Origin of the sequence: Paenibacillus sp. MZ03-122A (assembly GCF_024213325.1) — a bacterium.
Classification (GTDB): domain Bacteria; phylum Bacillota; class Bacilli; order Paenibacillales; family Paenibacillaceae; genus Paenibacillus; species Paenibacillus polymyxa_B.
In genome coordinates, this window is sequence record NZ_JANAVI010000006.1 from 223,763 (window position 1) to 281,433 (window position 57,671).

A 57,671-nucleotide genomic window follows, 5' to 3' on the forward strand; every position below is an offset into this window, starting at 1 on the left:
CCGGATTAATCGTCGTTACAGTCACTCCACTCCCGCGCAGCTCTTGCCGAAGCGCATTGCTGAAACCGAGCAACGCATGCTTCGTCGCCGTGTAAGAAGACGATTTGGCTGTCCCGATTTTTCCGGCCATTGATGCTACATTGACAATCTGTCCATGGCCCCGCTCTGTCATTTGCGGCAGAAACGCCTTGATGCAGCGAACAACACCCATGTAGTTCACGTCCATCATTTGTTCAAACTCCGTCAGATCGGTTTCATTAAAATACTCAAACTTTCCGTAGCCCGCATTGTTAAGCAATATATCGACCCGTCCGTACTGTTCCAATACTCGTGCAGCAACAGCCTCTACCTGCTCCTGGCGGGTGACGTCCAGTTGGATAAGCTCATGTCTGCCGCTGATTCCCGCAGATACTTGCTTCAGTCGCTCCTGCGAGCGTGCTGTTAAAATAGGAATCGCGCCCTTTTCGCTTAACAACTGAGCGCAAAGGGCGCCAATCCCACTAGATGCACCTGTAATCACAACTATCTTGTCCTGTAGTATATTCACAGTCATCCCTCCGCATTAAAGAAACTTGCTCCTTTAATATTAAGAGATCATCACCTGAATATCCAGCTCACCGATTCCTTCCACCGTAAGCGGAATATAAAGGGCACGCTGAGGCACAAAAGTGGTCAAGTTTTCTGATTTCATGACCTGCGGAGGCGTAATATCCACAACAATTCCCTGACTGGACAAAATCGTACTGGCATTCCCACTAATCATATTGCCCAATTCTGAAATTGCGCTTTTTCCCATCTCATCAATTTCAGTCAACACAAATCCGCCCATCATCGCTGATACCATACGTAGCGCCACCTGTTCATTCAGGCCGAACACAATATTTCCGCTAAGCTGTCCGGTCATCCCGATCATAATCCAGATGTGGTCGTCCACCAGCTCGACATTTTTTACACCAAGATTTCCGGGTGAAGGAGATACTTGGATCAATTGTTCAATGACCCGTCGCGCCGACTCCAAAAAAGGATTTATCACTTCTGCCTTCACGATCAAAGCGCCCCTTTACGATGGGCTTTTAGACATACAACAAAAGTCCCATTTAAATTAGAATTTTTTAATTAAATATTACTGTAAAACGAATCAATCCTCAATAAAATGCTCTATATATCACTTATCGACAGCTACCCGGTAATTTTTTATAGCTAAATCACAAAAAATGTGAATAATGTCCTATATCTTTACTTCTTACCGGTTTTAGATTGATTATTTTTGAAGGATATAAGGACTTTAGTCTTTATTTCCCAATATACCACACTTTAAGGTACTCTGCTTCGATTCATTGCCCTTCCTGCTCGAATAACCTATAATTTAATGAAATAAAGCATAACGACGGTTTTACATATGAACCTATGGATTGGCTAAAAATATTCATTCTATACAGCTGCGACAAGATTAAGAAAAGAGAGGAGGAACTTCATGAACATCAGTCAACTTGAAACACTTATCATGATTTCCAAAACGATGAGCTTCCGCAAAGCCGGAGAACTTCTCAATTTGACGCAGCCGGCGGTGTCCGCTCAAATTAAAAGTCTAGAGGATGAGTTCAAAACCATTCTGATTGACCGCAACCAGCCTGTCACCCTGACCGACAGGGGAGCTGTTTTTTTGGAACACGCCGAGCGCATATTAGAGGTTGTTGAGGAATTAAGACAAAAATTATACGATCTAAACGAAACACCGCAGGGCCACATTGCGTTGGGCACCACAACATCCATCGCTATTCAAATTTTACCGCGCGTTCTTTCCTACTTTCAGGATCAGTTCCCTCTCATCAAAACCTCCATTCAATCCATGGCTTCCTCAATGATTTATCAGCAGGTGGAGAACGGACTTATTGATGTTGGCATCGGTTATCTGATTGAACGTAATCCCAATTTAAGCACTTCGGTTCTGTACTACGATTCCTTTGAGCTAGTCGTGTCTCCTACTCATCCACTGGCCTCACAACCACATGCTACCATTGAAGCCCTTCGGGAAATTCCGCTGATTCTGCTCTCTCCCGATACGGTGGGACGAAAATTCGTGGATGATGTATTTAAAAAGCACCAAATCGTACCTCATGTCGTGATCGAGTTGTCCAGCAGTGAGGAAGTCAAACGGATGGTCGAAATTAATCTCGGTGCTGCCATTATTTCCAGACTGTCGGTCACTTCTGAACTGCGTGCAGGCACATTAAAAATGATCCATATTCCCGAGCTGGAAGTTAGTCATCCGGTAGGAGTGATTTATAAATCCGGCCGCTATCTAAACTCAGCCATGCAGCAATTTTTAAGTGATCTGAAGGGGATGCCGGAGACGAATTTCACCAGTTCTGAATAACGTAATTCGCTATGAACACCATACGAAATATAAACCCTGATTACGAAAGGAAGACAGGCTATGAAATTTGATCTGCACACCCATCATTTCCGCTGCGGTCATGCAGACGGAAACATTCGAGATTACATTGAAGCAGGCATTCAGTCGGGCTTACAAGCGATTGGTATTTCGGACCATTCCCCTTTCCTGGGCAGCGAACAGGATCAGGCTTTTCCTAAAATTTATATGGCTAAGTCACAGCTTGCTGAATACGTAGAAGAGGTACAACAGCTTAAAAAGGAATACGAAGGCCGTATTGACGTGCTCCTCGGATTGGAAACGGATTATTTTCCTGATTTTGCTGAATTATATCGTTCCACTCTGGCTCCTTATCCATTTGATTACCTCATTGGGTCGATTCACAATGTCGAAGGGAACAGCATTTTTAACCGTAACCGTTGGAACAAATTAAGCGACGCTCGTAAAATCGAGGTCAAACAAGCCTACTATGCGCTCATTCAGGAATCTGCGCGAAGCGGCATGTTTCAAATTTTGGGTCATATTGACGCAATGAAGGGAAACTTTCCTGCCTTTTCAGACATTCCTGCCGATGAAGCCATTGATGAAACCTTACAGGTAATTGCGGAATCCAATGTGGCGATTGAAATTAACACTTCGGGTAAAACCAAGCTGAGTGGTGGATGGTACCCGTCTGCTTCTATTTTAGAAAGAGCGCACCATTTTGGTGTGGAGGTTACTTTTGGTTCGGATGCCCATAAGCCTTCGCGGGTAGGCGATGACTGGGAAGAAGTAAAGGCAATGCTGAAGGATATCGGCTTCCGGGAATGGGTCTATTTTAAAGAAAAACGTAAAATTCCTGTGGCGCTTTAAAATTTAAGGTGGGAATTGCCGCTCCGCAAATCATTTGATCTTACGAACGCTGCTGCAATGGGATTGTTGGGGATTATAATTTATAAGGTGATAATTCCATTGCAAAGGCGAACGCTTAGCAAGATTATGACATCTATGTGTGAGGAGAATTACATATGCACTTGGAAGATCCTATGGGCAAGCTTAAAAAGCTAAAACATGATATCACGCGATTTATGCTCATCTATAAATTTGCGCTCGACGAAATGGAAACCAAGATTGAAATATTAAAGCAGGAATTCCAAGCATTGCACGATTACAGCCCTATTGAGCATACCAAATCACGCCTTAAATCTCCTGAGAGCATCATGAATAAAATGATTCGTAAAAATAGCGAGTTATCGCTGAATGCTATCAAAGATCATATTAAGGATATCGCAGGTTTGCGTATTACTTGCTCTTTTATTTCTGACATTTATGATGTCAGTAACATGCTTCAGAGACAAAGTGACTTGAAGGTACTGGAAATTAAGGATTACATCAAGAATCCCAAGCCGAACGGTTACCAGAGCCTGCATTTGCTGGTTCAAGTTCCTGTATTCATGTCAGATTGTGAGGAGCTAGTCTGCGTAGAAGTGCAAATTCGAACCATTGCGATGGATTTCTGGGCCAGCCTGGAGCATAAAATCTTTTATAAATACAACCAGTCTGTGCCCGAAAACCTGACACGTGAATTAAAGAACGCAGCAGATTCCGCTAATGCTCTCGATCTTCAAATGGAGCGACTGCATCGTGAAATTAAGGAGATTAAAGACGCTAGAGGTGAAGAGGACTCCATAGAGGAGCTCCGGAAGATTATGATTAATAATCAGCAAATTACGGTGCCGGCCAATTTCTTGAAGCTTCTAGGAGAGTAAGATTAGGCGGTGCTCCACCGCTATGCGAATGATTTGATCTTATGATCGCTGTTGCAACGGGATTCACTGGATATTATAAGCCCTTTAAAGGGTAGAATCCCATTGCAAAGGCGAACGTCTGCGCTTCTCCAGATTCAAATTTTCCACTCCGGTTCAAATTCATCTGCCCCTCAGGACATGCGACTCCACTACAGCCTATGATCCTCCTCTTTTTACTTAATTGTTAGATGAACTATGTAACTAAGAGCACTTCATCAAACTCTTTTCATTCGCCCTGTATCCTTAACAGTCATTATTTCGTCTACCTTAATAAAAATAAGCTTATAAGGAGTGATGTAAGTATGAAAAAGATACTTGTTTTGGGTGGAACACGCTTTTTTGGCAAGCGACTGGTGGAACGTCTGCTGGAGAACTCCGTTACCATCCTCACACGGGGCCAAGCAAGCGATTCGTTTGGTGACCGCGTTCAGCGGATCTGTGCAGACCGTACCGATCGGCAAGCGCTCGCTGAGGCGGTAGGTGAGCAAGTGTGGGACGTTGTTTATGATAATATTTGCTTTTCTCCAGATGAAGCAAGCGAAGCCTGCCGCATTTTTGATGCTAAAGCTAAGAGGTATATTGTGACCTCCAGCCTATCCGTCTATGATTCGAGCCCGGAAGTGCTGACAGAGAGCATCTTTGACCCTCAGGCTTATCCGGTTCGCAAGGGCGGGAAGGACGATTTTACATATCAGGAGGCTAAACGGCAGGCAGAAGCAGTTTTTATGCAGCAAGCTACATTCCCTGTAGTTGCTGTTCGTTTTCCGATTGTATTGGGGACAGACGATTATACGAAAAGACTTCACTTTCATATCGAACATGTTCGTGAAGGAATAGAAATCGGAGTCCCTAATTCCGCAGCACAAATCTCATTTATTCGTTCCGATGAAGCCGCAGATTTTCTGTTTTGGCTTGGTCACACTCATTTAACTGGTCCCGTAAATGCTTGCTCCGACGGTACAGTGAGGATTAGAGAGATCATTTCGATCATTGAGCAGGTAACGGCAAAACAAGCTGTGATGAAAGAAAAAACAGCAGACGAGCACATGTCTCCATTTGGTATTACACAATCGTGGTACATGGATACGTCCAAAGCCCAGTCAGAGGGGTACTCATTTCTCTCCCTACATGAATGGCTTCCAGAACTGGTAACTAGCCTGAACCGTTCTTATAAATCATAAAAAAAAGAGGACCCGAAGCTTCGAGTCCCAGCAATATATATATAATTCAAAGGGGGTCATGTCTATGTTGTACCCACTCTATGTTAAAGTAACTTTGCAGTTATGTTTCATCTTTGTAACAAACTGAAATACAAATGAGTCCAGCCAAGGCAAGAACTCCACTCACTGCCACAGAGATAGAGAATGCCCTACTATAATCTGACAATTTAGCTTCTGAAAGCGTGTGATGAAGCGAGGAAGAGAACAAGAACCCGATCAAAGCGACTCCCAACGAATTAGCCAAGTACATAAAGGTCGTGAACAAGCCTGAGCCCGTTCCTGCCTCTTCAGCTGATACAGCACCCAGGACGACATGGGCCAGTGGCGTTGTGGCCATTCCGAGACCCAATCCATATACACCTAGTATCATGATATTTTGAATATGAAATAAATGGAACGCATCTAGATGTAACGATCCAATGAGCAGAAAGCTACAAATCCCCATGATTAGCATACCTGATTTCAGCACCTTGCTCCCCCACCTCTTAACCAGCCTAGACGACCATAATGAGGTAAGAAAAAAGCCAACACCTAGCGGTAAAAAGACCATACTTGTGGATCGAACACTGTATTTCAAACCAGATTGTACATAATAATTCAAAATAAAGAAGAACGAAAACATACTAAGATAGATGACAATTACCGTCAATATCCCTGCTCCGAATGAACCCTTTCTAAATATAGACAGACGAATAAAAGGCGAGCCTCCCTTCTTTTCTTTTCCCATTTGCGTAACTATAAAAGCAACCAAAACCAGAATGGACAACAGCAGACAACCCCATGTCCCTAAAGCCCAGCCCTGCTTTTGTCCGGTTGTCAACGGATAGACAAACAGCAATAAACCAAGAAGCAACAGAAAAGCCCCTGCCCAATCCATGTTTGGCACGGATCTGCCATAGGATTCCGAAATAATAGGACAAAAGAGTAACACTAACAGCCCAAAGGGAACATTAAAAAAGAAAATAATGCGCCAACCCAGGCCAAAAAGATTCCAGTCTACCAAAAATCCACCCAGAATTAAACCAAGTGTAAACCCAACCCCAATGATAGCTCCATAAATCGCAAATACCAGCCCTTTCTCTCTGGGAAGAAAGCTGCTTTGCATGATAGATAGAACCTGAGGTTGAATCATGGCAGCTGATATCCCTTGAAGCACACGGATCATAATGATTAACATAGGGTGCGATACGATCCCTCCTAACAAAGCCATCAATGTAAAACCCAACACCCCGATGCATAACATGCGTCTTCTACCATACATATCTCCTAGTTTGCCACCCAATATCAAGGCTACAGCCAATCCCAGAGAATAGCCCGTAAATATGAGCTGTGCCTCCGAAAAGCTGGCATGCAGGTCCGCCTGCATCATCGGAAGGGCAACCTGCATCATATAGGTATTCAATGAAATCAACAAAGTGGGAAGTAAAATGAGAGCTAATGCGTACCATCGACGCGAGTCTACCTGCTGTACTGCTTGAGGATTAGTCATGGATATGGCAAAACGATCTTTCATAGTAGTTCCTCCAACTCTATAATGGTTATCTTTGATCTTTTCATTTCTCATCTCAACTGATAACCATTATCATCTATAAAGGAAGGAGGCTCTACCTACGGAGGTATTTTCTATCCCTATAGAAGGAGCACAAATGCAAAATCCTCCAAACATGATGGACATGCTTGAAGGATGGTTTCATTAAGATTTATTCGAAAATGTATCTGGGTTACGTATTTTCTTGATATATTCGCTAGGATTACAACCATAATACTTTCGAAAGGTTGTCGTAAAATTGCTGGCGTTGCTGTACCCAATTGAAAAGGCAGTCTCTCCAATGTTTAATTGTTCAACTTCCAAGTACCAGAGTGCTTTTTCCATTCTTTGCTTACGCACCATTTCAAAAATAGTCATTCCGAATAAATGGGGGAATCCCTTCTTTAGCTTGAATTCATTAAGCCCAACCTTTCGAGCCAGCGCTTGAATAGACAGGGGATGTTCAAAATGAAGAATGACGAATTCACGAGCCTTTTGGAGCTTGGATATATCTTCACGACTTATAAAATGGCTTGTCCCCCTTGTTTCATGTCCATCCATCTCCCCAAACAATGCAATAAACTCCATTGCCTTGCTTTCCATGTATAACCGTTTCATCGTCCCATTGTAGTTGCAATGTATCATGTCAAAAACACACTTATGCATGGCTGGCGTATCCGCATAAGAGTCAATATTCCCCTTGTAACGCTGTAACCATGTTTCCATGCTATGCTTTTCTGCGATATCTCCGGCATAATGAAAAAGCTCTTGTGGAGAACATCGTATTTCCAGCATTTGATGGCGAACTCCTGCCTTCTTTTCCTCATAAACCAGTTCATCCTCTAAATATAAAACATTCCCGGTCAAACGATTGGTATGGCTTTCTTTGCCATTCCATTCACAGTATATTTCACCGTTTAAGCAATAGCTGAGTTCAAAGAGCGGACAAGCCTCCTGAATATGAAGCTTCATATTCTGTTCAAAGGTGAGATCCGTGACCACGATTTCCATACCTGGGCGAATCTGTGTGCGTGTCATGCTTCCCTTGCCCATATGCGGGGGAAGCGTGAGTTGTTGCTCCGATTTTTTATGATGAATACGACCATCCACAAGCTCCGTGAATTGGTCAAATAAATGATGAATGTCTGCACTCCATATATTCAAAGCCAATATCAGCCCTTCTTTCCTGTTCAGTCCTAACTATAGAATAACAAAAAAAGAGGACCCGAATCATCGGGTCCCAGCAACATTTATTATTCAAAAGGGGGTCATGTCTGTATTGTACCCGTCCTGTGTTAGAGTTGTTTTGCAGTTATATTTCATCTTTGTAACAAAATATTCCACTGCCATTTCTATGCATAATCTCCTTGGTTCATCGAAAATACCAATACACTCGGCACCTCTCCTGAGGGATCAAAAGCACCAATTGTACGCAGCAGGCGCATCTTATTTTTAATAAGTACGTGCATGGAAGCCTGATTATCCTCTTGGCAACGACTTTCGATCCGCTTGAGCTTCAAAGATCCGAAACCAAAATTCAGCATTTCTCCCACCACTTCTGTAGCCAGCCCCTGTCCCCAAAAAGGACGATCCAGAATATAGCCCAGTTGTGCCTCACCCGTTCTTTCATTCCATTGCTGAAAAGAGACGATACCGAGCAACGGTGAGGAGGTAAGCTCATTGGATTCACCAAGTAGATTGCTTTCTCCTGTATTTCTCTGATGCCATTCCACCGCAAAATGCAGGGAATCTAGTGAATCAGCAGATATTTTAATTTGCGCAACCAGACGCCGCATTCGTGTATTGACTGGTTTGCGAATTCGATTCACATATTGGATCACCAATGGATCGGATAGAATCCGTTCCAGCGCGGGATAATCCTCCGTTCTTAGCTGGCGCAATCGGACTCGGCGGGTGTAAAGCTCCGGTAGCCCAAGACGAAGCATTTCTCTGGTCAGCACAATGTTCCCCCCTGCGGATGGATTGGCTTTTAGAAATGAATGTTTCCATACTTAATCCAGGTCCTGAATCCCGCGGTAAATTCCTGTGCGCAGCTCTCGAATATAATACGGCAAAGAAGGCACAGCAGCTTCCTCCGCTTGTTTTACTGCCAGTTCTATATCATAAGGTACACGTACAAAATGAATGGAGAAGGACGTAGGCTGCTCCTCTCCCATCTCGCCCTCTAAAATGCAGTAGGAAGCCTGCGTAACATCCAACGGATTCCCGACACTGCCGACGTTAAAAAGGGTTTTTCCCTGAAAATGCTGGATAAAAGCATTGTGCACATCACCATATCCCACAACATCTGGAGCAAAAGCAACTTTTCCATTTTCTTCTGCTAATGGATCGAACATGGCAAGCCGTTTTTCCGGCTCATCCCATGGCTGCACACGGTGATATACACTTTGCGGCGAGGCATGCACCAGACGGATACGGCGTCCGCTCATTCTGAAATCATAATGAAACGGTAACTGTGCCAAATACTGCACTCGTTCTGCCCCCAAGCGCTCGGCTTGCCAGCTAAAATTGAGATCATCCGTAATACTAACCAGCTCATCCCAATTCCCCCGCACGACCACTTCACAACGTTGACGGACAGCATCCAGAACCTCGCACGGGCTAGGCCCTTTGCCGATCAGATCCCCCAAACAAAACACACGGCTAATGCCTCGGGAAGCAATATCCTCCAGCACCGCCTCACAGGCAGGCCAATTGCCATGAATATCTGAAATGACAGCAATACGATCCATCTGAACCTCACTCCTTTGTCCGAAACGACTACATCTCTACACTACATTCAAGCCATCTTTATGTAGTTCCAACATATATGATAAAGATGAAAAAAAGATCATGGCCTATTGGCCGGATTTTAGCGTAATGACACTAAGCTCTGGTCTGCACAGCACGCGAATCGGCAAATGTGTCATGCCAATGCCTCGGCTGACATACAGCGGCATTCTCTCTGTTCCCACATGAAATAACCCCTGGATGTACTTGCGTCCACCCGGAGGCGGCATTGGTGCTCCAATGACCGGCAAGCGTACCTGTCCTCCATGCGTATGCCCCGACAGTTGAAGATCAAAGGACATTTGCGCCGCTACATCTGCATAGTCCGGCTCATGCATCAGCAGCAGCTTGCACATCTCATCAGGTAGCCCGTGAATGGCACGCTGCGGATTGGGCTTGCCCATGATGTTATCCTCTAAACCGACCATGGCTACACGCTGTCCCGCAAGCTCTACAATCGCATGCTCGTTTCTCAGCAGTGTAAATCCGGTTTTAGGGTATAATTCCTGAACTCCGGCTGGTAAGCCTCTATAATCATGATTGCCCAGAATAGCAAATTTGCCAAGTGTGGCGTGCATCGAAGCCATAACTGGAACAGCAGCCTTCATGGATACTGCATAGTCATCTACAATATCGCCTGTAAAACAGAGCAAATCTGGCTTCAGACCTGCTATACGGTCCGCAAGCTCGCGCAGATCCTGCTCATCCATATGAAAACCCAAGTGCACATCACTGAAATGTACGACCCTGATTCCGTCAAAAGCAGACGGAAGACGAGGGAGAGTCAAGTTGAAGCGTGTAATTTCCAAATGATTAGGCTCCCATAAGGAAGCATATCCTCCAGCCAGAAGCGCGGTTCCGGCTGTGGCTAAAGCCGCCTTTTTCAAAAAATGACGGCGCGAAGGATTGGCTGGTTCATTTGAAATGGAACGCCGCGAAGAACCGGGAGGGATAGCGGCCCCCTGATGCGGGCCATCCTGACTCTCGCGGCGGGTGTGCGGCGTCTTCTCCATATGCGTTCCCCCTTGCGATCTATTCCTTGATCTCACTTTTTAGAAATTCTTACTGTCCAGAAGCTTTAGCGATGGGTGGACAACCACTGCTCCGCATAGTCTACCAAATCACGTTGCCTCGCGAAAAAACATGAAGCCTCTCCAATGTTCACTCGCGTAAAGGCTGAGGGACAGTCCCGTTCAAAATCAAGTCCCAGCTTCTCAAAGTCATCTGAGGTAATATTAAAATCCTGAAAAGATACCCACGCTTTTGCTCCATCCACCATCATAGGAGCTTGATGCGTGATCACTTCTCGTCCATTATAGGCTGTTCGATATTCCGCCAAATGCAAGGACGTGTTGCTGTCATGTCCGCAGCCCAACAGCAGCACATAGGCATCTGCCTCATACAGCTTTGCCAAGGGCGAATGCTCACCCAGCCCATAGTCGAGCTGATGATCTGTCAGTAATCCCAAAGCAGCAGGTCCACGTGCCGCCAGAGAAACATGCGGATGCCCGCTGCGCTTGGTTCCCGGCAGGCCACGGAACGTTTCTACAATGATGCCCATCCCCCCGGTCAGCGTCCAGGCCGGATCATAAGCGGGCATTTCCTCGCGTACTAATTCCCACCATGACTCGTCCAGAGGCGGGTTCATCCAGGTCGAAGGATCAGTCAAGTCATGAGACTGTGTCGGCATCACCAGCGTCCCTTCCGGGCCAACCGCTTCGGTTAGCGCGGCAAGAATGGCCGAGGCCCCGCCTGGAATAAAGCGTCCAAAGCTGCGCATCGACGAGTGAACAAGCAATGTCATGCCGCTCCGAACTCCCAGTTCCTTTAATCCCTTCATGACATCCGACCTAGTGACAGGTCGATTCGTTATCGGTTGCACAGTCACCTGTCCAGCCTCCTTTTCTCCAAAAACGATACACAATACCATAATTATACCATAACTGCTATCCGCGCTCCTTCCTCCATGTTACCCTCCATCTTTTCTGAGCGCAAAAAAACAGGCTTTCTCCAGTTTGAGAAAAAGCCTGTTTGGGCATAACCTATTTGCTATACAGTCAGCCAGCGCTTGAACATATGCTTGGTCGTTTCCTTATTCATTTCGGCAATAGAAGTTGTCAACGGAATGCCTTTCGGGCAAGAGCGTACGCAGTTTTGCGAGTTCCCGCATCCTTCCAGCCCATCGTCCGTCATTAACGCCTCCAGCCGCTCTTCCTGATTCATTTCCCCTGTCGGATGGCTGTTAAACAGACGAACCTGAGATATCGCCGCAGGTCCGATGAACGTCGTCTTCTCGTTGACGTTCGGGCAAGCTTCCAGACAGACACCGCAGGTCATGCACTTGGACAGCTCATACGCCCACTGACGCTTTTTCTCTGCCATTCTAGGACCAGGGCCCAGATCGTAGGTACCGTCAATCGGAATCCACGCTTTGACCTTCTTGAGTGCATTAAACATCCGGCTGCGGTCGATGACCAAATCCCGAACTACCGGGAACGTGCTCATCGGCGCGATCGTAATCGGCTGCTCCAGCTTATCGACGAGCGCCGCACAGGCCTGACGCGGCTTGCCGTTAATCACCATGGAGCATGCTCCGCATACTTCCTCCAGGCAATTCGACTCCCAGCATACCGGGGCCGTCTCTTTACCGTGGCTGTCCACCGGGTTACGCTGAATTTCCATCAGCGCGCTAATCACATTCATCCCCGGACGATAAGCCAATTCGAATTCTTCCGTATAGGGACTGGCTTTAGGATCAGCTTGACGGGTCACAACGAACTTCACTGTTTTATTCGACTTCACTGCTTGCTCCGACATCTAAATACACTCCCTTCCGTTATTTGTTCTTGGAATAATCCCGAATACGCGGCTTGATCAGCGAAACATCCACCGCTTCATACGAGATTTGTGGTCCTTCCGGTGTCCAGTCCGCAATCGTTGTTTTCAGGAAATCCTCATCGTTGCGATCCGGGAAGTCTGGTTTGTAATGGGCCCCGCGGCTTTCGTTGCGCAGTAGCGCACCTTTGGTCATCGCTTCAGCCAGCTCCATCATATTCCACAGTTGCCGTGTAAACGCCGCACCCGCATTGTTCCAGCGCGAAGCGTCATTGATGTTAATGTTAGAGTAACGCTCCTTCAGCTCCTTGATCTTGTGGATCGTCGCTTCCAGCTTGTCATTATAACGAACCACAGTCATGTTGTTCGTCATCCACTCGCCCAGCTCTTTATGAAGAACATAGGCATTTTCTTTTCCGTCCATATGCAAAATACGCTCATATTTCTCCGTCTGCTGATTGACTGCCGCATCAAATACGGAGGTAGCTATATCCTGTGCAGATTTTTTCAAGCCTTTAATGTATTCCACAGCCTTAGGTCCAGCCACCATCCCGCCGTAAATGGCTGACAGCAACGAGTTCGCACCCAAACGGTTCGCACCGTGATATTGGAATTCACACTCACCAGCCGCGAACAAGCCCGGTATATTCGTCATCTGATTGTAATCGACCCACATACCGCCCATTGAATAATGAACAGCCGGGAATATTTTCATCGGGATTTTGCGCGGATCGTCACCGACGAATTTTTCATAAATTTCAATAATGCCGCCCAGCTTTACATCCAGTTCTTTCGGGTCCTTGTGTGACAGATCAAGGTAGACCATGTTCTCGCCATTAATACCCAGTCCATCATCAACGCATACACTGAATATTTCACGTGTCGCAATATCGCGAGGGACCAGATTTCCGTAAGCCGGATACTTTTCTTCGAGGAAATACCATGGCTTACCGTCCTTATACGTCCAAATACGACCGCCCTCTCCCCGTGCCGACTCGGACATGAGACGCAGCTTGTCATCACCTGGTATAGCCGTCGGATGAATCTGGATAAACTCACCGTTCGCATAGCGTACGCCTTGCTGATACACCGCACCAGCAGCTGTGCCCGTATTAATGACGGAATTCGTGGTTTTACCGAAAATAATCCCGGGGCCACCAGATGCCAAAATAACTGCATCCGCCGCAAAAGTCTTCACTTCCATCGTACGCAAATCCTGCCCGCAAATCCCTCGACAGATGCCTTCATCATCCAGTACAGCCTGTAAAAACTCCCAATTCTCGTACTTGGTCACCAAACCCGCAGATTCCCAGCGCCGTACCTGCTCATCGAGAGCGTACAGAAGCTGCTGTCCTGTCGTCGCACCGGCAAAAGCGGTCCGATGATGCTGGGTACCGCCGAAGCGGCGGAAGTCCAGCAGTCCTTCCGGTGTCCGGTTAAACATGACGCCCATGCGGTCCATGAGATGAATGATCCCCGGAGCCGCTTCGCACATCGCTTTTACCGGAGGCTGGTTGGCCAGAAAGTCCCCGCCATAGACTGAATCATCAAAGTGAATCCAGGGTGAGTCTCCCTCACCCTTGGTATTTACCGCACCGTTGATGCCGCCTTGAGCACAAACGGAGTGGGACCTTTTGACCGGAACCAAAGAAAATAAATGAACGTGAACTCCCGCCTCTGCCGCCTTGATCGTAGCCATTAGACCTGCCAGACCGCCGCCCACGACAATAATGTTGGATGCTGCCATTTCTGCTCACTCCTTTTTTTAGGATTTTAACCAAATCCCCTTTTACGTTTGAAAATAGAATCTCAACACGATGTATAATTGATATGAGTCGTTTATAGTAGCTGTTTAAAAGCGCCGCATTGCACCAAGGCAGTTGCCGTTTCCTGAAATTCCGCACTGCGGAATGCAAGCAGGGAAGCGATGAAGCCGATAGACACCACCACGAACAGGGTCATACAGATATAAGAAGATACTTTTTGCGCACGCGGTCCCACAGTAATCCCCCAACTGACCATAAATGCCCACAGTCCGTTAGCAAAGTGAAAGGATGCCGAAACGACACTGATTAAATACAAAATGAAATAAACCGGGTTCGTCACGATGCCATGCATGACGCCGCCTAGCTCCTCATGGGTTACATTACCCAGAGCCACCTGAAAGCGCGTGTCGTATACGTGCCAGATAATAAATACAAACGTAATGACGCCGGAAATACGCTGGAACAGAAAGCGCCAGTTACGTGAATAGCCGAATCTTTTGACATTCGGGTCAGCCTGATACGCAATATACAAGCCATAAATTCCGTGGAACAGTAATGGCAAGTAGATGAATAACGTTTCTAGCACAATAACCAGTGGCAAACCATTCAGGAAGGCCACGCTGCGATTAAATCCTTCCTTGCCGCCCTCCACCGCTGTGAAGTTCGTCACCAAATGCTCAACAAAAAATAGAGCCAGCGGAATGACGCCAAGAAGCGAATGCAGCTTTCTGGAATAAAATCCTCTCATCTAGGTCATGCTCCCTTCTCCCAATAATAGCGTTTTCAATAGTAATATAACATATAAAATGACAGTTTCCGACAGGAAATGTCCAACAAGGTGTCCCTTATAAGGAAAAACAAAAGTGTGAACATCTTGTGTCGCTTTCATGTTACTCCTTTTCGGCTTATAATGGAATTGCAATATACGTATTAATTATTATGTCTTTTTTGCATATAGAGAGGAAGTGGATGATTTGTTTGAGGATTTGAACGCTTTTGCCGTCATTGTCGAGCAGTCCAGCCTGAATAAAGCCTCCAAACTGCTGAATCTGTCCCAGCCTGCCCTGTCTCGCAAAATTGCGAAGCTGGAGGAAGAGCTGGGTGTGAATCTCTTTGATCGTCGGGGCAAACGGCTCGAAATTACGTCCACTGGCCGATTTGTTTATACCTTCGCGCTAGAGCAACGGCAACGACAGCTTCGCTTCTTACAAAAGCTGTCCCAGCACAAAAATGAAGCCCAGAGTATGCTTACACTCGGGGCTAGTCTCACGACACTCCAAACGACGCTGCCTACCCTCGTCGAAGCTTTCATGAGCAAGCATCCTCAAACCGAGCTAAAGCTGCTCACCGGTAAAACTCATGAAATCGTCGCCTTTGTACGTGACAAAAAAGCAGACGCCGGTATTGTCGGGTCTGCCATTCATGAAGCCGGACTGCGTTGCATTCCGCTATTTGATGATCATTTGGAGCTCGTTGTTCCCATTGGACATGAATTAACCGTCAAGACAGGAACGGCCTCGATGAAAGATCTGCAAGGATTGCCGATGATTATTTTCTCCAAAGGAACCTGGTACCGCAGTCTGACGGATGACTTGTTCCAGCGCAGCGGCATCATGCCGGATATCCGTATGGAAATCGACTCCTTCGAGGCAATTGTACGCTTGCTTCCAACCTGTAAGGCTTCTGCCTTGCTGCCCAAATCCTATTTGCGTAGCGAACTATTACGGGATAATGGACTCACTGCATTGTACTTGCCCGATTTGAAGGAGACACGCCGAACGACCTCCCTCATTTACTCGGAGACGACCGATCTCGGTCCGACAGCACGACGCTGGATTAGCGAGACACGTGCGTCGTTTGCAGGCTACCGTATGGTGTAGAGGGTTTAATCCTCTTCATTAACATTAACAACCTCATCCTCAAAGCGACCGATATTGTTATTCGAGCCGATGATGACCATGATATCGTCTGCTTTTAGCCGATCCATAGCCGTCGGTGCGATCAGGATACCGTTCGCTGTATGAAGCGCCACGACGCTACAACCAAAGCGGGTACGGGCATTTAGCTCTGCTAGCGTTTTGCCATTCAGACATGCAGGTACATTGAGTTCCACAATACTGTATTCCTTAGACAACTCCAAATAATCGAGCAAATTAGGCGTGACTAGCTGGTGAGCCACCCGGATACCCATATCCCGTTCTGGATAAATAATCCGGTCCACACCGAGCTTTTCTAACGCACGCCCGTGCAGCACAGATATGGCTTTGGCTACAACTTTTTTCACACCCAGCTCCTTCAGCAAAATGGCGGTGAGGATGCTTACCTGAATGTCATCACCAATAGCAACAATGCCACAATCGAAATTACGGATGCCCAGTGATCGCAACGAGTCTTCATCGGTAGCGTCCGCCACGACAGTATGTGTCAACATCTCACTCATACTGTCCACAACATCCTCATTCCGGTCAATGCCTAGCACCTCGCACCCCATATCCACCAATTGCAAAGCCAGGCTTGAGCCAAACCGCCCCAAGCCAATAACTACAAACTGCTGCGTTTTCATATCTACTCGAAAACTCCTTATCCTATAATCATTTTGCCTTCCGGATGACGATATAATTCTTTACCCTTTTTCGGCCCCAGTGCATAAGCTAGCGTGAGTGGCCCCAGTCTACCTGCAAACATCGTCAGGGTAATCACCAGCTTGCCTATGACTGTTAAATCAGGTGTAAGCCCCATCGACAGCCCCACCGTACCAAACGCAGACACCGTCTCAAACAAGATCATCAGAAAATGATGATCTTCGGTTGCCGACAAAATCATGGTCACCCCGATCACGAACAGCAACCCCAGCAGTGTGATGGTCAAAGCCTTGTAAATTCGTCCCTGCGCAAGTCGGTACTTGAACAGTACAATATCTTCCCGCCCCCGCAGCATCGAAATCACTGCTCCAATGAGCAGGGCGAATGTTGTGGTCTTAATCCCGCCTCCAGTAGAGCCAGGGGAAGCCCCAATAAACATGAGTATGATGATAAAAAACTGCGTAGCCTGCCGCAAGCCTGCGATGTCCAGTGTATTGGCACCTGCGGTACGGGGAGTAACGGACTGGAATAAAGATCCCAGTAGCTTACCACCCCAATCAAGCGAGCCAAGAGTCTTTGGATTCGTAAACTCAAATACAAAAATCACGAGCGTGCCGACTACAATCATAGCGCCCGTCATGCTGAGTACCACCTTGGTATGCAAGGACAGTCTCTTGCGCTTGCGATATTCTGCCAGGTCTGACATCACTACAAAACCAATGCCGCCAGAAATAATTAGAAACATTGCGGTAAAATTAACAATCGGATCATATACATAACCTGTCAAGCTGCGAAATTCACCGAATAAATCAAAACCAGCATTGTTAAACATGGAGATGGCATGCCAGATTCCAAAATAAATCGCCCTGCCTACGGGCATATCAAAGGACCAGCGAACCGAGAATATCGTAGCGCATACGCCTTCAATAACCAGTGAGTACAGTAATACCTTACGGATTAATCCGACAATTCCCTCTACAGAAGTCTGATTCATCGCTTCCTGCAAAATGAGACGCTCCCGCAAGGAAATCCGACGCTTGAACACCAGTGCAATCAAGGTAGCCATGGTCATAAAGCCAAGACCGCCGATCTGGATCAGCGCAACGATGACAACTTGACCAAAAGTGGTAAAAAAGAGGCCGGTATCCTTTACGACAAGCCCGGTTACACAGGTCGCAGAGGCGGCAGTAAACAAAGCGTCTATAAACGCAAGTGGCTTTCCTGTTGTATTGGAAATCGGCAGCATTAACAATAAACTACCTATTAGAATGATAATGGCAAAGCCCGCAACGAATATCTGCGGTGGAGAAAGCCGAAGCCAGCTTGCATTGGGATTCATCTATTCATCACTTCTCTCCTAATCCTTAAAACTATAAATCAGTGATTTAATACGGTGTAAGCTCGCTACGCGTTCCATTTGATCTTTCGATCGTCGTTGCCCCTGAATTTTTTGATTTTTCCAAACCTTAGTTAACTATAATTAGCATTCCCTGAATACAGGAAGAATGCATGTCAAGCACTACTCGGCCCCCTGTGCTATTGGCGGGCAGTAGCGAAGGGGGCAGAATTGTTCTGAAGAAGCGAAGCGTTTGCCTTTATCTCCGGATTTTAACCATTAAAGGGGGTATACAATTAAAAAATCCGGGGATAACAGCAATCGGAAGAATAATCTGCACCCGCAGCGGTCTAACCAATCCAAACACTTTTATACGCACAAAAAAAGACACCGGAAAACCGAGTGCCTGACTTGGTTCCTGCTCATAGCCTACGAGGTTAGCTGACGGATTCGGGCAGCACAGTATGCCCTATTTACACTTCCGATCCAGCAGGATCGGTTGTAAAATTCACCCCAGTAACATGGTTCCCCCGTTTTCCCATAGAAATTCGGCTCAACTGTATATCATTACCTATGTATTTCATAGGCATTGCCTCAAGATTATAATCCTTCTATATCCAGATCACAAAACCGATTTCGCCGAAAAAACGTGAAATTGGCTTTATTTTGCGAATGGGCATCGTTTAATCGCAGCTTATCTAATTTTATTGGAACTTTAAAGTGCTTTCACTCTATTTTCATGAATATCGCTGGTCTGTTGGCGGGAACCTGTGCAGTATGATATCTTTAATGGATGTTCTTATTTACAGATTAAGGAGGAAACTCATGAATCCTATCGGGAAACCGGTCGTGCTCACGGCCAACTTCAAAAAATTAGGCTTGCTGGGCGGGATTGGCCTGATTTGCTTTTTTATCTTTCAATTGCTTATTCCCTCGCTTAGCAATCCGAGTCCAGAATCAGTAATGAACGCAAAGGTCATCAGCAAACAAGAAGCGGTCATACACGCATTGGACTTCGCCCGCTCCGAGCTGGGCTATACTGAATCACAGCCTGAGGAGCCTGTCGTGACCTATCAGGCCGAAACAGATTTGTACGGTTATTTATCTAGAGAAAAACTGCTTCAGCAGTACGACCGTACATGGAAAAAAAGTTACCCTTACGAAACCTTTCGGGTCGATCTGCCTGAATCCTCAGCGAAAAGCAAACTGCAAATTCATGTGGATCTATCCACTGGGAAGGTCGTTAGCTTTAAACGGATCACCTCCAGCACCAATTACACACAGGCTGATATTTCTACGGATGAACAAGCACGTAACAGGCTTGTACGTGTGGCTGAGGACGGCATGACGCTCGAAGCCAAGGAGCAGGCGGCCGCAGTATGGGTCAAGCGCTTTGGCTTTAAGCCGTCGGATTTGAAGCTTGCAACCACTGAACAAGAAGGCGGATTAAAGTATACCGTAGACGATAAAAAAATCGGCGCCTCGGTACTTACACTGGCTTTTACTTTTGAAGACGGTGATGTTCGCTCCTTCACCCAAAGCTTTTCGGCCCCGTCGTCCTATACCGATTATATCGAAAAGCAAACATTTTGGGCGAATTTGATGACCTATGCGGGTTATGCCCTATTTAGCTTTGTACTGGGTGTACTTGCCATTGTGTATGCGTCACTCACCCGACGACATACTTCATTTGTACGCGGCATTGTTCTATCCGTTGTATACTTTATTGCTAGTATAGCTGGGACCATGAACATGCTGCCTTTATTGCAAGCAGAAGCAGGCGGTAAGGGCATCCTTATATTTCTTATGGTTTTCCAGATTGGTGTTACCTTTTTCATGGCTGTAGCGCTCTACTTCTCCTTGGTCGGCGGTGACGGGCTTATGCGTCAGGTTGGACTGAATGCATGGCCGCGTGCGAAAGAGCCGGGCTACGGGCTGTATGTGCTTCGCAGTATGTATGTTGGCTACTTGTGGGCCTTTATTTTGCTCGGGGTACAATCCATTTTGTTCTTTATACTGGAGCGCACATTTAATACATTCTCCACCACAGATGCCACGCAATCCCCTTACAATATGGCTTATCCATGGCTACTGCCGATTATGGCCTGGATGGCAGGTATTGGAGAAGAGACTGTCTACCGTCTATTTGGTATTCCGATGGTCAAAAAAATAGTGAAAAACACTTTTGTTGCGTGTCTGATCACCACGCTGATTTGGGCACTGGGACATACACTTTATCCGATCTATCCGGTGATCTCCAGACCTATTGAGCTGACTTTTCTTGGTTTGCTGTTCAGTTTTGTGTTTCTGCGTTACGGCTTTATTGCCGCCATGTTCAGCCACGTTATTTTTGACAGCATTTTAATGGGACTTAGTGTGATGAGTCTGGGAGACACTGTGAATGTGAGCGCTGGTCTATTCTGGATCTTACTTCCAGCCATCGTGGGTTACATCATTTATTGGTTTAGTCCTAAAAAGCCAAATCGAATTATGTTTGAACCTATAAAAAAAGAGGAGCCGTATTCTACGACTCCTCCTCCCGAAGGGCAGCTATAATCTGACGCGCAAGCTTATCCCCAATAGAGAGAGGCCGGAAGTCTTCGACACTGGCCTCTCTTATTTTTTTGAGCGATCCAAAATGCTTAAGCAGTAACTTACGCCGTTTCTCGCCAATGCCTGGAATGGAGTCCAGCCGTGAAGTTACCATAGATTTGCCGCGTTGCTCGCGGTGGAACGTAATAGCAAAACGGTGAACCTCGTCCTGAATCCGTTGCAGTAGATAAAATTCTTCGCTATTGCGTGCAAGTGTCACGGCCTCAGAGGACTCTCCCACTAATAGTTGGGAAGTTCTATGTTTGGCATCCTTCACCAGTCCACACACAGGAATGAACAAACCCAGCTCATTTTGCAATACATCGGTCGCCGCCTTAATTTGTCCACGTCCACCATCGACAACGATCAAGTCGGGACGTTCCAAATTTTCCTTAAGCACACGTTCATATCTACGTCGGATAACCTCACGCATTGTTTCATAATCATCGGGTCCCTGCACAGAACGGATTTTATATTTTCGATACTCCTTCTTGGCAGGCTTGCCATCAATAAACACGATCATGGCGGAGACTGGATCGGAACCCTGGATATTGGAGTTATCAAACGCCTCCACCCGGTGCAAGCTATCCAGTCCAATGGCACGTCCGAGATTGCTTGCAGCTTTGGATGTCCGTTCCTCATCCCGCTCGATCAGCTTAAACTTCTCATCCAAAGCAACACGTGCATTTTCCGTCGCCATGCCTGTCATTTGCTTTTTCAGTCCACGCTGCGGTACAAGTACCTTTACATCCAACCATTCAGCCAGAGCGAGAGCCGCCGTACTCGGGTCCTCCAGTCCACCGGATAGTTGGGTTTCTGTTTCCTTTACTCCGGTATCTTGGTCACCAACTTGGTCTTGATTTGTTGCTGCTGCATAAGTTGCCCGTTCTTCAGCCACTAGCAATGAGTCAGCAGAAGACTCTGTCTCCGTTTGTATCGCTTTCTCATCTGTCTGTCCGGTAGCATCGGTTGTAGCTGCACTGTGGAGTACAGTTTCTGCCGCAACCGGTTGATCGACATTGACCTGCTCGGCCTGCATCAGCTTAGGAGAATCTGGCAGCAATATTTCTTGCGGCACTGCCGGGTTGTCACTATAATATTGCGTCACATAGGACATAAAATCACTGTAAGCTTCACCGTAGAAAGGAAAAGTCGACATATGGCGCTCGATCATTTTACCTTTACGGACATATAGGATTTGTACACACATCCAGCCCTTATCTACTGAAAAACCGAATACATCTCGATCCTTTGCATCCGATGTGGTGATTTTCTGCTTTTCCATCATCGCGTCGATGCTGATAATCTGATCTCTCAGCTCCTTGGCCCGCTCAAAGTACAATTCCTCTGCGGCCTCCTGCATTTTACGCTGAAGATCCTTTTTAATTTCCTCATGTCCCCCGCTTAAAAAGGAACCAATCTCCTGGCCAATCTGGTCATACGTTTCCTTCTCGACCTCTTTCACACAAGGCCCCAAACATTGATGCATGTGATAATACAGACACACTTCCTTGGGCATTACACCACACTTACGTAACGGATACATACGATCCAGCAGCTTCTTCGTCTGATGTGCCGCGTAGGAATTGGGGTACGGTCCAAAATATTTTGCTTTATCTTTCAGAACGCGACGGGTCACCTCCAGCTTGGGGTGTGCCTCGTTCGTAATTTTCAAATACGGAAAGGTTTTATCATCCTTCAACAGCACGTTATAACGTGGCTGGTACTTTTTAATCAGGTTGCACTCCAATATGAGCGCCTCCATATTACTGCCTGTAACGATATATTCAAAATCACGGATATCGGAAACCAGTCGCTGCGTCTTGCCGTTATGGCTACCTGTAAAATAGGAACGGACCCGGTTTTTCAACACTTTGGCCTTGCCGACATAAATAATGGTGCCTTCGCTATTCTTCATCAGGTAACAGCCTGATGCATCCGGCAGTAACGCTAATTTATGCCGGATGTTCTCCAGCGCCTTCTCCTGATTCTGCAAGTCCTCCGCATAAGGTTTCATTCGCCCGGTTCCTCCTTCCATTCTTAATGATTACTCAACTAACTATTTATAATATATAGGAATAATACACAAAAACGCCCCCGGTATTTACAACCGGAGGCATTGACCTTTCATGGCCGCTCCACCAAGCCCCCGCGGGAGCATGGGTCACATGCGATGATTATTGGTGTTTAGTAAGCATGCTTTTCAGCGCTTCTTTGGAGTTCAGACCTACCACTTTATCGACAGGCTGTCCGTCTTTGAAGACGATCAGGGTAGGAATACTCATCACGCCAAAACGGGAAGCAGACTCTGGATTTTCATCCACGTTCACCTTCGCGATTTTGACGCTGTCGCCAACTTCTGTGGACAGATCCTCCAGAATAGGAGCGATCATTTTGCAAGGACCGCACCATGGCGCCCAAAAATCAACCAAAACGGTTCCTGTGCCTTCGACTTCTGCGTTGAAGGATTGATCGGACACGTTAACAATTGCCATTGTATGTTCCTCCTTTATAGAAAAGTCAAGATTATTATAACCTGTAATGTCTGTTTCGACACCTTTTAATTATATCACAATAGTCTTTTAATTGTAAGATATCAAAATAGCAGACGGAAAAACGCTTAGCCCCGCTGATTTTTTCCCTTTACGGTAATGACATCTACAAAAGGACGAATCCGGTCCATCAAGCGTTGTCCCTTGTACATTTCCTCTCCGTCCTTACTCGTAAAGCTGAGATGCTTCTCCAGCCCCTGCAATGAGTAATTGGAAGTATAAAAGGTCGGTTTGCGATTCATTCGGTAATTCAGTATGGAGCCCATCACATGGTCCCGTACCCACGGGCTTAAATTTTCGGCACCAATATCGTCAAATACGAGCAGATCACAATTTTTGAGCATTTCGGTCGTTTCTTTCAGCTTCTGCCCGTCCTGAATCATGGACTTTAAGTCCTCCACAAAATCAGGCATATACACGATCACACCGTTCAGACCCGACAGGGCCAGCTCGTGCAATAAATAGCCCATCAAAAAAGTTTTACCCGTACCAAACGTACCTTCCAGATACAGTCCTTTTTTGGATAGACCCTGACTTTTCGTTTCTTCAATGTAACGGAATAGCTGTGTGACGGCAGGCATACGTTGTGAATCTTTGCGCGCAATTTCAAGAGCGTTATATCCCTCGAGAAGGGCGCGTTCATCCACATAAAAGCTTTTAATTCGCTGACGCACCCGTTGTTCATGTTGGGAAGCAACCAACTTCGCACATGGGGTCCGAATGTCCACGATTTCGGCTGTTCCATTCGGATATTCCACGCCCAGCTTGCAAAAGTGGCCCTGAAAATCGTTAGGACATCGTTCCAGCCCCGGACAATTGTCGCAATTTCGACGATCCCGGGTATACTGAAAGAGCATGCTCATGTTGAGTCGCAATTGTGTTTCGTCCACATCAGGATGAGCAGCACAAAACTCCTGCACGAGCGGATCATTTAGAACTTGATCGGCTACATTGCGAGTGCGCTGGCGAAACGAAGGGTTCTGCATCTGCTGTAGCAAATCGCCCAGTGATTCCAAGAACGCTCCTCCTTTCTTAAAATGTGCAGAGTTATGGACACCTTAAAATCTATCTACACCTTTTTCTGTTTTCCGGATTGCATTCGTTCGGCCAGACGCAGCAGTTCATCCAATTCTTCCTCAGATACAGACTCCTCGGAAGGATGATCCTGAACGATTGGAATGGATGGCTTGGCTGGCCCGCTATTTTTGGCATATGCGCGGGATCGACCGCCGGAAGGAGAAGCAGAGGACTGTTTTCCTTTTACCTTGGCTTGATCCCTTATATATTGAACGGCTTTTTCGTAAGTGTTTACCTGCTTAAGCAGCATGTTGGAAGCAACGGCCTCGACAAAGTTGCGGTTAATCCGCTGATCGCTCCCAGATACGAGCAGTGACATCAAATAATGGATCAGCACGTTGATGACTTCACCGGGCAGCTTATAGCTGATATCAATTTTCTCGAATATATCCAGCAGGTTACCGGGAACCGTGCCGGGGAAAAAGGTTTGCAGCAACCGGCGATAAGGCTCGTTGCGCAACATCATATTATACTGGTGAATGTCACATTTGGCTGTGAATTGTGGTGGAACCTCCACATAAAATTCCATTTCCACAGCCTGTTCTGCAGGCGGCTCTTCAGATGTGGAAGTTTCCCTCTGGCGCAAGGCGACCACTTTGGCAGCCTGAACCTGCTGTTCCTCCTGACGCTTCCGATCCTGTCTGGAGTGCTGACTAGCTCGAAGCTGAAGCTCATCGAGCAACAAATCGCCTGCTTCGGTAAAAATACCATCCTCATCCAGCAAGCGACTGATATCCTGTACAGAAAGGTCAAATTTGCGAACAACGTAATTGACCATGCCTAACTGCTCGTGCTCAAACCGAAGACGTTCCACGTGCTTACGATTGGCAGATTCACGCGGAAAACGGAGAATAATATCTGCATAATTCAATGCTTCCTCCGATTCTGACGCTAGTGCTCCAGTCTGACGGCTAGTGGACACCTCGGACAGCGCCTGCTCCAGTTCATAATCTATAACATGGGTATTCAATTCAAATAACTCGTAGAAAGGAATCGAAATATTCTCTTTATTATAGGAAGATTGCGACCATTCGCTAGATTCCCTGCTCCACAACGATTCTCTCAGAGAGAGCACTGCAAACTTACCGATTTTGTCTCTCAACAAAAGGGTGAGATGCTGTGTTCTGAAAAATTCAGCAGGTGCAAGCGGTGGCTGCATCTCATATTCGTACATATAGTCGTCCGTTTCGGGTGCATACAGCCTGGACGTCTGTAACAGACCGACGGCCTCCAGCTTGGAGGTCTGTTCAATCAAATACTTGCGTCCCTTCTCACTCGGCTCCAGTCCCAGTGTCAGAAAAAGGCGACGCTGCTGTTCCAACGGCGAATAACCGATTTGTCCAACTGGCACATGCTGGAACAACAGTCGATACAGACTGACCGCAAATGCGCCTACCATCGGCTGATAGAGGCTTCCCAGCATCAATTCATCCAGTGCGCTCAAGCCAAATTCCCGATAAACGCAATAGCGGTGGTTCTCAGTATAGTGCAGCAGGTTTTTCATCCGCATTCCAACATTCTTCCTTTCCTGACATAACGGTCTCCAAGATGTTTTTCTATTCTATCATACTTGCCTTCTCGTGGGACCAACAAAATAAGGGCAATTGTTCTCCTTTTTGGCAGCCATATTCGTCTGAGTTCTACTTTTTTCGAGAATACTAACTATTTTATGACTTTGTGACCTGCATCATGGTAAATATAAAATTCTTCACACTTCTTTCATTGGTGAAAAGCTTTACTTTGAGCTACAATATAATGGTTAAGCATCACGTATTGGATACAGGAAAGATATAAGGAAGTACACATATTTCGGCTAAGCCGATTATCATTTACAGATCGTAAAGGAGTGTAGATCGTGAGTCAACATCAACCACAACAAACCCCAGCAACACCCAACGAAGTAGCCTCCACACTGGAAGGCTGGTATGCGCTTCACGATTTCCGGTCCATCAACTGGACAGCATGGAAGACCGCAGACGATGAAGAACGCGCCGGAGCACTGGACGAGCTTCAAGAGTTTATGAAGGAATGGAATGTTACCGAGGAAGCGGGTCTGGGCAGCTCAGCTGTCTATACTGTAGTCGGACAAAAGGCTGATTTTGTCATGATGCACCTACGCGAAACGCTGGAAGACCTCAATAAACTGGAAAATGACTTTAACAAAACAACCTTCGCCAAATATACAACCAAAACCTATTCTTATGTGAGTGTGGTGGAACTAAGTAATTATTTGAGCAAAGATGAAGATCCAATGCAAAATCCACAAATCGTCGCACGATTGAAGCCCGTATTAAACAAGGCGCGTTATATTTGCTTCTATCCAATGAACAAAAAACGTGACCTGGACGACAACTGGTATATGCTTTCGATGGACGAGCGTCGCACCTTGATGCGCAGCCACGGTTTAATTGGACGCAGCTATGCTGGCAAAGTAAAGCAAATTATTTCCGGTTCCGTCGGATTTGACGATTGGGAATGGGGCGTAACACTGTTCTCCGATGACGCACTTCAGTTCAAGAAGCTAATCTACGAAATGCGTTTTGATGAAGTCAGTGCCCGTTACGGTGAATTCGGCTCCTTCTATGTCGGCAGCGTGTTGAATGAAGAGACATTTGAAGACATGTTGAAGCTGTAAGATGCAGACATCAACTCTTTACTGAATAAAACCGAGGATTTCGTGAACTCCCACTTTCGGGACGACGGAATCCTTTTTTTATACCTCATCACTATAATAAAGAGAAAAGGCCCCCTCACGGGCGCCTGATAAAATGTTTTTTTATGATTACCCAGGTAATAACAAAGGAATGATATCTCCGATTATTGCAGCACAGGCTCGACCACTACGGATGTATCCTCACTTTTCGCCAGCTTTCTTTTCTCCAGAGCAATCAAAATAAAGATAATAAGCAGCAAACCACTTAGTAAGACCAAAAAGCCTCCCAACTCGGGAATAAAATATTTTAAGCTCCCACCTTTGAAGCCCATACCTCTCAAAAACTTGAAATGCCAGGTCAATGGGAGAATGTTACTTACATATTGCAGCGATGGAGGCAGCATAGCCACTGGCAACTGAGCGCCGCTCAGTAAAAACGAAGGAAGTATAATTAGCATGAGGCGTGGGGAAGCTTTTCCAGGATTGGCCGCATTCCATCCTAAAGCCATCGCAAACAAACTCAACGTAATCGTGTACAAGAGAAATGGAATACTGAGCTGCCATACATTCGCTTCAAAGCGTAGTCCCCCAATTTGCTTAAGTAAACCAATGGACAGATAAAAGGACACACATCCTACTAACGCATACGGTAACACCCTAAGAATCAAGCTATACGAATGCTGAAGCTCCTCTTTTAATCTTCCTTGCTCCCGCAATCGCGGGACAATTGTCAGTACAGTAGCACCAATCAGTGAAATCATGACCGTATTAATGAACCCCATAACCGAGGTCATCAATGTAGCATTGGTAGGATTATATAACAGACGCTGCTGAAGCAGCATATTGGAAGTAAGCCCTGTAACCTGGGTGTCACTCATTCCCATGCCCTTTAATCCACCACCAGCCAGCATCGCATTTTCCGTCGCCATAATCTCTGTGACTGCCGAGCGTAGATTTCCAGTAGCCTGACCTACCGTATTATCCACATAAAAACCGATGTTGCTCTGAACTCCTTTGATCCTATTTTCCTCCAACCCAGCTGGAAGGTAAATCACCGCAAAAAACTTTTCATTATATAAAAGTAAATTCGGATCGGCTTCATTCTCTTGCACATGGCGTACATCAATATACTGCGATGCATCTAATTTATTAATAAGCTGTCGGCTATAACTGCTATGATCTAAATCGACCACAGCTACAGAGGCATCGTTAAGCTGATTATTTTTAAAAACAAATCCAAAGGCTACAGCTACTACGATAGGAACGAGCAGCATAACAAAAACCATCTTACCGCTGATCAACAGCTTCCATTCTTCTATAAAAGCCTTCATTTCGTCACAACCTCTACCGTCATTCCAGGTAATAATTCAGATGTGCGTTGAACATCCACCCGTACTTGGAAGGAGCTTATATCCGACAGACCTTTGTCCCTACTCATTCTCATGTTGGTATACTGAGGAGCAGAAGTGATGTACCTCACCTTGCCTTGGACATCTTTGTCTAAAGCTACAACGTGCGAAGTCACATTTTTCCCAGCTTTAAACTGTGACATGGAATCCTCACCCACATAAATATCGTAGTATAGCTGATTGGTTTCGATAACGGCGCCCGTTGCCCCCGTAGAAACGATCTCTCCCATTTTAGGTACAATACGCGACACCTTACCATCTGTGGATGCCTTCAGCACCATACGTCCCCGCTGCAATTCCAAAGTTTTGAGTTGAACACTTAATGCCTGCTTTTGTTGAGCCAGAAGATCCACATTGTATTCGCTATTCTTAACATCTTTTCGTGTTTGCGAGGTTTGAGTCAAGGCTTCCTTCGCTTTTTCTGTTTTAATACGAGCCTGCTGGCGTTCCTCAGCAGTTGCGCCAGCCTCCATTTTATCCAAAGCGGTTTGTTGCTGAGCGATCCCATTTCTAGCAATGTCCGATTGTTTGCTAGCCGCTGTAATCTGGTTATTAGAAATTTCAACCTGATCCTTAGCTGTATCTAACGCGATTCGGGCATTATCCAGTTGGTTTTTGGCGTTATCCAGTTCTGCTTTGGTTCCAGCTCCGGCATCATATAACGCTTTGATACGGTTGTAATTCACATTAGCCAAGTCCAGGGCCTGTTGTCTGGATGATACTGTTTTTTGCGCGATTTCCGCATTCCTTTTGGCTGTCTCTACTCCTGTCAGAGCTGCGTCCAACGATTGCTGTGCTGCTTCAATAGCCAGCTTTTGTCTTAGAATATCCTCCGCACGTGTTCCTTGATTTAATAAGGACTCTCCTGCTTGCGCGGCTTGAATGTCCAATTGTCCCTGTTTTTCTGAAGTTGAAATTTTCTCCGACTGATTTTGCAGCCCGTCTTTAGCCTGTTTTATTTTCACATCAGCCTGTGCGATATCCGTTTTTAATTTCTCAATTTGCAAATCAAGGTCTACAGGATCAAGGGTCATGATTACGTCCCCTTTTTTCACCTGTTGTTCTTCCTTCACCTCAATCGTGTTTACTCTTCCCCCTACACCCTGAAAAGCAACATTCACGGTATCTGCCGTAAGCAGTGTGTTTTTTTGTTGGGCTGCCATACTCACAGCATCCTTGCCGCTCATTGCCATCAGCGTACCTCCAGTACCTAATGCGACAACAAGTAGCACGTACACAATAATCTTTTTATTCATTGCAACAAACTCTCCTTCATGATGATGATTTAGCCAATGATATTTAAAAAATAATAGTCAAAAACAAATAAGGGACCTGATAGTACGACATCTAACTATTTAAGCCGGGAAATTTGATTATTCCCTTTTTATCCGTTCAAGTCCTAAGGAAAGCTTATTTAATAACGTAGCAAATAGAATATGATCCTCCTGCGTAAATTCATTCATTAAATCCGAAAAAAGCTGAATGAACATCGGAATTTTTTCCGTCATTAACTGTTTTCCTTCATCAGTCAAGGAGATTGCGGTCATACGTCGATCCGTCAGCGTACTTCTTCGGATGATGCCGTCCCGTTCCAGCTTATCAATTACGCTGGTTACTGTTGAACGAGTAACCCCTGAATATTCAGCCAGCTCTGATGGAGTCAATGCACGTTCATGTAAAAACAATGGCATTAAAATTTTCAGGTTGCCTACAGATAGTCCATATTCCGAGAGTCTGGAAGACACTCCATTGTATACTTCATGTGCTGTCTGCACGAAAAGTACCAACGTATTCAACGATTGGGAGTCCACATTTGGAAACTTTTCTGCCAATAAATTTATTTTCTTGGGATCAGCATTGATTTTAAAATCAGAATTCAATCCGAAGGCCCCCCTCTGTAATTAGTAATCATACTATACGTCGTCTAATAGTTATGAGTCAATACCTTTTTTAGTTCATCTAAATAAAAAAGGCCTCCAAGCTCCTTTTTAGGAGTCGTGGAAACCTTTCTACCTTTAGAAAAACCGCCCTTTTTTCAGTACCAGTGGAATTCCGCCAATGATGAACAGATAGCGGAGATCCACAATTTTTTTCAATTGTGCGGCCACCCAGCCTTTTATTTTACGTTTGCCCACCACGGCGACGGCTTCGCCTTTTCCAAGCGAAGCAACCGTCCCTTTGTTGGAAAATACGAACTTGTGCAGCTCCTTTTTGCGAAGAGTAGCGGCCAGATTCTTGGCACAAAGGACCCCTTGCTGCATCGCAATTTGGGCAGTCGGTGGATAAGGACGTCCTTCGGGATTAAACATCAGGGAGCTGTCCCCGATAATAAAAATATCATCGTGGCCGGGTGCACGCAGAAAATCGTCGATTTTCACCCTTCCGCGCATCACTTCGAATCCGGCTTTCTCAATTAATCCGTTCCCACGAATCCCTCCCGTCCACACCACCGTGCAAGCTTCGATTTTCTCACCCTCACCAACAATTACACCATCCTGCAAGCATTCCTTAATCGGAATTCCAATGCGGAAGGTGACCCCTTTACGCTTAAGGACATCCATCGCATACTCCACCAGTTCAGGATCGAACCCTGGCAGTGCCGTAGGAGCTGCCTCGACGTTAATGATTTGAATCCGGTTAAAATCGATGTCATACGCTCTAGCGAGCTGTGGCAAACGATCCGCCAACTCCGCTACAAACTCAATCCCGCTGAAACCAGCGCCCCCAACGACAAAATTGAGGCGACCTGGCTTACCGTCATTTTTATACAGGGCCAGTTGGTATTCAATATGCTCACGAATCAGGCGAACCGAGTTAATACTGCGAATCGTCAGCGCGAACTTATCCATCCCCGGAATACCGAATGTTTCTGGCTCCCCGCCTAGCCCGATGACCAAATAATCGTAGGACAGCGAGCCATCCTCCAGCACGATTTTTTTCTCCTTTGGTATGATCTCCTTAACCGTTCCTTTGACTAAATCCACCTTGAACTCATCGATTAGCTGCGCAATCGGAATCCTTGAATGTTCAATCGTATCTGTACCTGCCGCAGGCATATGAAGATGTGTCGTAATATAGTGGTAATCATGACGGTTGATTAGCGTGACATCCGCCTCATTGTGCTTGAGCTCCTTTTGCAATTGCTGAGCCGTCAATATACCGCCATATCCGGCGCCCACAATGACAATTTTGGGAATACTGCTCATGCTTCTACCCCTTCCGATATACATAATCATAATCATTAATTGTTCACAGCTGTTCTCTCAAAACGGTTAATTGATACTCACAGAAAAGTCTTCATCAAATATTAATCGCTTTAACTTTGCAAGCGGAACCCAGCAGTTTATAATGATAAACAGTGAATCATGCGTTCGGCGGCTATCTGAACCTCTATGCGGCTGATTCAATATCTACAAATCCCATACTATCCCTTTCGGAGGTGTTTTTAGAGTGACAGCTCAATCCCCAGGTGCGGAGATCCGCGATCTGATTATTATCGGAGGCGGTCCAGCCGGTATTTTCGCCGCTTTTTACGGAGGAATGCGTCAGGCATCCGTCACCTTAATTGAAAGTATGCCCCAACTGGGCGGCCAGCTTGCAGCCCTTTATCCTGAAAAATATATTTATGACGTTGCTGGCTTTCCTAAAGTGACTGCACAAGAACTGGTTAACAATTTGGTTCAACAAATGAACCACTTTAATCCAGAGGTGCAGCTAGAAGAGAAAGTCGTATCGTTAGAGAAAAAGGAAGAACGCCACTTCATTGTAAAAACAGACAAAGGTGGCGAGTATCATGGTAAAGCGGTTATTATTACCGCTGGTGTTGGTGCTTTCGAGCCGCGCAGACTGGAGCTTCCAGGTGCCGAGCGTTTTGAAAAAACGAACCTGCATTACTTTGTCAGCGACCTGAGCAAATTTGCAGGCCGAAAAGTGCTTATCAGTGGTGGTGGTGACTCTGCTGTAGACTGGGCACTTATGCTGGAACCGATTGCAGAACAGGTTACATTGATTCACCGCCGTGACAAATTCCGTGCGCATGAACACAGTGTCGAAAACCTCCTCGCTTCCAAAGTAAACGTTATTACACCAACGGAAATTACAGAATTGCATGGAGATGACACGATTACCAAAGTCACTCTTGCTCATGTAAAAACCAAAGAAACACAGGAAATCGAAGTGGACGATGTGATCGTTAACTTTGGATTTGTATCCACACTTGGCCCGATTGCTGAATGGGGAATTGAAATCGAAAGTAACTCTATCGTGGTCGACTCTCGCCAGGAAACAAATATTCCCGGCATTTTCGCCGCAGGGGACATTACGACCTATCCAGGCAAGCTCAAGCTGATTGCGGTCGGCTTTGGTGAAGCTCCTACGGCAGTCAACAACGCCAAGGTCTATGTAGATCCAGATGCCAAGTTGTCTCCCGGCCACAGCAGTAACATGAAATTGTAGTCTAGTTTAGACTATGACAAAAAAGGGTATTTTACTCCAAATTTGAATCTTTGGAGTGAAATACCCTTTTTTACGGTGTGCCTATTCGTTGCAGTGATTGTCTGTAAAGTCATTCGAACCCTGAATGACTTTACAGTCGCAGTACGAGAGCTTGTCCGGTCTAATGAAGGACTACGGCTGTATTCATCTCTAGATTTCTTTTGTGAATCTCAGCCAGCAACAGTGCAATGAAGTCACATTCAAGTTTAAGCTCGATTGCCATCTGATAGGAATCCAAAAGCATTTCATCCGTCAGCATAGCCATCCTCGACACAACCTTTCCTTTTATTTCAAAATCTATTCTATCAAAATACCAAAATCGGAACAAGCGTTCTGTTATCCACAGTCAATTGTGGAAATCCTGTGTATAAATTGTTGGTAAGTGTCGTTAACCCATATATGTGACAGGGGATAATGTGGACAATATTTATACACAGAATTTTGACGCTCGAACACAAAAAAAATATTTTTATTATTTATACAAATATATTATATTTAGCGTCTTGTTAATAGATTAAATTGGAATTTTATTGAAGAAAACAGAAATTATTGAGGTCTTGTATTAACCTCTAAAATCCATACCCGTCCATTCTGATCAAGCCCGTAATCAAATCCCAGTTGTCCGATCCCGGGAAATCTCCTTTCCAGTACAGGAATACAGCGTTGTGTAAGTTCAATGATCTCTCGCCGCTTTTGAATAGCAAGCCGCCGGGGATATATCATCCGAAGTGCCTCTGTTCCCTTCAGCAAAGTGCCCCCCTTGCACAGATTCGTAATGACCAGCCCAGGCCGAGCATGACGTGCAACCACCGCACGAAAATCCCACCTCTGCCCTTCCTTCACAACTTTGACTCGATAGTCGACAGGTCTACCTTGAATACTTGCCAGTTGGATGCCTTGTTGAATGAGATATGGACGTTGGATTCGGAGCTTATGGATTCCGATTACAAGCGCTCTAAAATGACTGAACCGGTGCGTGTGCTCCATACGCGTACAGGTGTATCCCCTACGCTCCTTTGCCACACGCATGACTCCGACTCCTCCGCCTCCTTTCACAGGTTTTATAAATACAAAAGCATGCCGCCGCAGCATCATGCGCAATTGTTCTTCACTATATAGACAGGTTTCCGGTATATAAACGGCGGTATGTGGATGGTGGAGCAGCGCCTTCGTCTTTAGCCATTTGCTTGCAAGTTGTCTCATCTAACCCTCTCCTTTCGCCGTCAGTTATACTTATACATACTCAATAGGAATGTTCTATTCTTGGATGATTGTCCGCGGCATGTGCCTATTTCGACAAGATCATGGCGAACGGTAGCATGCACCGAACATCACTGGTACAATGACAATAATCTACTACCATTTGCACGGAGCAACGGAAATTACCGGCAAATCGTTTTTTCAACAAGGAGGTCAACTCATGAATAGCAAAATTGGCATCATGGACATTGGCTCAAACTCCATTCGTCTGGTGATCTATGAAATGACAGAGACAGGGGCCTATCGAATTGTGCAGGAATGCAAAGAAGCTGCCCGACTGAGCGAAAAGGTTGGGGCCAACGGCCGTATGGAACGGGAGGCGATTCGAAGCATCGCTCCATTGCTGCGCCAATTTATGGCGGTATGCCATATGCACGGGGTTGTCCGTATGCGTGCAGCAGCAACAGCAGCCATCCGCAATGCCACGAATTCGGACGAAATCGTCCAATGGATCGCGGAGGAGACAAATTTAACACTGGAAATACTGAGCGGGGAGCAAGAAGGCTATGCCGGTTTTCTGGGCGTAGTGAACACTATGAATGTGAGTGACGGAATCATTATTGACATCGGGGGTGGCAGTACCGAAATTACGCTGTTCCGCGATCGAGAGCGACTGCATACGGTGTCATTTCCCTTTGGCGCCGTCAATATGAATTGGCGCTTTGGACGTGAGGTTAAGAATGGCGAATGGTCTCCTCAGCAGATTGAGGAAATGGAGAGCTTTGTCCGTTCTTCACTGCAAAATCATGATTGGATCTTCTCCAATCCGGGTCTGCCATTCATCGGGCTGGGCGGAACCCTGCGTACTTTGGCTAAAATCAATCAGAAGCGACAGGATTACTCACTTCCTGTAACGCACCATTACGAAATGACGATAGAAGATGTCGATTACTTCTATGGCAGTCTGCCCCATCTTCCCTATGAAAAACGCAAAAAAACAGCCGGCCTGTCCAAGGACAGAGCCGACATCATTGTACCGGGTCTTATTATATTGAAAACGATATTTGAAGCTGCTCAAGGCTCCGCGTATTTGGTCAGTGGAGCGGGTCTGCGAGACGGCCTATTTCATGAGCTGGTCAACGCTGAACAGCCCGTGGTAGCTAATCCGCTTATCACATCCATTCGCAATATCCTTTCGTTTGCTGTCCCAGTTAGCGAAGCGCATGTCAAGCGGGTTAACGAGTACGCCGTCCGGCTCTATGACACATTGGCTAGCGGAACCTCAGCTGCTATGGACAAACGCTTGTTACTGACCGCAGCAACTCTTTACAAAACGGGGGCTGCCTTGAATTATTATCATTTCCGCCAGAATTCCGTGTTCTGGATTTTACATGCAGGCATTGGCGGTCTGTCCCATAGGGAAACGGTACTAGCCGCGTTGATCGCGGATTACCATCCCAAGAACCGGACTCCCCGTTTGCTACGCACACATGCCGATATTTTGGAGCCTTCCGACGAGGAACGTGTACATCGGCTCGGCTCGCTGCTCCAGCTCGCGATTGGCATGGATCGGAGTGAGTCGGGAATGATTACCAGCATCAATCCCACTACAGGGGATGACGCACTGCATCTTCGTCTGGAAAGCAAGAGTGAACCCATATTAGAACAACGGGAGCTAGAATCGGTTGCCAAGGATTTTCAAAAGGCGTGGAACCTTACATTGTCGTGGTCCATTCTACCTTCTTCCAATTTCTAACCTTCATCGCTTCAGATTGGCTCCTAATGGGAGCCTCTTTGTCGTTTCTGGACACAAATTGATAGCTGCCGTTAGGCAAAAGCTGGCGTGCCTTCACATTATCCCTTAACGATAAATGCAGAATATCTGCCAGCATTTCTTTGATCCCGTCATCATAAATCGGGCACATCAGTTCAATTCGGCGGGTCAAATTGCGCGTCATCCAATCCGCACTGGACAAAAATAACTCGGAGTTCCCTCCATTTTCAAAATAAAACAATCTGGAATGCTCCAGGAAGCGGTCTACAATACTGATGACACGTATGTTCTCGCTGAATCCTTCCACACCGGGACGCAAACAACAAACCCCTCTGATGATAAGATCAATCTTCACACCTGCCTGGGAAGCTGCATATAGTTCATCGATCATCTCTTGATTGGATAAGGAGTTGATCTTGGCAATAATCCGGGCGGGCTTACCTGCCAATGCTTGCTCAGCTTCCCTACGGATGAGTTCAAACAGCTTGTTCTTCATTCCCGTTGGAGCCACCGTAAAAGCTTGCAAAGTCTTGAGCGCAGAGAATCCCGTGATTTCATTAAACAGTTCGGAGGCATCCTCGCCAAGTACCGGATCCGATGTAAACAATCCGATATCCGTATACACGCGCGCCGTGCTTTCATTATAATTGCCTGTACCTACATGCACATATCGTTTGAGTGCGTTACGCTCATGACGTATGACAAGGATGATTTTGGCGTGCGTCTTCAAGCCAACCAACCCATACACTACATGACAGCCTGCTTTTTCAAGCTTACGCGCCCAGGCAATATTACGTTCCTCGTCAAAACGGGCTTTCAGCTCCACCACCACCGTTACCTGCTTGCCCGATTCGGCCGCACGTGCCAATGCCGGAATCAGCTTCGATTCCCCGTTGACACGGTACAGGGTCATTTTGATTGCCATCACATCCGGGTCTTCTGATGCCTCAATGATAAAATCAGTTACCGCATCGAATGATTCATATGGATGGTACACGAGCACGTCCCGTTTGCGAAGTACGTTGAAAATATCCTCTTGTGGGGGCAGTTCTTCCGGATACAGTGGTTTGATTGCCGGAAATTTCAAATGCGAATATCCCTCCAAATGATCGGCAAAAGACGACAAAAATGTCAGATCGAGCGGCCCGTCCATCTCAAACACATGATCGAACAGCTTGAATTCGCGTTGAAGCTCCATCAAGGCATAGGGATGAATCCCTTTTTCTACTTCCAGTCTTACCGGCGCCCCCCGGCGTCTTCGACGCAGCTCTTTTTCAATCTCTTCGAGCAAATCTTCGATCTCTTCTTCATTAATGGATAAATCGGAGTTACGCGTAACACGAAAGGCATGAACCGCCTCCGGAACATATCCGGTGAACAGCGTTTGGATGTGATGCTTGATTAGTTCCTCAATTAAAATAAATGATTTCTTCTTGCTGTTCGACCGCAAAGGCACCGTAACAACACGTGGAATATTCGAAGGCACCTGCACAATGGCAAAAAGCGGTTTATCCTCCTCCGTATCTCCGGGACGTCTCAAGACGACCGCTAAATATACGTATTTATTGTGAACGAGTGGAAAAGGACGGCTCTGATCGACCGCCATCGGCGTGAGTACCGGAAATATAATTTCATGAAAATATGCATCCAGCGACTTGCGCTGTGTTGTATTTAAGTCTTCATATTCGAGCAATAAAAGACCTTTTTTCGTCAAGAGGCGAGAAATATCACGATAGGTCCGGTATTGTTCCGATACCATCGAGACGGTACGCTTGATCAGCCGTTTGTACAAACCGGAGGGGGTATATCCCGTAAAATCCTTTTGCATAAAACCCGCCTTGATCTTCTCGCGCGTCTCTGCAACACGAACAGCCATAAACTCATCCAAATTGCTAGATACAATCGCCAGAAATTTGGCTCTCTCCAGCAACGGTGTATCTGCATCCTGAGCTTCCTGAAGCACACGGCGATTAAATTCAATCCAGCTTAAATCTCGGTTAAAGTAACGTTCTGACCCGGCTTTATCCTTATTCTGACTCTCTATCAACATATGGCCTCCATCAATTCATGCAGTATAGTATCCCTTTATTGTACTATTAGATGAAACGCACTAGCATCACAGCAGTGTAAACGCAATGTAAAATGTGTGTAAACACAAACTGGATGTTTGAAAAGGTCAATCGGACGCTTTACAAAAATAGCATTAAGCGGTACAGTGTTTACGTCTGTTTCATAGAGTAGATTGACGAACCGTTCCTTTTTTAGTTGTTTATGTTCATTATGATGTGTAGTAACCACTTAGTAGCTACATTCAATTGCTGATTTTCAAATGGCATGATATAGGGAGGATTTACGTTATGGAACCCAAGAAAACGCCACGCGTACTGCAAAAAAACATCGAATTTTTCACCGCAGCGCTGTCACAACACCTCGTTTCGGTCTGGCAAGAGGACCCTACAGGTGTATACTGTGAGATTGGCTGTGGATATATCGAGTTATTCAGTAGCGAGATGATTCGGGTGCGCAATCAAGATGGAACCCCAAGCCATTATGACCGCAATATCACCATGTTTCAGTTAATCACGAAGGATCAGCCGATATAATTATTATATGCTATGCCTGCGCTGTTCTTCCAGATTAGAATTGTTTTATATTACAATTATCGATTTTGATATCTGCTGAATCTTGCAGATTTTCCAAAAAGCGCCTCAGAGCGCTTTTTTTGTCGACTTTTTTTGAACATCGTTTCGAAAAGCAGTATGATAAGGGAGCATATTACCTAAATTTAAAGGGGAATCAACCGATGGAGCATACAACATCAGATGGGCGCATCCTGGTTATGACCGCGGTTGAAGCCGAACGGGAAGCTGTACTGCGCGGCCTGCAAGGCGATACCCGTTTTGTGGTCGAGCTGGCTGGCGTGGGCGCACCGTCCGCAGCGGCTTCAACCGCGCTAGCACTGGCGGCGGATGGTGACTACCGTCTGGTCATCAGCGCCGGAATTGGTGGCGGCTTCGTCGAGGTCGCTGCACTGGAGAGCGTCGTTGTTGCTGACGCGATCATTGCCGCCGACCTGGGAGCAGAAACGGCAGAGGGCTTCAGCAGCGTGGACGAGCTGGGTTTCGGCTCAAGCCGAATTGCCGTGAACGTTGCCACCGCGCAGCGATTCGTTCAGGCGCTGCGCGGTGCTGGACAGACGGCTGTCGCGGGGCCGATCCTGACCGTTTCCACAGCCACTGGTACGGCGGCAACAGCGGAACGGCTGGCCAAGCGCGTTCCCGGAGCTGCTGCCGAAGCGATGGAAGGCTACGGCGTAGCCGTGGCGGCAAATAGGCTGGAACTACCGACGATGGAAATCCGCACGATTTCCAATGCTGTCGGTCCACGTGACCGTGCAGCCTGGCGGATCAAAGAGGCTTTGCAAGCGTTGGAAGCCGCATTTTCTACATTAACGGAGGTTATATAGATGCAAATTGCTTTTTCACCTTGTCCCAACGACACTTTTGTCTTCCATGCCCTGGCGCATGGATTGATTCCGGGCGCACCCGCGCTGGACATTACATTTGCTGATATCGACATCACCAACAATCTGGCGATCACACCAGACGGACTGGATATCATGAAAATTTCGTATGCTGCACTCCCTTGGGTGCTGGATGAATACGCCCTGCTGCCTTGCGGAGGCGCACTGGGCCGGGGTTGTGGGCCACTCGTACTGACCAAGGAAGGTTCCACCGTCGAAGGCCCGGAGGCCCTGTCCGGCAAGCGTGTAGCCGTTCCGAGTGAACGTTCCACTGCCTATCTGCTGTTCCGCCTGTGGGCAGCCAAGCATGTGCCTGGGGGTGTCGGCGAGATCGTCGTGATGCCGTTCGACCAAATCATGCCTGCTGTCCGTGACGGGGAGATAGATGCCGGGCTGGTCATTCATGAAGCACGGTTCACGTATCCGTCCTACGGACTTAGTAAGCAAGTCGATCTGGGGAACTGGTGGGAAGAAGATACAGGGCTGCCGATCCCGCTCGGAGCCATTATTGCCCGCCGTACGCTGGATTTGGATGCGATCACAAACTGGATACGTGCCTCTGTCGAATACGCTTGGAAGCATCCAGAAGCTTCGCGTGAATATGTATTGTCTCATGCGCAGGAGCTTTCACCCGATGTCGCCCAATCGCATATCGACCTATATGTTAACGATTTTACCGCCAATTTGGGCGACAGCGGATATGCCGCCATCGAAGCTTTGCTCGGTCGCGCTGCGCAGGAAGGGCTGGTACCTTCGTTTGATTTAGCCCAACTGCGCCCTACTTCCACAACAACACGTTAAAAGGGACAGACATGCCATGCATGTTTTTCTGCTGAATAGAGTAGTTTAAACATATAAAACCTCCCGAACGAGCACATGGCCTAGCCGTGCGCCCCATTCGGGAGGTTTTATCATTTCATATGGCGAATCCTCATTCGGACTCGCTTGATCCTTATTCTTAGTTCTGTTCCTGCTCCACAACCTCGGTCTTAAATACGTTATCCAATTTGGTACCCAATCTTTTGACCAGCGGCACCTTGATATCCCGGCTCAGCTCCTTGAAAAAAGCGTCCATGTCACAATTAATCTTATCCAACACGACCTTCACGGTGCCCTCTGCCAAGATCTGCTCATTCAGATCCTCCGGTACGGTAACCGAGATATCATACTTCTTGCTTAACGTTTTAATGTAGCGGGTAAAGATTTCGATAAGCTCCTCATTGTTGAACTTCTCAACTGCAACTTGCCCTTTGTTAGTAAATTTCAAATTCACTCTCACGTTAGCATTTCCCCTTTTCCTTTTGACCATTTATTTTGGATAAACGTTGAACCTTTCAGAGGCTCTTCAAAGAAAGGGCCTTACCGGTCGTTTTAGACTCTTGTCCTTTGATATACTAAGTATAACACATTAAGGCCGTTTTCATTTCCCAACTTGTCGTTTTATGATAAAAAATGATACAATTTGCGCATTTTCAGCATAAATTCTTTCTTTTCATGCCAATCATTAGGAATAGTTTATACACAAATACACAAAAAAACGCCTATCTCGCAAAAGAAAGACGTTTCCGTATAGATGCCTAAGTGGTATGCATTTACAGAGGTTTCGTACATTCCCAACCGTGTGAACGATACTCACGCACAGCGTCTCGTATATCCTCAATATCATCAGAATGCAGCAAAATGGCAGGTAGAATTACCCAATACTCATTCTCCGCTAGATCAATAAATACGTCCTCGACATCATAATATTGCATATCGCCAAATGCCGTATCCCTGATTTTCTGTCCAACCAAAGGTGTAAACTGGGAATCAAATGTTTTCATCACCTTCGTATATTCCTTCACGCCCGTTGCCGAGATCTGCTGTGAAATAATGACGCTCAATGCTGTTACCTCCTGACCTAATAATGCTCATTATACCCTTCTCTCAGACCCTCTACAAAACCTTGCGCAAAAAAAATCATAAAAATCAATAGTCCAATGCCAATAGCTACGGAGCTGATTACGATAATGAAGATACCCTGCGTGTTTCTTTGTTCCATTCGTTTCGTTAAAATTCCGAAAACCAAACCTAAGACACCCAACAATCCTCCAAAGACAAAAAAACTAAATATGAACCCCAAACCTGCAAAAATCCAGCCAAAGAAAGCGAGCAACCATCCCTGCTGCTGTGGCTCACTCTGCTTCATCTGCCAGCGTTCCCTCGCTGTAGGTGTATATCTGTCCATTCCTTCTCCCCCGCATCATCTGTAAAACCCAACATCGGAATAACATCTGATATAGCATCTAATGGAGAAATAAAATACGCCAAGGCTCCGAATGCTACGTAGATTCCTCCTATTGCCCTGATGAGTTTAAAAGTACCACCTTCCCGCTTACCAAGCGGATAATTTTGAACCGTCATTTCCACTAACTCAACAGACTTATAGTCATATTTTACTATGACCTCCTTTGATATTCTAGTATATTTATACTAATCCTTGCTCCTATGTATTTGTACAGGCTTTTGCTTGATTCCAGACAAACTAAACGACCTTCCCCATTAGAATTTCGAGAAAAGGCCGTTACTACAACAATATGAATCTTTTACTGTTTACCGCTACTATAAACCGTGCTTAACTTGGATGTTGCTCTGATGCCATTCGGACCTTCAATAATAGCACGTCCTTGTTCAGTATAGCTCGATCCTCCCCAGTCGTTTGACATATCCAAATATTCTAGACCCGATCCATTTCCTTTCCAAGACCACCCGAGATAACCTACACCTTTTTGTTGGGCGTAACTCATAATGGTGGCCTCGTCAACATCACCATTTGTATGCTTGATTCCGAATTCTCCAATGATGACAGCTAGATTTTTGTTTAATACATTGTCAATATTGCTTTTTACTGTTTCGGCATTTCCTCCAGCGTATTCGTACATATGAATGGAGAACATCGTATTTTTAAGCGGATCGGCATCAAACACTTGCGTTCCGTAGTCAAAAATCGACTTCGGATATTGACCCCAACCAGCGGCGTCAACCATAATGGTATTTTTGATGCCAGCATTTCTTAGCTTTGGAATAACTGATTTATACCCCTGTGCCCAGCCGTTTCCATCCCAAGTACCAAACCATTCATTCGCAATGTTGAGAATGACTGTATTTTCTTTTCCAATCAGTGCGCTCTTCATTTCAATCCAGTAATCTGCGATTTTATTCAACACAGCAGCATTATCACTTCCCGTACCATCGTGTACTTCAAGGATAACAACCAATTTGTTTTGTTCTGATAAAGTGATCAGGTTTTGCAACGCTGACAAATCATCTTTCGTCCATTGCTGACCGTCTGACAGCACGATTCTAATCGTGTTCGCTCCTGTTTTGGCAATTGCAGGTATCGCAACCGACTCTTGACCTTTGTACCAAGTGTACGCGTGATTAATTCCTCTCATGACAAAGGGATTTCCCTTGCCATCATAAAGCGTCGTACCTTTAACATAAAATCCTGTATTTTGAGAGGAGTCGGAACTTGTTGTTACTTTTAAGACATTACTTGGTTCCGAAACATTGCCTGCTGCATCTTTCGCTTTTACAGTGAAATTGTAGGATGTGTTCGCAGTGAGACCCGTCACTGTATAACTTGTTGTGGTGCTCGTGCCTACCAGATCTGTTCCGTTATAAATAACGTAGCCAGTTACACCTACATTGTCTTTTGAGGTCGTCCATGTAAGAGTGACAGATGTGCTCGTCTTGGATGAGCTTTGGAGGTTTGTTGGGGCGGTTGGTGGTGTCGTATCTGCTGTCGTATCAATCTGCGTGAATCTCCACCTTTGCTGAGCGCTACCGTTGTCGGCCCATTGTTGAACGTTTGCACCGTCATGGGTATAACCACCGACAACATCCAATGCTTTACCACTAGATTGCGAGATCAGCTTATAATATCCACCACCAGCGTCAATGATTTTCCACTTCTGCTGAGCGTTCCCGTTGTCGGTCCATTGTTGAACGTTCGCTCCGTCATGGGTATTACCACCGGCTACATCTAATGTTTTACCACTAGATTGCGAGATCAGCTTATAATATCCATCACCAACGTCGACCACTCTCCACTTCTGTTGCTCCTTTCCGTTATCGGTCCATTGTTGAACATTCGCTCCGTCATCCTTTGATCCCCCTTCAACTTCCAAGTTTTTTCCGCTATGCTGTGCCGTAATTTTGTAAACAGCATCTGAAATAATATCCGATTGGGCAGACGATGTTGGATCAAGCGCTAGATTAGTAACTCCATCATTGTTAGCGCTTACAATAATGGTCGGCAATATATACACAAGCATACTCAACGAGACCAAACACGACAATAACTTCTTCATTTTGTAACCTCCAGGTAACCAGCATTACCATTCACCGTTTGCTCGAAGTTTCCAACATTTCTATTTAACCGCATCTCAACATACACCTCTCCCTTAGCTTATATATTCAAATTCCCATCCCTTAGGCACGTACTATGATCTCTCCCTCCCGGCCATAATTCGGAAAAGAAAAAAGAACCAAAAAGAGCTCTATCCTAATATTAGGTAAACGCTTTCAATAGTTCCAAACTAATTATGTGATTGGGAAATGAATTCTTACACATTCTAGTTTACGTTATACAAAATGTCAATTGTTAGCATAACAAAAGTCTGTAAAATACAATGATTATTAAAAAAACAAACATCCTATTTAAATAATAAATTAGTGATATTGAATAACACGCTTCTTTTATTATCTCTATTTTTGCTATAAAACAATTATATTCATTCATTTTTTACATAAGGACGAAAAACATAAAAAACACAAAAATCTTTAAAAATATTTTGTTATTCTAATGTTTTTTATAACATCATATCTTGTTAGCTAATTTTGTACGACAACCTCTACCATAAATTTAAGTTTTTTCAATGATCTTGAATAGCATAGCAAATGAGTTGTTTGAAAATCATAGTCAAAAAAACACGCTATATTGGTTCTTCCAATATGCGTGCGTGAAAGAAGTTATTGAAGTTCTTCTTGATCCATCACTCCCGTTAATCCTCAAATGTCTCACCGTTCTGATACTTAGTGGGATAACTCTATTCTTTCCTTAATATTTACCAGATACACACTGCCTGCAATCAGCACTAGCCCCCCAACAAACGTCAAAGTAAGTGATTCCTTGAGCATTATCATACTAAAGACCGTGGACAACACCGGAATCATAAACGTATAGGAGCCGACGGTTCCCGCATCTCCGTTGTCGATTAGTTTAAAATAAATCATCCAGCCCATCGCAATCACGAATATCGAAATAAACAATAAAATCGCGATAAAGGAGGTTGTCCAGTGGATATCGCTCCATTTCTCAGTCGAAAATCCAATCCCATTGAGTATGATCCCCCCAAAAATGAGTTGCATCGTCACCGCCCAAATGGAGTCTAATTGCTTGCTTTTCTTCTTCATATAAATTGTTCCGAGCGCCCAGCATAGTCCTGAAGCTAGCCCCAACACAATGCCCAGTACAGACAAATGTCCTGCCATTCCACCAGAGCTAATCACGATCACTCCGCCAAAACCCAGTACCAGTCCAACCACCTTCAGGGGAAACATACGCTCCCCTAGCCACATCCAGGAGAATAATCCCAACAGGATCGGCTGAAGGAATACTAAAGTGGAAAATAACCCAGCAGGCAAATAACGCAGCCCTACCGTCTGTAAGCCATAGTAGCCTGCAATATTAAATATGGCCAGCACCAGATAAGTCCACCCATTCTGTCTAAGGCGTAAGGTTTCCCGGTTACGCATAGCGAACAACAGCAGAATCACACCACCCAGTAGGGTACGGATTCCTGAAAAAAATATCGGCGGCGTATCTGGCAAAGCCAGCTTGGTCAACGGCCAGTTGATCCCCCATACCATTACTAATATCAAGACAAGCCACAGCGTAGCTTTAGGTGTTAATTTTTTCATAGATGTCTTCTCTCCCTTAGATTTTCATCGCTCATTGCTTACGACTAAAATCTGAATAGCCGTTTGCAAAGTTTTGCTTTACTAGCTTATACTGTGGTCACTAATAAATAAAATGAATGTTTTCAATAAGGGAGATAACTTTTCACTTATGACCATTACTCAAATTATGATCTTCGTTCGCGTAGCTGAAACGCTAAACTTCACCCAAACTGCCCATGAGCTGCATATGACGCAGCCCGCGGTCAGCCATGCCATCGCCAGCATCGAAAACGAACTGGATGTCCAGCTATTGCTGCGCGACCGAAAAAAAGGAGTGCTGCTGACCGATATCGGGCACAAAGTACTGCTGGAATTTCGTATGATGCTGCAAAGCATGGAAAAGGTACAGCAGCAGGTGGCTGCTGAAAAAGGTCTAGACGTGGGCACAATCACGATCGGTGCCTTTCCTTCTGCTTCAGCCTATTTTCTGCCCCCGATTATTCATCATATTCGTCAGCATTATCCGAACCTTGTTTTCGATCTACATGAAGGCTCCACGAATGAAGTCAAGGAGTGGGTGCATACCAGAGAAATCGAGGCGGGTATCATCCTGTTGCCAGACCCTCAGGTAGATGTAATCCCATTATGTCAGGATGACATGGTTATTCTCCTGCCAGACGGTCACCCTTTGCAATCGCACAATAAAATCGCCATTCGAGACTTGAATCAGCAGGATATGATCTTTTGTAAAGGTGGACATGAAGTCGCCATTATGGAAGGTTTTGAACGCGAGCAAAGTCAGTTGCAGGCACAGTTCATTACTCATAATATCAGCACCTTGGTCAGCATGGTTCGACAGGGACTAGGTATGGGTATTGTTTCTTCGCTTGCCTTGTCCACGTTCCCTCATAATCTGACCGTCAAGGAAACTTCGCCTCTGATCACACGTCAAATCGGTATAGCTGTACCGTCCCTGCACAATGCTTCACTTGCTGTACAGTTATTTGTGCGGACCGCGCAGGAGCTGTTTACAGATGTGAAGCAGTAGAAGCATTGGTAACTTGAATCATCATCCTAAGGGGGGTCTATTCATATACAGGAAACTCAATTCATTGGACCGGATAGCTAAGTTCCTAACCTATTCCCGGTGATTTTTCTTGTTATAATATGGTGTACTTAAAAAATAAAAAGGAGTTTTCCATAAACGGAAAACTCCTTCGCACGTTAAGCTATTTACTGCTACAGCTTGTTCAATGTCGGACCACCAATTCTCCGGCTACATCATCCCAGCGCCAAGAAACCTCATGTCCATGGAGATGCAGCCCCCCAAACCACTCGTCGATTCCTTGAACTGCAATGCGGTCCGCTGATCCATTCAGTACTTCTTTACCCAACTCTGTCAGAATTACCTTTCGGTTCAGAAAATCTGGAATTTGTCTGAAATCCAAGCCGACCTCATCCCCGTCAATGATCAGCAAAGGATGTTCGCCTTGCGCCAAAGCACGAATAAATTTCCAGTATTCGAGATCACCCATGCCGAGCACATGCAGGATGTCAGTTACCTGACGAAATAATTTCAATGGTGTATCTACTCCATTATGAACGGTCTGAAGCGTGGTCTGTTCCACAATGCCCAGACCATTCCGCTCCGAGGGCAAGCGCTTGAGATGCGCTGTGAAGGCTTCATAGGCAAAAGGCAGGCCGGAGGCTGCCAATTCTGCCTTCTTGTCTTCCAGCAGATTAGCCATTTGAGCAGGATCAGGAGAAGCATACGCCTGCCAAAGCTCGCTTCCGAGCTCCATTTCTTGCCGTTCAATAGTTCGCCAGGTCCCGGATAATGTCTGAAGCTGTGCCGGAGTGAGCTGTCCCAGACCATGAAACCGTTCGATTCCCGGAAACTCCCCAATACAGAGTAGGCTCAGCTTCGTGCGGCCCAGTTTCTGTCTCTTGAACCAGTGGAGCAGATAGGCGAGCATGCTCTGATCAAACAGGTCATGCTCAAACCACAATACGACTTCATCATACTTGATAAATTCACGAAGTTTCTGCTCTTGTTCCTCACATGCCGTAATATATTCGCTGGCCGGAATACCCATCGTTTCTTCCAACACCCTGGCCCGCAGTGCCCGTTCTTCAGCTCCCGCTGGATTTGCAAATATCGGTCCTGCCGGATATACCTCTCTCCATACAAGCACGTCACCTTGTACAACACCCTGCTTCAACATGTCACCTACAACATCACCGTTAACAATATGTAGCATGTTTTGCCCTCCCTCATACAAATGATTGAACACGGAGACGAGGTCGGCCACCGGGAGTGTACCTTTCAATTTTCGGCGGGCATCGTGCAGCCGCTTCTTAAGCGTCGGGACCGGAGTGCCCAGATAATCGGAAATTTCCTGAAGAGAGTAACCGTAAAAATAAAACAGCCGCAGAGGCACGCGCAGCTTGGCAGACAGTGCCTTCACCGATTGTTGCAGAACTTGGCTCTCCTCTCTACGCTCCGCAATTTCTGCCAAACCCGGTACTCCTCCCGATACCTGCACAGCTTCATCCAGAGGAAGCATCGAATGATGCTTGCGCCGCAGCGTCCGCTGGCACTGTCTTACGACAATGGTCTTGAACCAGCCTGGAAAAGCTGCCGGGTTCTGTAGCTTCTCCAGATTCTGATAAGCCTCTATGAACGCATCCTGCACGGCATCTTCCGCGAGATGGACATCCTTCAGCATGTCATAGGACACGGCATATGCCATTCCGCGAAAATGCAGCATCAGCTGCCCGAACGCTTCTGCATCCCCTAGCCGCGCCTTTTCAACCCACTCCCTCATACGTCCCTAGCCTCTTTTCTTTCGTGTTCTTATTCTTAAGTGCCAACTCCGTGGGGGAAGGTTACAAATCATGTTGATGGAAAAATGAAATGATTGATAAATAGCGTCACTGAATACAGCAACCATATTAACAGATTCTTTCTCAAAAGAAGCATAATGTAGCTACGGGTTGTTGGTTTTCAATAGAAATATATCATCCTTTATTTTTTACGAGGTTAAGTTCAATATGACTTCGACCATGTAGCCATAGCAGTTCATCCAGTAAAAACGCCAATCCATCCTTACTACGCAAACGCTCGATCAGTTCTGTAACGACTTCCATAATCTCACGCTGTATATTCTTCGCTAGTTGGAGGCCCCCACTTTCCCCATCCACATAAAGATATGGATGATCCGGTTGATCTATCTTTCGTACATGCCGCAGACACAATATCCCATGTTCAAGATAAAAGAAATAGCTACGATCATACAGAACTCCCTCAAATAATTCATATATATGAGGGTCATCATCAGGTCCGTATACCATGGCAACTCTTTTCAATTCAACCGATTCGGTCATAAAAATCACTCTCTTCCCTTTGCAGCACAGATTTATTTATGTATTTATCACTGCAAATATCTATACTATAATTCGTATATACGATTATAAGTAATAATTTATACGACTTTTAGTATATAGTCAAGATCTATTTTACGGATATTCGTATATTGGATATAATGAGTTGGAGGGTGGTGTACATATGAGAATGATTCGGCTTAAATTGAATGAAGTTATGACCCAACGGGGACTTACGCAAACCCAACTTTCCGAACTATCGGGTGTTCGTCAGGCTGCTATCTCTGAAATGTCACGCAACATTCGTGAACAAATAAATCTTAAAACTCTTGTGAAAATTGCGGATGCACTTGAGATTGACGATATATCAGAATTATTATCATTGGAAAACAACAAAAAGGACCATTAATGTTATCGGTCCTTTTCGTTAATTTTCCTCAGAGTTCAATTTTTACAGATACATCAACCTAACACCTGGAACTTTTTCAAGTTCATAACTTCCCAAGTTTTTCGTGTTGTATCTACAACACCAGTAATTTTAACCTTTTTTTCATTTTTATGAGCATCACATGCACTTTTATAATCATCTTCGATCAATTCTACTTTTACACTATGCTTTTTATTATCATACATGGTTGAAATATTTATAGTTCCATAGGCTGTTCCAGAATTAGATGATAATTTAGAAATAAAACCTTCAATTTCAACGTCTTCTGGTTTCTTCTCCCTCAATGCCTCAGCTATCGCTTTAATAATATGATAATCAGAAGAATCTAAAGTAATCACATCTGGTAGTTTCTCAGTATTTTCAATCGTTTTTGAATATCTTATCTTGGACTCCAGTTTCACCGGCTCATCTTCGTCATAAAGAGATAGTAGTGCTTCACATATATTTGCATTTAAACCTTCATTATAGCCTCTTTCGACTAAATCATCGAGTTTGTTCTCATTATCATTAAAACTTTCTATTTGGTGAATTGATTTGTGAATTCTTTTCATTACTCTTCTTGAAAAGGGCTCTGTAATTGCTGTATTCTCTTCAATAATGATTTCAAGATCGTCGTTAATTAACGATCCTGATTCTACAGTTACAATGTAACTTCCATGGGCAGTTTGGCCTAGTTTAAAAAAGTTACTATAACCAATCGCTTTTTGGGAAGCTCTCTTAAAAGCCCTTTGAGGATATTCTTCAGTATAAGCAGCCGAGACGATTAAATTCTTTAGCCCTTTTATCAAATTAGAAGCATAACTTAAAGGTATAGAGCCCTCAGAAGCAAATGAAGAAATGACCCTAATTTCTAGTTTATCAGCGTCCGATTCGTAGCTATTTATATCCTTTATTATTAATTCGCTACTCCTATTTTCTATAGTACTTAAGGTATTTAAAGCCGAGTAAATACGTTGTTGAAAATCTCCAAAAGATTCTTTTGCAGGTAATAAAAGAGTGATGGGTTCAGAATTTTGAATTTCACGAGAGAACACAAAAACATTGGGGTTAGGAAACTCTTCATCAAGATCCCATCCATTTCTATCCAAATAACCCATAATATCTCTCAGTTTAATTAGGCTAGGTTTCATATATCTTCACCCGTTTTTACTTTATTCATTATTTGCCTCAAAGATACCTCTGTTAGCAATTGTTCTTTGGGAATACTCACCCTGACAGTGTTTGCATTTTTAGTAGGTTCCATACCCTTTAAAGAATACCACCAAGCACAATTCTTCAAAATAGTCCCATCTTCAGTTATATTTAACCACTGATCTTGATCCTTAGGAAGTACAAAAAGCACTAACATTCTAGGAGCACCCACTTCGGTAGCAACAAGATCATTATAGTTTTTAGCTTCTAAGTCATATTTAATGCAGTCTTTTTCATATAGAACGTTTATTGTGGACTTAAGCTGAATATCAATACTCCAACCATTGTCGCAATATCTTCCGTTAACATTTTGGATATCTCTAAATATACCATCAAAACCGTAGTCAAAATCAGGGCGCGCAAAATTCATTCCGGCTTTATGGGCTACCGCGATTGCATAAGCCTTACTAAGCCCCTCTTTAATGTGGCTTTCAATCATATGTATCTGCACCTCTGTAAATGATAAGTAAATAGTCCTAGGTTTAGGATACCACTCTATAAATCTTAATGGAATACTTTTCTTGAAAAATCATATTTTTAGTCTTCTCGCAGAAATACTTCCAAGTTTTTTATATCCTGAATCATAAAATCCTTATGTGCTCCTAAAGTCAGCCTGACGGCTATATCTATATCCACTTTTCAAACTTCTTTAACTCATAAAAAAACTCCATAAACGTTATAGTAGAAACTATATCGTTTATGGAGGAAAAAAATTAACAATCCTGAAACGCAGATTCTTGGATTATTGATACTCATTATTTTTTGACTAACAAGGCTCTTCGTTCGGTTTTCCGGCATCCGTAGCCGTACGGAAGCTTGAACCGCAGCCGCATGTAGCTACAGCATTCGGATTATGAATAGTGAAGCCGCCTGACATTCCAGACTCTTCAAAGTCGATTTCCAGACCGTCCAGGTAGCGGATGCTTTCCTTCTCCACTACAATCTTCATATCCTGTACGTTCATATATATATCTTGATCCGTCTCGTTGTCGTCAAAGCCCATTGCATACGAAAATCCGGTACAACCGCCCGGCGTAACACCCAGACGCAAAAACATATTCGGCGTTTCCTGCTGCTCCAGCATATCTTTCAAACGCTCAGCAGCGGAATCGGTGATGTTAATCATAGCTCCATCCTCCTCTTTTACTTCATGTTCTCCTTCAGTATACTCCACTATTTGCACGTGCTCAAGTCATGGAATGTCCTTCCCTTACAGGCTTAAAGACCTGTTTTTCTATTCGTTTGTATTGAACACCGGTGGTGTGAGGTTTATAATAGGTGAAGAGTGTGTAAAAGAAACTGTCGGAAATTTGTCATTTCAAAGGCGATATTTTGAGATATTCATCATTGTAGCCTGGCATTGTAACATTTTTCACATATCGTATATCCGCGCTGCCGGATTCTTACCGACGGAACGGGACATCCTGTGCGCACTTAGCGCTTGTGCCGCTGATTTGGCGGACAGCCTCGCACAGAGCAACTTGAAGGAGGAATAGGCATGTCCACATTAGTTACACCTTTTACAGACCGCAGAATGGCGGAAATTGTAGAAAAGGTACAGAACGGTATTCGTTTGAACCTTGAAGACGGTATATATTTGTATGAAACTGACGATATCCTCACACTGGGTCAGTTGGCTAACGAAGCTAATTTACGCAAGAACGGAAAAAAGGTTTATTTTATCGAAAACATGAGCCTGTACTTCACCAATGTATGCGAAGCGCGCTGCGCGTTCTGCAATTTCCGCAAGGATCAGGGGGAGGACGGCTCTTATACGTTGTCCGGGCAGGAAATGATTGATTATGTAGAGCAACACATCCATCCGGGAGTAAGAGAATTCCATATCGTCGGTGGTCATAATAATCATGTGCCTTTCCAATACTATGTAGACTCATTGAAGGCTCTGAATGAAAAATATCCCCACGTTACACTGAAAGCTTACACAGCAGCGGAAATTGACTTTTTCACACGCATAAGCGGCTTGAGTATTAAAGAAGTGCTTCAGGAGCTGCAAAAGGCTGGACTTCAATCCCTGACTGGTGGTGGCGCAGAAATCTTGTCCGACGAATATCGGAAGAAGATGCGTGTTACGAAAGCCAACGTGGACCGCTATCTCGAAGTACATCGCACGGCCCACAATCTCGGCATGAAAACTCATACGACCATGCTGTACGGTTCGGTCGAATCGTATCAGGATCGTATTGAACATATGCTGCAAATTCGTGAATTGCAGGACGAAACGAACGGATTTATGGTATTTATTCCACTGTCCATGCAGCCGAAAAGCAAAAACGCCAACATCATGCGCCGGAACTCCGCTTACGAGGATCTCAAAACGATTGCGATCAGCCGCCTGATGCTGGACAATATCGACCATGTCAAAGCTTACTTCATTAATATTGGCCCGCAATTGACGCAGGTCGCTCTCACCTTTGGCGCATCAGACGTCCATGGTACGATTGTACGCGAGCAAATCAGCCACGCCGCAGGTGCGTTGACCCCTGCCGGATTGACCCGTAAAGAGCTGATCTGGCTGGTCAAAGGTGCCGGACGCATACCTGTAGAACGGGACACCTTCTATAACGAAATCGAAGTTTTCGAATAAATGTAATATCGGATTCAGATTTCCCGCGAGCATTTCATCCCCATTACTCACACCATGCAGCATCATGCTGCCTCGGAATACGCTGGTCTGCCTGCCAAAGGCAGGCCCGATTCTCGGGTTTTATAACAACAAAAGCTTGTGTTAGATCAACGAGACACCAGACCATTTGCCGGGGACACGGTAGCGAAAGGAAGGCGGATTTTGATGAAAAATTTCGTTATTCTGGGAGGCGGCTATGGCGGCCTTACCATTGCCAAAGAATTGCTGGATAAACACATTCCCGACGATGTTCAAGTTATTTTAGTGGATCGGATGCCCTTTCAGGGGTTGAAAACAGAATACTATGCCCTCGCGGCAGGTACGGTATCTGATTTTGATTTGCGGGTGCATTTTCCAGATGAACAACGTCTTATTCGCAAATATGGAGAAGTCACCTCGATGGATCTGGAGAATAAAATGGTCCATTTTCAAGACGGTGAACCCTTGCCCTATGATCAGCTTGTCATTGCGTTGGGTTGTACCGACCGCTTTCACAATACACCCGGGGCTGAAGAATACAGCTGTACAATCCAGTCGTTTAACCATACCCGCCAAACCTATCTGCGCTTGAACGAAATCAAGCCATATGGACATGTTCATATTGTAGGCGGTGGTCTTAGCGGTGTTGAGATTGCTGCGGAGTTACGCGAAAGCCGTACGGATTTGAATATTACCATTATGGATCGGGGCGAGCGGGTGCTGTCGGCATTCCCGCAACGTTTGTCTGCCTATGTACATGCTTGGTTCAAGGAGCATCAGGTTAATGCCCTGAATCATGTTGCGGTTTCCCGTATTGAGCCGGGGGCTATTTATAACCGTGACGAGCAAATTGTAACGGATGCAGTAGTATGGACAGCGGGGATTCAGCCGGTAAAAATTGTGCAGGATTTAGCCGTCCCTAAAGACCCTCAGGGCCGCATCGTGCTCAACGAATATTATCAAATACCGGACCATCCTGAGGTGTATGTGGTCGGAGACTGTGCGAGCCTTCCCTACTCTCCAAGCGCTCAAGCGGCAGAAGTGCAAGGGGAGCAGATCGCACACATTGTACGCGACCTGTGGAAAGGTCAAACGCCTCATCCGCATCCTTTAAAGCTGCGCGGTACATTAGGCGCGCTTGGCAAGAAGGCCGGGTTCGGCTATGGCTTTATGGGCAGTACCTCATTGCGTGGACGAGTACCACGCCTGCTTAAAAGCGGTGTGCTCTGGAAGTCCAAACGCCATTTTGGCTAAACGTATGCTAAACAAACAAAGGAGACCCGCTATCAGAGCAGGTCTTCTTTGTTTCTTGATTGTTTGCATCATGTATATTCTCTACAAAAAGGAGCTGGCTAACAGAGCCTTTCAATCCAAATCTAGGTTATCCCATGCTTCAGCTTCCTTAATTTTGTTCATAATCACTTCATACAGAAGCTCTGCTGAATCTGCGGATACAATCTCGCCGTTGACCATCGCATAGGGTTCGGCGTTGCACTGACCGCAATTGCTTAGGCAGCCGTATTCAATCACATCATAATCTGGATTCTGTTCCAGCTTGGACATGATTTCATCGGTACCCCAATGCATATTACTGGTGCAAAACTCAATAATAGGTCTTAACATTTTTTCACCTGCTTTGGATGACGGGCATTTTAATTTGGCCCGCTTTGTAATATAATAATAAAGGTATAGGAAAGGAGTTGAATTCTAATGAGCGAAACACAAAGCGTTCAAATGTATGATGAAGTAGCTGATGTACTGGATAAGCTCCGTCCGTTCCTGCAACGCGATGGTGGCGACGTTGAGCTGGTTGACGTTGAAGACGGCATCGTTAAGCTGAAGCTGGTAGGCGCTTGCGGCAGTTGCCCAAGTTCCACAATCACGCTGAAAGCAGGGATTGAACGTGCTCTTCTCGAAGAAGTCGACGGCGTCCAAGAAGTGGTACAAGTATTCTAATGCTTGATGCATAATGATCATGAGAGTCTTGACTTCGGTAACGAAGCTCAAGACTCTTTTTTGTGTTACAGCGTCTGAGGGAGCACTCAAGCTTATATGGTTGGCCGAATGGGGTCCAATCCTCCCGATACATCCATAATATTACCTGTTATAAAATCCGAATGCTCCTCACACAAATAGGCGATCACTCGCGCAATGTCCTCTCCGCTCCCCGGACGTCCACGCGGTGTCTCTTTATCCTGCATACCGATGACATCGGCAATTGACATTTCCTTATTTGCTCCTCGAATATCCCCTGGACAGATCATATTGACCGTAATGCCATTAGGAGCTTCCTCCACAGCCAGTGACTTCGTAAAAGACACCAGCCCCACCTTGGCGGCTGCGTAGACGGCGCGATGCGGCCAAGCCCTTGCTTCTCCAGCATGACCAAAGCCAAAATGAATAATACGTCCCCATTGCTGGCTCCGCATGTGAGGCAATACCAAATGATCCAGCAACATGGTACCGACCAGATTCCCTTGTATCATGGCATGAATCTCAGCTACACTGTAATCCGCAAACAGACGGCGTTCCCGGATGAACGGTCCGGCATTATTCACCATAATATCGACTCCGCCTAGCCGATCCTGTACTTCACCAATCAGCCTCGTAATATCTTCCTGAACAGAGATATCCCCTTGTAAAGACAAGCAGCGTACTCCCTTAGACTCAATCACCCGCTTAAGCGCTTCAGCTTCTGCTTGGCTATGCACATAATTCAGTGCAATATTACAGCCTTCATCCGCCAGACGCAGAGCGGTCGTTTTACCTAGACCTTTGGCACTGCCCGTTATGAATGCGACTTTATCTCTCAACAATTTTCCTCCTGTTCACAGAGAACGGTCACCCCCAAGTATAAAATATTTAAGCTTCCCCTACAACTCCATCCAAAAAGAAACCCCCAGTCCTCTTGTTCAAGAGAATCTGGGGGTTGCGTGCAATGCGTTCTCGTTCCCTACTTAAAATGCCGGGATAATTGCGCCTTGGTATTTATCTTCAATGAATTTTTTAGTTTCTGGAGATTGCAAAGCTTTAAGCAACTTCTGAATCGCTTCGGAATCTTTATTATCAGGACGTGCTACCAGAACGTTAGCATATGGAGAATCCTTGTCTTCCAGTGCCAGTGCATCTTTCGTAGGGTTCAGCTTCGCTTCCAAAGCGTAGTTCGTGTTGATCAACGCAATATCCACTTCAGGCAACTGACGTGGCAGCATAGCCGCCTCCAGCTCCTTGAATTCCAGGTTTTTCTTATTTTCAGTAATATCTTTTACCGTAGCTTCAATGTTGCTTGCGTCTTTCAGCTTGATCAGACCTTGTTTTTCCAACAACAGCAAAGCACGGCCTCCGTTTGTCGCATCGTTCGGAATGGCTACAGTTGCGCCATCTGGAAGTTCATCAAGCTTTTTATATTTTTGGGAGTAGATGCCGAAAGGCTCCAGGTGAACCGCGCCCACAGAAACCAAATCCATTTTGCGCTCTTTGTTCATCACATTCAAGTAAGGTACATGTTGATAGAAGTTAGCATCCAGCTGCTTGTCAAACAATTGAACGTTCGGCTGTACGTAGTCGTTAAACTGAACGACTTGGAGACGAACCCCTTCTTTTTCCAACTGAGGCTTGATCGCTTCCAAAATTTCCGCATGCGGCACAGGAGAAGCTCCAACTTTCAGTTCCACTTCACGTGGTGATCCGCCTGTATTCTCGTTCGCATTGTTTGTATCCGATGTTGTGCTCTTTGTGCCGCAAGCAGCCAGCACCGCAATTAATGTCAAGCTTAATATAGCCAATACCCATTTCTTCATGTTATTACCCCTCCAATAATTTGTAATATTCAGGAGCAGACGTCCTGATCAATAAGGATATCTATATGTTTTCCCTATTTTCGAGTATAATGCCGCACGAGCCGATCTCCCGCCATTTGCAGCAATTGTACCAATACAACCATCAGCACGACCGCAACGATCATGACAGCCGTTTCATAACGATAATAGCCGTAGTTGATAGCCAGTGTACCCAGTCCACCGCCCCCGATCATCCCGGACATTGCCGTGTAGGATACGAGTGTAACGACGGTAATGGTTAATGCGGCGAGCAGACCCGGAAGTGCCTCACGTAACAGCACACGCCGGATAATTTGTCCTGTCGAGGCACCCATCGCTTGTGCGGCTTCAATGACGCCCTTGTCCACTTCACGCAGAGACGTTTCGACAAGACGTGCAAAGAATGGGGCAGCCCCGATAACCAATGGCGGAATGGTTCCCAGCACCCCGGTCGAGGTACCTACCAGCGATCGTGTAAAAGGAATAAGTGCAACGATCAAAATGATAAAGGGTACGGAACGTAAAATGTTAACGATAAATGATAATACAATGTATATCACCTTCATCAGAGTCAACGAGGAGCGGCTCGCCAGAAACAATAATATACCAAGCGGCAAACCAATAACGAGGGTGAACAATGCAGATGCCCCAAGCATCTGAAGGGTTTCCAGCGTAGAATTCCCTAGCTCTTCCCAACTCACTTGTGAAAAATCAAGTTCGCTCATTGTCCAATCACCTCCACATCAAGCCC

At 45.5% G+C, this 57,671-nt stretch carries 57 protein-coding genes and 1 riboswitch (2 of these 58 running past the window's edge); of the genes, 17 read left to right on the top strand and 40 right to left on the bottom strand.

Annotated elements, in window-relative coordinates; all coding sequences use genetic code 11:
* Together NLX74_RS15310 and NLX74_RS15315 are read right to left on the bottom strand one after the other, a co-directional pair.
* Positions 1-547: the 5' portion of an SDR family NAD(P)-dependent oxidoreductase gene (locus tag NLX74_RS15310; protein ID WP_254329216.1), read on the bottom strand. 233 nt of this gene lie to the left of the window's left edge; only the first 547 of its 780 coding nucleotides appear in the window; it begins with the start codon at positions 545-547; its stop codon lies off the left edge, out of view.
* A 39-nt stretch (positions 548-586) separates the two neighbouring features.
* On the bottom strand, positions 587-1,045 hold the full coding sequence (locus NLX74_RS15315) for a chemotaxis protein CheX (RefSeq protein ID WP_061830098.1): 459 nt from the start codon (positions 1,043-1,045) through the stop codon (positions 587-589).
* 429 nt (positions 1,046-1,474) lie between these two features.
* On the opposite strand from NLX74_RS15315, the gene NLX74_RS15320 reads away from it, so the two are divergent.
* The 4 genes from NLX74_RS15320 to NLX74_RS15335 all read left to right on the top strand — a co-directional run bounded on the left by NLX74_RS15320 (position 1,475) and on the right by NLX74_RS15335 (position 5,363).
* Positions 1,475-2,377 carry a LysR family transcriptional regulator gene (locus tag NLX74_RS15320; RefSeq protein ID WP_023990132.1) on the top strand — a complete coding sequence of 301 codons (903 nt, stop codon included), beginning with the start codon at positions 1,475-1,477 and terminating at the stop codon, positions 2,375-2,377.
* 60 nt (positions 2,378-2,437) lie between these two features.
* A complete protein-coding gene (locus tag NLX74_RS15325) occupies positions 2,438-3,247 on the top strand; it encodes a histidinol-phosphatase (protein WP_235308446.1) in 810 nt (269 codons plus the stop codon).
* 155 nt (positions 3,248-3,402) lie between these two features.
* Complete coding sequence (locus NLX74_RS15330; protein ID WP_254329217.1) at positions 3,403-4,143, top strand: GTP pyrophosphokinase; 741 nt, start codon at positions 3,403-3,405, stop codon at positions 4,141-4,143.
* 341 nt (positions 4,144-4,484) lie between these two features.
* A complete protein-coding gene (locus NLX74_RS15335) occupies positions 4,485-5,363 on the top strand; it encodes an NAD-dependent epimerase/dehydratase family protein (RefSeq protein WP_254329218.1) in 879 nt (292 codons plus the stop codon).
* Between the two features lie 100 nt (positions 5,364-5,463).
* On the opposite strand, the gene NLX74_RS15340 is transcribed toward NLX74_RS15335, so the two are convergent.
* The 9 genes from NLX74_RS15340 to NLX74_RS15380 form a co-directional block, all read right to left on the bottom strand.
* The gene (locus NLX74_RS15340) at positions 5,464-6,915 is read right to left on the bottom strand and encodes an MFS transporter (protein WP_254329219.1); all 1,452 of its coding nucleotides are present in this window, start codon (positions 6,913-6,915) and stop codon (positions 5,464-5,466) included.
* Positions 6,916-7,095: 180 nt separating this feature from the next.
* Positions 7,096-8,100 carry a helix-turn-helix transcriptional regulator gene (locus NLX74_RS15345; protein WP_254329220.1) on the bottom strand — a complete coding sequence of 335 codons (1,005 nt, stop codon included), beginning with the start codon at positions 8,098-8,100 and terminating at the stop codon, positions 7,096-7,098.
* Between the two features lie 182 nt (positions 8,101-8,282).
* Positions 8,283-8,891 carry a GNAT family N-acetyltransferase gene (locus tag NLX74_RS15350; RefSeq protein WP_254329221.1) on the bottom strand — a complete coding sequence of 203 codons (609 nt, stop codon included), beginning with the start codon at positions 8,889-8,891 and terminating at the stop codon, positions 8,283-8,285.
* Between the two features lie 51 nt (positions 8,892-8,942).
* On the bottom strand, positions 8,943-9,683 hold the full coding sequence (locus NLX74_RS15355) for a metallophosphoesterase family protein (protein WP_025724028.1): 741 nt from the start codon (positions 9,681-9,683) through the stop codon (positions 8,943-8,945).
* Positions 9,684-9,788: 105 nt separating this feature from the next.
* Entirely contained in the window at positions 9,789-10,733 is a 945-nt protein-coding gene (locus NLX74_RS15360; protein WP_069290317.1) for a metallophosphoesterase, read from the bottom strand.
* Between the two features lie 65 nt (positions 10,734-10,798).
* Positions 10,799-11,608, bottom strand: a complete 810-nt coding sequence (locus tag NLX74_RS15365; protein ID WP_254329222.1) for an AAC(3) family N-acetyltransferase — start codon at positions 11,606-11,608, stop codon at positions 10,799-10,801.
* A gap of 161 nt (positions 11,609-11,769) precedes the next feature.
* Positions 11,770-12,537 (bottom strand): succinate dehydrogenase iron-sulfur subunit, encoded by a 768-nt coding sequence (gene sdhB / locus NLX74_RS15370; RefSeq protein ID WP_013311795.1) that lies wholly within the window; start codon positions 12,535-12,537, stop codon positions 11,770-11,772.
* Positions 12,538-12,556: 19 nt separating this feature from the next.
* Complete coding sequence (gene sdhA / locus NLX74_RS15375) at positions 12,557-14,302, bottom strand: succinate dehydrogenase flavoprotein subunit (RefSeq protein WP_013311796.1); 1,746 nt, start codon at positions 14,300-14,302, stop codon at positions 12,557-12,559.
* Positions 14,303-14,394: 92 nt separating this feature from the next.
* A complete protein-coding gene (locus NLX74_RS15380) occupies positions 14,395-15,069 on the bottom strand; it encodes a succinate dehydrogenase cytochrome b558 subunit (RefSeq protein WP_061830110.1) in 675 nt (224 codons plus the stop codon).
* A 226-nt stretch (positions 15,070-15,295) separates the two neighbouring features.
* Between NLX74_RS15380 and NLX74_RS15385 the strand changes: the two genes are divergently transcribed.
* Positions 15,296-16,201: a LysR family transcriptional regulator gene (locus tag NLX74_RS15385; protein ID WP_028541456.1), complete on the top strand. Its 906-nt coding sequence runs from the start codon at positions 15,296-15,298 to the stop codon at positions 16,199-16,201.
* Between the two features lie 5 nt (positions 16,202-16,206).
* On the opposite strand, the gene NLX74_RS15390 is transcribed toward NLX74_RS15385, so the two are convergent.
* Positions 16,207-16,884 (bottom strand): potassium channel family protein, encoded by a 678-nt coding sequence (locus NLX74_RS15390; protein WP_254329223.1) that lies wholly within the window; start codon positions 16,882-16,884, stop codon positions 16,207-16,209.
* A gap of 17 nt (positions 16,885-16,901) precedes the next feature.
* On the bottom strand, positions 16,902-18,242 hold the full coding sequence (locus tag NLX74_RS15395) for a TrkH family potassium uptake protein (protein WP_103050007.1): 1,341 nt from the start codon (positions 18,240-18,242) through the stop codon (positions 16,902-16,904).
* Between the two features lie 408 nt (positions 18,243-18,650).
* Positions 18,651-18,803: riboswitch (cyclic di-AMP (ydaO/yuaA leader) on the bottom strand.
* Positions 18,804-19,064: 261 nt separating this feature from the next.
* Here NLX74_RS15395 and NLX74_RS15400 point away from each other — a divergent pair.
* Entirely contained in the window at positions 19,065-20,795 is a 1,731-nt protein-coding gene (locus NLX74_RS15400; RefSeq protein ID WP_254329224.1) for a type II CAAX endopeptidase family protein, read from the top strand.
* On the opposite strand, the gene uvrC is transcribed toward NLX74_RS15400, so the two are convergent.
* The 4 genes from uvrC to NLX74_RS15420 all read right to left on the bottom strand — a co-directional run bounded on the left by uvrC (position 20,764) and on the right by NLX74_RS15420 (position 25,970).
* The gene (uvrC, locus tag NLX74_RS15405; protein WP_254329225.1) at positions 20,764-22,848 is read right to left on the bottom strand and encodes an excinuclease ABC subunit UvrC; all 2,085 of its coding nucleotides are present in this window, start codon (positions 22,846-22,848) and stop codon (positions 20,764-20,766) included. The genes NLX74_RS15400 and uvrC overlap by 32 nt on opposite strands.
* 160 nt (positions 22,849-23,008) lie before the next feature.
* Positions 23,009-23,326: a thioredoxin gene (trxA, locus tag NLX74_RS15410; RefSeq protein ID WP_010347861.1), complete on the bottom strand. Its 318-nt coding sequence runs from the start codon at positions 23,324-23,326 to the stop codon at positions 23,009-23,011.
* 125 nt (positions 23,327-23,451) lie between these two features.
* Positions 23,452-24,399 (bottom strand): primosomal protein DnaI, encoded by a 948-nt coding sequence (gene dnaI, locus NLX74_RS15415; protein ID WP_061830114.1) that lies wholly within the window; start codon positions 24,397-24,399, stop codon positions 23,452-23,454.
* Positions 24,400-24,452: 53 nt separating this feature from the next.
* A complete protein-coding gene (locus NLX74_RS15420; RefSeq protein ID WP_254329226.1) occupies positions 24,453-25,970 on the bottom strand; it encodes a replication initiation and membrane attachment family protein in 1,518 nt (505 codons plus the stop codon).
* Between the two features lie 345 nt (positions 25,971-26,315).
* Between NLX74_RS15420 and hemQ the strand changes: the two genes are divergently transcribed.
* Positions 26,316-27,095: a hydrogen peroxide-dependent heme synthase gene (hemQ, locus tag NLX74_RS15425; protein ID WP_023990152.1), complete on the top strand. Its 780-nt coding sequence runs from the start codon at positions 26,316-26,318 to the stop codon at positions 27,093-27,095.
* A 182-nt stretch (positions 27,096-27,277) separates the two neighbouring features.
* Here the strand turns inward: hemQ and NLX74_RS15430 are convergent, their stop codons facing one another.
* The 4 genes from NLX74_RS15430 to NLX74_RS15445 form a co-directional block, all read right to left on the bottom strand.
* A complete protein-coding gene (locus tag NLX74_RS15430) occupies positions 27,278-28,444 on the bottom strand; it encodes an ABC transporter permease (RefSeq protein ID WP_254329227.1) in 1,167 nt (388 codons plus the stop codon).
* Positions 28,441-29,778, bottom strand: a complete 1,338-nt coding sequence (locus tag NLX74_RS15435; protein WP_254329228.1) for an HlyD family secretion protein — start codon at positions 29,776-29,778, stop codon at positions 28,441-28,443. Before NLX74_RS15435 ends, NLX74_RS15430 begins: the two co-directional genes overlap by 4 nt.
* Positions 29,779-29,895: 117 nt before the next feature.
* The gene (locus NLX74_RS15440; RefSeq protein WP_254329229.1) at positions 29,896-30,402 is read right to left on the bottom strand and encodes a MarR family winged helix-turn-helix transcriptional regulator; all 507 of its coding nucleotides are present in this window, start codon (positions 30,400-30,402) and stop codon (positions 29,896-29,898) included.
* 135 nt (positions 30,403-30,537) lie between these two features.
* Positions 30,538-31,728, bottom strand: coding sequence for an NAD(P)/FAD-dependent oxidoreductase (locus NLX74_RS15445; protein ID WP_025724040.1), 1,191 nt, complete (start codon positions 31,726-31,728; stop codon positions 30,538-30,540).
* A 244-nt stretch (positions 31,729-31,972) separates the two neighbouring features.
* On the opposite strand from NLX74_RS15445, the gene NLX74_RS15450 reads away from it, so the two are divergent.
* Positions 31,973-32,977 carry an NAD(P)/FAD-dependent oxidoreductase gene (locus NLX74_RS15450; protein WP_254329230.1) on the top strand — a complete coding sequence of 335 codons (1,005 nt, stop codon included), beginning with the start codon at positions 31,973-31,975 and terminating at the stop codon, positions 32,975-32,977.
* Positions 32,978-33,137: 160 nt separating this feature from the next.
* Here the strand turns inward: NLX74_RS15450 and sda are convergent, their stop codons facing one another.
* Positions 33,138-33,281, bottom strand: coding sequence for a sporulation histidine kinase inhibitor Sda (sda, locus tag NLX74_RS15455; protein WP_007431918.1), 144 nt, complete (start codon positions 33,279-33,281; stop codon positions 33,138-33,140).
* A gap of 281 nt (positions 33,282-33,562) precedes the next feature.
* The gene (locus tag NLX74_RS15460) at positions 33,563-34,219 is read right to left on the bottom strand and encodes a YheC/YheD family protein (protein WP_235308433.1); all 657 of its coding nucleotides are present in this window, start codon (positions 34,217-34,219) and stop codon (positions 33,563-33,565) included.
* 217 nt (positions 34,220-34,436) lie between these two features.
* On the opposite strand from NLX74_RS15460, the gene NLX74_RS15465 reads away from it, so the two are divergent.
* Positions 34,437-35,972, top strand: a complete 1,536-nt coding sequence (locus tag NLX74_RS15465) for a Ppx/GppA phosphatase family protein (RefSeq protein ID WP_165179089.1) — start codon at positions 34,437-34,439, stop codon at positions 35,970-35,972.
* Here NLX74_RS15465 and ppk1 read toward each other — a convergent pair.
* Positions 35,932-38,040, bottom strand: coding sequence for a polyphosphate kinase 1 (gene ppk1, locus NLX74_RS15470; protein WP_235308432.1), 2,109 nt, complete (start codon positions 38,038-38,040; stop codon positions 35,932-35,934). The genes NLX74_RS15465 and ppk1 overlap by 41 nt on opposite strands.
* A gap of 307 nt (positions 38,041-38,347) precedes the next feature.
* On the opposite strand from ppk1, the gene NLX74_RS15475 reads away from it, so the two are divergent.
* From NLX74_RS15475 to NLX74_RS15485, 3 genes are all read left to right on the top strand, one after another.
* Complete coding sequence (locus NLX74_RS15475; protein WP_007431922.1) at positions 38,348-38,593, top strand: hypothetical protein; 246 nt, start codon at positions 38,348-38,350, stop codon at positions 38,591-38,593.
* A gap of 200 nt (positions 38,594-38,793) precedes the next feature.
* Positions 38,794-39,456, top strand: a complete 663-nt coding sequence (locus NLX74_RS15480) for a futalosine hydrolase (protein WP_254329231.1) — start codon at positions 38,794-38,796, stop codon at positions 39,454-39,456.
* Entirely contained in the window at positions 39,457-40,314 is an 858-nt protein-coding gene (locus NLX74_RS15485) for a 1,4-dihydroxy-6-naphtoate synthase (protein WP_254329232.1), read from the top strand.
* A 157-nt stretch (positions 40,315-40,471) separates the two neighbouring features.
* On the opposite strand, the gene NLX74_RS15490 is transcribed toward NLX74_RS15485, so the two are convergent.
* The 6 genes from NLX74_RS15490 to NLX74_RS15510 all read right to left on the bottom strand — a co-directional run bounded on the left by NLX74_RS15490 (position 40,472) and on the right by NLX74_RS15510 (position 45,477).
* A complete protein-coding gene (locus NLX74_RS15490; protein ID WP_014277849.1) occupies positions 40,472-40,792 on the bottom strand; it encodes a hypothetical protein in 321 nt (106 codons plus the stop codon).
* 313 nt (positions 40,793-41,105) lie between these two features.
* Positions 41,106-41,396, bottom strand: a complete 291-nt coding sequence (locus NLX74_RS15495; protein ID WP_250240266.1) for a hypothetical protein — start codon at positions 41,394-41,396, stop codon at positions 41,106-41,108.
* Positions 41,397-41,413: 17 nt separating this feature from the next.
* Entirely contained in the window at positions 41,414-41,740 is a 327-nt protein-coding gene (locus tag NLX74_RS15500; RefSeq protein ID WP_250266612.1) for a hypothetical protein, read from the bottom strand.
* Positions 41,698-41,916, bottom strand: coding sequence for a YkvA family protein (locus NLX74_RS25695; RefSeq protein WP_302058612.1), 219 nt, complete (start codon positions 41,914-41,916; stop codon positions 41,698-41,700). Before NLX74_RS25695 ends, NLX74_RS15500 begins: the two co-directional genes overlap by 43 nt.
* Positions 41,917-42,098: 182 nt before the next feature.
* Positions 42,099-43,865, bottom strand: a complete 1,767-nt coding sequence (locus NLX74_RS15505) for an RICIN domain-containing protein (RefSeq protein ID WP_254329233.1) — start codon at positions 43,863-43,865, stop codon at positions 42,099-42,101.
* Between the two features lie 724 nt (positions 43,866-44,589).
* Positions 44,590-45,477, bottom strand: coding sequence for a DMT family transporter (locus NLX74_RS15510; RefSeq protein ID WP_254329234.1), 888 nt, complete (start codon positions 45,475-45,477; stop codon positions 44,590-44,592).
* 148 nt (positions 45,478-45,625) lie between these two features.
* Here NLX74_RS15510 and NLX74_RS15515 point away from each other — a divergent pair, with 148 nt between their 5' ends.
* A complete protein-coding gene (locus tag NLX74_RS15515; RefSeq protein WP_254329235.1) occupies positions 45,626-46,504 on the top strand; it encodes a LysR family transcriptional regulator in 879 nt (292 codons plus the stop codon).
* 202 nt (positions 46,505-46,706) lie between these two features.
* Here the strand turns inward: NLX74_RS15515 and NLX74_RS15520 are convergent, their stop codons facing one another.
* Together NLX74_RS15520 and NLX74_RS15525 are read right to left on the bottom strand one after the other, a co-directional pair.
* Positions 46,707-48,284 carry a sigma-70 family RNA polymerase sigma factor gene (locus NLX74_RS15520; RefSeq protein WP_254329236.1) on the bottom strand — a complete coding sequence of 526 codons (1,578 nt, stop codon included), beginning with the start codon at positions 48,282-48,284 and terminating at the stop codon, positions 46,707-46,709.
* A 193-nt stretch (positions 48,285-48,477) separates the two neighbouring features.
* A complete protein-coding gene (locus NLX74_RS15525) occupies positions 48,478-48,843 on the bottom strand; it encodes a hypothetical protein (RefSeq protein ID WP_254329237.1) in 366 nt (121 codons plus the stop codon).
* Positions 48,844-49,024: 181 nt separating this feature from the next.
* Here NLX74_RS15525 and NLX74_RS15530 point away from each other — a divergent pair, with 181 nt between their 5' ends.
* Positions 49,025-49,249, top strand: coding sequence for a helix-turn-helix domain-containing protein (locus NLX74_RS15530; RefSeq protein ID WP_254329238.1), 225 nt, complete (start codon positions 49,025-49,027; stop codon positions 49,247-49,249).
* A gap of 53 nt (positions 49,250-49,302) precedes the next feature.
* Here the strand turns inward: NLX74_RS15530 and NLX74_RS15535 are convergent, their stop codons facing one another.
* The 3 genes from NLX74_RS15535 to NLX74_RS15545 form a co-directional block, all read right to left on the bottom strand.
* The gene (locus tag NLX74_RS15535) at positions 49,303-50,418 is read right to left on the bottom strand and encodes a hypothetical protein (RefSeq protein WP_254329239.1); all 1,116 of its coding nucleotides are present in this window, start codon (positions 50,416-50,418) and stop codon (positions 49,303-49,305) included.
* On the bottom strand, positions 50,415-50,918 hold the full coding sequence (locus tag NLX74_RS15540) for a DUF4365 domain-containing protein (RefSeq protein WP_254329240.1): 504 nt from the start codon (positions 50,916-50,918) through the stop codon (positions 50,415-50,417). The genes NLX74_RS15535 and NLX74_RS15540 overlap by 4 nt, the downstream gene beginning before the upstream one ends.
* A gap of 327 nt (positions 50,919-51,245) precedes the next feature.
* Positions 51,246-51,605 carry a HesB/IscA family protein gene (locus tag NLX74_RS15545; RefSeq protein WP_013311832.1) on the bottom strand — a complete coding sequence of 120 codons (360 nt, stop codon included), beginning with the start codon at positions 51,603-51,605 and terminating at the stop codon, positions 51,246-51,248.
* A 372-nt stretch (positions 51,606-51,977) separates the two neighbouring features.
* Between NLX74_RS15545 and mqnE the strand changes: the two genes are divergently transcribed.
* Positions 51,978-53,084: an aminofutalosine synthase MqnE gene (mqnE, locus tag NLX74_RS15550; RefSeq protein ID WP_023990177.1), complete on the top strand. Its 1,107-nt coding sequence runs from the start codon at positions 51,978-51,980 to the stop codon at positions 53,082-53,084.
* Between the two features lie 204 nt (positions 53,085-53,288).
* Complete coding sequence (locus NLX74_RS15555) at positions 53,289-54,356, top strand: NAD(P)/FAD-dependent oxidoreductase (protein ID WP_254329241.1); 1,068 nt, start codon at positions 53,289-53,291, stop codon at positions 54,354-54,356.
* Between the two features lie 111 nt (positions 54,357-54,467).
* Here the strand turns inward: NLX74_RS15555 and NLX74_RS15560 are convergent, their stop codons facing one another.
* Positions 54,468-54,725: a YuzB family protein gene (locus tag NLX74_RS15560; protein ID WP_023990179.1), complete on the bottom strand. Its 258-nt coding sequence runs from the start codon at positions 54,723-54,725 to the stop codon at positions 54,468-54,470.
* 87 nt (positions 54,726-54,812) lie between these two features.
* Between NLX74_RS15560 and NLX74_RS15565 the strand changes: the two genes are divergently transcribed.
* A complete protein-coding gene (locus tag NLX74_RS15565; protein WP_013311836.1) occupies positions 54,813-55,058 on the top strand; it encodes a NifU family protein in 246 nt (81 codons plus the stop codon).
* A gap of 92 nt (positions 55,059-55,150) precedes the next feature.
* On the opposite strand, the gene NLX74_RS15570 is transcribed toward NLX74_RS15565, so the two are convergent.
* The 4 genes from NLX74_RS15570 to NLX74_RS15585 form a co-directional block, all read right to left on the bottom strand.
* Positions 55,151-55,915 carry an SDR family oxidoreductase gene (locus tag NLX74_RS15570; protein WP_043882348.1) on the bottom strand — a complete coding sequence of 255 codons (765 nt, stop codon included), beginning with the start codon at positions 55,913-55,915 and terminating at the stop codon, positions 55,151-55,153.
* 144 nt (positions 55,916-56,059) lie between these two features.
* Positions 56,060-56,902 carry a MetQ/NlpA family ABC transporter substrate-binding protein gene (locus NLX74_RS15575; RefSeq protein ID WP_254329242.1) on the bottom strand — a complete coding sequence of 281 codons (843 nt, stop codon included), beginning with the start codon at positions 56,900-56,902 and terminating at the stop codon, positions 56,060-56,062.
* Positions 56,903-56,976: 74 nt separating this feature from the next.
* Positions 56,977-57,645: a methionine ABC transporter permease gene (locus tag NLX74_RS15580; protein ID WP_013311839.1), complete on the bottom strand. Its 669-nt coding sequence runs from the start codon at positions 57,643-57,645 to the stop codon at positions 56,977-56,979.
* On the bottom strand, positions 57,642-57,671 hold the end of the coding sequence (locus tag NLX74_RS15585; protein WP_254329243.1) for a methionine ABC transporter ATP-binding protein. 993 nt of this gene lie beyond the right edge of the window; 30 of the gene's 1,023 nt are visible here — the last part of the coding sequence; its start codon lies off the right edge, out of view; it ends in the stop codon at positions 57,642-57,644. Before NLX74_RS15585 ends, NLX74_RS15580 begins: the two co-directional genes overlap by 4 nt.

Coding starts and splice junctions, on each gene's coding strand:
- NLX74_RS15320 (WP_023990132.1), top strand. CDS start 1,475: ATGAACATCAGTCAACTTGAAACACTTATCATGATTTCCAAAACGATG.
- NLX74_RS15325 (WP_235308446.1), top strand. CDS start 2,438: ATGAAATTTGATCTGCACACCCATCATTTCCGCTGCGGTCATGCAGAC.
- NLX74_RS15330 (WP_254329217.1), top strand. CDS start 3,403: ATGCACTTGGAAGATCCTATGGGCAAGCTTAAAAAGCTAAAACATGAT.
- NLX74_RS15335 (WP_254329218.1), top strand. CDS start 4,485: ATGAAAAAGATACTTGTTTTGGGTGGAACACGCTTTTTTGGCAAGCGA.
- NLX74_RS15340 (WP_254329219.1), bottom strand. CDS start 6,915: ATGAAAGATCGTTTTGCCATATCCATGACTAATCCTCAAGCAGTACAG.
- NLX74_RS15355 (WP_025724028.1), bottom strand. CDS start 9,683: ATGGATCGTATTGCTGTCATTTCAGATATTCATGGCAATTGGCCTGCC.
- NLX74_RS15360 (WP_069290317.1), bottom strand. CDS start 10,733: ATGGAGAAGACGCCGCACACCCGCCGCGAGAGTCAGGATGGCCCGCAT.
- sdhB (WP_013311795.1), bottom strand. CDS start 12,537: ATGTCGGAGCAAGCAGTGAAGTCGAATAAAACAGTGAAGTTCGTTGTG.
- sdhA (WP_013311796.1), bottom strand. CDS start 14,302: ATGGCAGCATCCAACATTATTGTCGTGGGCGGCGGTCTGGCAGGTCTA.
- NLX74_RS15380 (WP_061830110.1), bottom strand. CDS start 15,069: ATGAGAGGATTTTATTCCAGAAAGCTGCATTCGCTTCTTGGCGTCATT.
- NLX74_RS15390 (WP_254329223.1), bottom strand. CDS start 16,884: ATGAAAACGCAGCAGTTTGTAGTTATTGGCTTGGGGCGGTTTGGCTCA.
- NLX74_RS15395 (WP_103050007.1), bottom strand. CDS start 18,242: ATGAATCCCAATGCAAGCTGGCTTCGGCTTTCTCCACCGCAGATATTC.
- NLX74_RS15400 (WP_254329224.1), top strand. CDS start 19,065: ATGAATCCTATCGGGAAACCGGTCGTGCTCACGGCCAACTTCAAAAAA.
- uvrC (WP_254329225.1), bottom strand. CDS start 22,848: ATGAAACCTTATGCGGAGGACTTGCAGAATCAGGAGAAGGCGCTGGAG.
- trxA (WP_010347861.1), bottom strand. CDS start 23,326: ATGGCAATTGTTAACGTGTCCGATCAATCCTTCAACGCAGAAGTCGAA.
- NLX74_RS15420 (WP_254329226.1), bottom strand. CDS start 25,970: ATGCGGATGAAAAACCTGCTGCACTATACTGAGAACCACCGCTATTGC.
- NLX74_RS15430 (WP_254329227.1), bottom strand. CDS start 28,444: ATGAAGGCTTTTATAGAAGAATGGAAGCTGTTGATCAGCGGTAAGATG.
- NLX74_RS15435 (WP_254329228.1), bottom strand. CDS start 29,778: ATGAATAAAAAGATTATTGTGTACGTGCTACTTGTTGTCGCATTAGGT.
- NLX74_RS15445 (WP_025724040.1), bottom strand. CDS start 31,728: ATGAGCAGTATTCCCAAAATTGTCATTGTGGGCGCCGGATATGGCGGT.
- sda (WP_007431918.1), bottom strand. CDS start 33,281: ATGGCTATGCTGACGGATGAAATGCTTTTGGATTCCTATCAGATGGCA.
- NLX74_RS15460 (WP_235308433.1), bottom strand. CDS start 34,219: ATGAGACAACTTGCAAGCAAATGGCTAAAGACGAAGGCGCTGCTCCAC.
- NLX74_RS15465 (WP_165179089.1), top strand. CDS start 34,437: ATGAATAGCAAAATTGGCATCATGGACATTGGCTCAAACTCCATTCGT.
- ppk1 (WP_235308432.1), bottom strand. CDS start 38,040: ATGTTGATAGAGAGTCAGAATAAGGATAAAGCCGGGTCAGAACGTTAC.
- NLX74_RS15475 (WP_007431922.1), top strand. CDS start 38,348: ATGGAACCCAAGAAAACGCCACGCGTACTGCAAAAAAACATCGAATTT.
- NLX74_RS15480 (WP_254329231.1), top strand. CDS start 38,794: ATGGAGCATACAACATCAGATGGGCGCATCCTGGTTATGACCGCGGTT.
- NLX74_RS15485 (WP_254329232.1), top strand. CDS start 39,457: ATGCAAATTGCTTTTTCACCTTGTCCCAACGACACTTTTGTCTTCCAT.
- NLX74_RS15500 (WP_250266612.1), bottom strand. CDS start 41,740: ATGGACAGATATACACCTACAGCGAGGGAACGCTGGCAGATGAAGCAG.
- NLX74_RS25695 (WP_302058612.1), bottom strand. CDS start 41,916: ATGACGGTTCAAAATTATCCGCTTGGTAAGCGGGAAGGTGGTACTTTT.
- NLX74_RS15505 (WP_254329233.1), bottom strand. CDS start 43,865: ATGAAGAAGTTATTGTCGTGTTTGGTCTCGTTGAGTATGCTTGTGTAT.
- NLX74_RS15510 (WP_254329234.1), bottom strand. CDS start 45,477: ATGAAAAAATTAACACCTAAAGCTACGCTGTGGCTTGTCTTGATATTA.
- NLX74_RS15515 (WP_254329235.1), top strand. CDS start 45,626: ATGACCATTACTCAAATTATGATCTTCGTTCGCGTAGCTGAAACGCTA.
- NLX74_RS15520 (WP_254329236.1), bottom strand. CDS start 48,284: ATGAGGGAGTGGGTTGAAAAGGCGCGGCTAGGGGATGCAGAAGCGTTC.
- NLX74_RS15525 (WP_254329237.1), bottom strand. CDS start 48,843: ATGACCGAATCGGTTGAATTGAAAAGAGTTGCCATGGTATACGGACCT.
- NLX74_RS15530 (WP_254329238.1), top strand. CDS start 49,025: ATGAGAATGATTCGGCTTAAATTGAATGAAGTTATGACCCAACGGGGA.
- NLX74_RS15535 (WP_254329239.1), bottom strand. CDS start 50,418: ATGAAACCTAGCCTAATTAAACTGAGAGATATTATGGGTTATTTGGAT.
- NLX74_RS15540 (WP_254329240.1), bottom strand. CDS start 50,918: ATGATTGAAAGCCACATTAAAGAGGGGCTTAGTAAGGCTTATGCAATC.
- NLX74_RS15545 (WP_013311832.1), bottom strand. CDS start 51,605: ATGATTAACATCACCGATTCCGCTGCTGAGCGTTTGAAAGATATGCTG.
- mqnE (WP_023990177.1), top strand. CDS start 51,978: ATGTCCACATTAGTTACACCTTTTACAGACCGCAGAATGGCGGAAATT.
- NLX74_RS15555 (WP_254329241.1), top strand. CDS start 53,289: ATGAAAAATTTCGTTATTCTGGGAGGCGGCTATGGCGGCCTTACCATT.
- NLX74_RS15560 (WP_023990179.1), bottom strand. CDS start 54,725: ATGTTAAGACCTATTATTGAGTTTTGCACCAGTAATATGCATTGGGGT.
- NLX74_RS15565 (WP_013311836.1), top strand. CDS start 54,813: ATGAGCGAAACACAAAGCGTTCAAATGTATGATGAAGTAGCTGATGTA.
- NLX74_RS15575 (WP_254329242.1), bottom strand. CDS start 56,902: ATGAAGAAATGGGTATTGGCTATATTAAGCTTGACATTAATTGCGGTG.
- NLX74_RS15580 (WP_013311839.1), bottom strand. CDS start 57,645: ATGAGCGAACTTGATTTTTCACAAGTGAGTTGGGAAGAGCTAGGGAAT.